The organism is Caulobacter sp. Root487D2Y (genome assembly GCF_001427165.1).
Classification (GTDB): Bacteria; Pseudomonadota; Alphaproteobacteria; order Caulobacterales; family Caulobacteraceae; genus Caulobacter.
This window is the reverse complement of record NZ_LMFD01000010.1, coordinates 1,072,004-1,126,281: the sequence shown is the minus strand read 5'-3', so window position 1 is coordinate 1,126,281 and position 54,278 is coordinate 1,072,004. Positions and strand designations below refer to the sequence as shown.

The following is a 54,278-nucleotide window of genomic DNA, read 5'->3' as shown; positions in this document are numbered from 1 at the left end:
CCTGCGCGGCTATTATGGCGTCCAGATCGAGATCGCCACGCCGGACGGCGAGCCCCAGACCTCGATGGGCGGCGTGCTGGCGGCGGCGGATTACAAGTTCGCCGACCCGGTCCTGGCCGACGCCGAGGTCTTCCTGCTGATCGGCTCCGACGCCTGGATCGACTACGACGACAAGGCGCTGTTCAGCCTGCTGCGCCAGGCCCAGGCCGACGGCAAGGTCATCGGGGCGATCTGCGCCGGCACGGTGGCCGCCGCCCGGGCCGGCCTGCTGGCGGGCAAGGCCCACACCTCCAACGACCACGCCTGGCTGGCCAAGGTCGCGCCGGACTATGCGGGGGCCGAGCGCTATGTCGACACGCCCAAGGCGGTGACCGACGGCAAGCTGGTCACGGCCGCCGGCTCGGCCCCGGTGACCTTCAGCGCCGCCATCGCCCGGCTTGTCGCGCCCGAGGGCAAGCACGACGACTACGTGGCGATGTTCGCCCGGGAGTTCGCGGATTGAAGTCCGGCGGGCTCGGTCGGGGACAGGCCCACGGGCATGTCCCCAATCGCGAGATCCTATTTCAGAGCCGCCGCCGCCACCCGCGCCACCTGGCCGTCCTGGACGCCCGAGCCACCCGAGACGCCGATGGCGCCGGCGATCTTGCCGTCGACGATCAGCAGCTCGCCGCCGTCGATGGCCAGGGCGCCGGTGAAGATGGAATTGAGCGTGCCACCCTTCACCGCTTCCTGGAAGTAGGCGGTCGGCCGGCGGAAGTTGGCGCTGGTCTCGGCCTTGCGGCGGGCCACGTCGTTGGAGCCGTACTGGGCGCCGTCCATCTTCTCGCTCAGCACCAGGGCCCCGCTGGGCTCGACCACGACGATGACCATCGACCAGCCCTGCTTGCGGGCCTCGGCCTCGGCGGCGGCGGCGGCCGTCCGGGCCTCGGCCAGGGTGATCGGGCGGCCGTAGGGCGGGGCCGGCGGCGGCGCGTGCGGCGCGGCGGCGGGCGCGGGCGCGGTCTGAGCCAGGGCGGGGCCGCCGGCCAAGGCGGCGGCGAGGGTCAGCAGCGCGAAGGCGGGACGAAGCATGGGCGGTTTCCTCTCAGGTCGTGCGATCAGGCCGAACCCAGGCGTTATTTCGCTAATGCGTGAAAAACCCTGAGCGCTGAACGTTTCTCGTGGTTGCGGTCCCCATTGGAAACCGGTGTCATGGACAATGTCACGCTGCGGCGCCGTTGCAAACCTCTGGCGGCCTGCTAGTGCCTGTCCAAAGAGACAACGACAAAAGCGTAGGGAACGGCCGGATGTTCAAGAAGCTGCTGATTGCCAACCGGGGCGAAATCGCGGTGCGCGTGATCAAGACCTGCCGCCGCCTGGGCATCAAGACCGTGGTCGTCTATTCCGACGCCGACGCCGACAGCCTGGCCGTGGAGATGGCCGACGAGACCGTGCACATCGGTCCCGCCCCCGCCAACCAGTCCTACCTGGTCGCCGACAAGATCATCGCCGCCTGCAAGTCGACCGGCGCCGAGGCCGTTCACCCGGGCTTCGGCTTTCTGTCCGAGAACGCCGGCTTCGCCCAGCGCTGCGCCGACGAGGGCGTGGTGTTCATCGGTCCCAACCCGGGCGCCATCTCGGCCATGGGCGACAAGATCGAGAGCAAGAAGTTCGCCGAGAAGGCCGGCGTCTCGTGCGTGCCCGGCCATATCGGCGAGATCGCCGACACCGCCCACGCGGTGACCATTTCCGAGCAGGTCGGCTATCCGGTCATGATCAAGGCCAGCGCCGGCGGCGGCGGCAAGGGCATCCGCGTGGCCTGGAACCGCCAGGACGTCGAGGAGGGCTTCCCGGCCGTGCGCGCCGAGGCCAAGGCCAGCTTCGGCGACGACCGGATCTTCATCGAGAAGTTCATCGAGAGCCCACGCCACATCGAGATCCAGGTGCTGGGCGACAAGCACGGCAACGTCGTCCACCTGTTCGAGCGCGAATGCTCGATCCAGCGCCGCAACCAGAAGGTCATCGAGGAGGCGCCGAGCCCGCTGCTCGACGAGGCCACCCGCAACGCCATGGGCGCTCAGGCCGTGGCCCTTGCTCAGGCAGTAAGATACGACAGCGCCGGCACGGTCGAGTTCGTGGCCGGCCAGGACAAGAGCTTCTACTTCCTGGAGATGAACACCCGCCTGCAGGTCGAGCATCCGGTCACCGAGCTGATCACCGGCCTGGACCTGGTCGAGCAGATGATCCGCAGCGCCTGGGGCGAGAAGCTGGCCTTCGCGCAGAAGGACCTGAAGATCAACGGCTGGGCCATCGAGAGCCGGATCTACGCCGAGGACCCCTACCGCAAGTTCCTGCCGTCGATCGGGCGTCTGGTCCGCTACGCCCCTCCGGAGGAGGGACAGCATGAGGGCTACACCGTCCGCAACGACGCCGGCGTCCGCGAAGGCGACGAGATCTCGATGTACTACGACCCGATGATCTCCAAGCTGTGCACCTGGGCGCCCACGCGCCTCGAGGCGATCGACGGCATGGGCCGGGCGCTGGAGGACTTCCACATCGAGGGCCTGGGCCAGAACATCCCGTTCCTGGCCGCCGTGATGGACCAGGCGCGGTTCCGCTCGGGCAAGATCTCGACCAACTACATCAAGGACGAATTCGCCGACGGCTTCAAAGGCGTCGATCCCACGCCCGAGCAGATCGACGTGCTGACCGCCGTTGGCGCGGCCATGCAGCGGGTCTACGCCGCGCGGGCCCGCTCGACCGACGCGGGGCTCAGCAATCCGGTGCGCACCGAATGGATCGTCGCCGTCGGCCACGCCAAGCGGCGGGTCAAGCTGTCGGGCGAGGCCCAGCACCTGTCCATCGAACTGCCCGACGAGGGCCGCGCCTTCCATCTCGAGACCGTCGACTGGCGTCCGGGCAAGCCGGTGTTCCTGGGCAGGCTGGACGGCAAGCCGTTCACCGTGCAGGTGACGCCCGCCGCCGAGGGCTTCACGATCCGCCACCGCGCCGCCAAGGCCAAGGTGCTGGTCCTGAGCCCCCGCTCGGCCGAACTGCACGACAAGCTGCCCGAGAAGCAGGCCGCCGACACCTCCAAGCTGGTGCTGTCGCCGATGCCGGGCCTGGTGGTCAGCATGGACGTGGTCCAGGGCCAGCAGGTCCGCGAGGGCGAGGTGGTCTGCGTGCTCGAGGCCATGAAGATGCAGAACATCATCCGCGCCGAGCGCGACGGGGTGGTCAAGGCGGTCAACGCCAAGGGCGGCGACCCGGTGGCCGCCGACGAAGTGCTGGTCGAGTTCGCCTAGACGTCTTGTTTGGCTCGGGGTCGCCTGGGGAGGATTCGTCGTGACCGTGCTGCAGAAGCTTTTCTCGTTCCAGGGCCGGCTGCGTCGGCGCGACTATTGGTTGTTCAGCTTCCTGGTCATTGGCATGGTTATCGTGCTGTTCGTGCCGTTGATCGTCGGGTTTGGCCTGAACGCCGAAAGCCCCTGGATCGGCCTGATCCCGCTCGTCTTCATCTGGCCGTCGCTGGCAATGATGGTCAAGCGCATCCACGATCGAAACAAGTCAGGATGGCTGACGCTGGTGTACTGGACGCCGTCGGTCGCCTCCAACATCCTAGAGGTGTTTCCCGGCGAGAACCTTGGTCCGATCAAGATCGGACTGGGTGTGGTCCTCATCATCATCGGTCTGTGGTTCCTGATCGAGTTCGGCTTCATGGACGGCACCCAAGGGCCAAACCGCTACGGCAAATCGCCCAAGGGCGTCGGCGGGGACACCCCGGACCGGCTGGAAGAAGTCTTCGCCTAGGACCTTGGTCGAGGCCCTTCCGCTCGAACCCGGCCCGGCCTAGGTTCTGCCTATCGGAGTCGCTGGGGCCTGGCTGAATGAACGATCGCGCGGAATGGTGGGACCTGTTCCTGTCGGCCTCGGGCCGGCTGGCGCGCGGCCCGTTCCTGATCGCCTCGGCGGCGCTGTTCATCTTCGCCGTCCTCTATGAGGCGACGGGGATGACCATCCACCTGCTGACCGGCTGGCTGGTCTATCCGCCGCTGCTGTTCTTCGCGACCTGCCTGCTGTCCAAGCGGCTGCACGATCGCGGCCGCTCGGGCTGGTGGGCGGCGCTGATCCTGCTGTCCCTGGTCGCCGTCTGGCCGACGCCCATGCACGTCCTCGACTTCCTGTTCGGCGCCGTCGTCTTCTGGGCGATCATCGAGTTGGGCGTGATGCCGGGCGAGCAGGGCGCCAACCGCTACGGCCCCAATCCGCTGAAGCCGGTTTCGGCGGTCTGAACGCCGTGCGTCCTTCGAGGCTCGCCCAAGGGCTCGCACCTCAGGATGAGGTATTCAGTAGAAGCGCTCCTCATCCTGAGGCGCCCGCGCAGCGGGCCTCAAAGGACGCGGGGCGCTAGACAGGCGGCGCCTCGGCTTCCACAGGCCCGAAGACCCGCTGGAAGGCCGCGCGCAGCGCCTCGTCCGCCTCGTCCATCGTCACCGGCAGGCCCAGGTCGACCAGGCTGGTGACCCCGTGCTCGGTCTGGCCGCAAGGCACGATGCCCGAGAAGTGCTCCAGGTCGGGTTCGACGTTCAGGCTGATCCCGTGGAAGCTGACCCAGCGGCGCAGCTTGACGCCGATGGCGGCGATCTTGTCCTCGCGCGACCAGCCGGGCCCCTTGCGCTCGACCCACACGCCGACCCGGCCCTCGCGCATCTCGCCGGTGACGTTGAAGGCGGCCAGGGCCTCGATGATCCAGGTCTCCAGCGCCGCGACGAAGGCCCGCACGTCGCGGCCGCGCTTGGTCAGGTCCAGCATCACATAAACCACCCGCTGGCCGGGGCCGTGATAGGTGAACTGGCCGCCGCGGCCGCTCTCGAACACCGGGAAGCGGTCGGGGGCGATCAGGTCGGCGGGCTTGGACGAAACGCCGGCGGTATAGAGCGGCGGATGCTCCAGCAGCCAGACCAGCTCGCCCGCCGTTCCGTCGGCGATGGCGGCCGCGCGAGCCTCCATGGCGGCAACGGCTGCCGGGTAGGGCACGCACCCGGTCGAAACCGCCCACCCCGCCGGCGCGCCGTCGGGCGCTCCCAGCAGCGGAAGCGCCTTATTTTCAAGGTTTAACGCGCGATCAAGCATACGGCCCTAGTCTTGCATCGGGTGACGCGCGGCCGAAGCGGTCGCGAGTGAAATCCAGGGACTTACTTCGTGAGCCAGGTCAACGCCGTCAATGTCGAGATCTCCGTTCTTCTGGGACGGTCGATCCTGCCGATGCAGCAGCTGCTGCGCATGGGCCGCGGCGCGGTGATCCCGCTGGACGCCAAGACCAACGACGAGGTCTGGATCCTGGCCAACAACCACCCCATCGCCCGGGGCGAGATCCAGATCAGCGACGACCGCATTGCCATCCAGGTGACCCGCGCCGCCGACGTCTACGATTACATGGCCGGCGGGTCCTAAAGGCGCTTTGTTCGCGATCCGCGAACTCCGCTCTTTCCAAATCAAACTCAGTTTGCTACCTGCCGCGCCTCACCACGAGCGGTCGTGGCGGAATTGGTAGACGCGCAGCGTTGAGGTCGCTGTGGGGCAACCCGTGGAAGTTCGAGTCTTCTCGACCGCACCAGGTGAGACAACGGCTTAGAGCGCGCCTGGCGAAATCGGTTTCCGACTCGCCAGGGGCGCTCTAACCATTTTGCGGGGAGGGCTTGGCCCTTCGCAGCTTCAGGTCACGCGCAGGACGCACGTCTCAGAGTTCAGGAGGTCCCAATGTCCCGGGAAACAACCGACCTGACAGACGATCCGCGCCATAACCTGGTCATTCCCGAGCCCGAGACGCCCGAGGATCTGGAAGACCTCGCCCTCGGCGACGACTACGCGCTCAATCCCGAATACGTCGAGATGGTCATCGACGCGGCCGACCGCGGCGACACCGCCCGCCTGCGCGAGCTGGTCCACGCCCTGGAGCCCGCCGACGTCGCCGACCTGATGGGCTTCCTGTCGGCCGGCTACCGTGAAGAGGTGATCCCGGTCCTGGATCCGGAATGGCTGGGCGAGATCATCGCCGAGCTGGACGACAACCTGCGCGAGGAAGTGCTGGAGGCGACGCCCTCGCACACCCTGGCCAAGGCGCTCGAGGAGCTGGACTCCGACGACGCCGCCGACGTCATCGACGATCTGGACGAGGGCAAGCGCGCCCAGGTGCTGGCCGCCATGGACGAGGGCGACCGCGCGGCGATCGAGACCACCCTGGCCTATGAGGACGAGACGGCCGGCCGCCTGATGCAGCGCGAGTTCCTGGCCGCGCCGCAGTTCTGGACCGTCGGCCAGACCATCGACCACGTCCGTGAGTCCGGCGCGAACCTGCCGGAGCTGTTCTTCGACGTCTATGTGGTCGATCCGTCGTTCACGCCGGTCGGCGCCCTGCCGATCAGCCAGCTGCTGACCAACAAGCGCGACACGCCCCTGGCTGAGATCATGGAGCCGGTGACCGAGATCACCGTCGACATGGACCAGGAGGAGGTCGCCTACATCTTCGACAAGTACCACCTGATCAGCGCCCCCGTCGTCGAGGCCGGCGGCCGGCTGGTGGGCCAGATCACCGTCGACGACATCGTCGGCGTCATCCGCGAGGAAGCGGAAGAAGACATCCTGGCCCTGGCCGGGGTGAGCGACGCCGGCCGCGACGCCAATGTCGTCGACATCGTCAAGGCGCGCCTGCCGTGGCTGCTGCTGAACCTGGTCACCGCCACCATCGCCGTCAGCGGCGTGGCCGTGTTCCAGGGCGAGATCGCCCAGCTGGTGGCCCTGGCCATCCTGATGCCGATCGTCTCGTCCCTGGGCGGCAACGCCGGCACCCAGACCCTGGCCGTGGCCGTGCGCGCCTTGGCCAGCAAGGAACTGACCACCGCCAACGCCCGCCGGATCATCCTGCGCGAGCTGTCGGTGGGCATCGTCAACGGCTGCACCCTGGCCCTGGTCATGGGCGGGGCGACCTATCTGTTCTTCGGCCCGGCCGACCACCACGGCAAGCTGGCGATCATCGTGGGCCTGGCGCTGATCACCAACATCTTCACCGCGGCGGTCGGCGGCATACTGGCGCCGCTGGCCCTGGCCAAGATGGGACGAGACCCGGCGGTGTCCTCGTCGATCTTCGTGACCTTCCTGACCGACTTCACCGGCTTCTTCGCCGTGCTGCTGATCGCGGCCCTATTGTTGCACTAAGGGCGTAGAATAGGCCGTGGCTCTGGACGGCGCGGCTCGAATCCGCCACGCGCGGCGTTCAGAACAACAAAAGGGGCGATGAGCCCCTTCGGGCCGCCAGAACGGCGCCCATCTTGCGCGGAGCACCCCGAACGCATCCGCGTCTGTCTCAAACTGGGTCATTCTTGGCGATGAAACCGCGTTATCAGGTCTCCCGCGCCGCCGTCGATCTCATCAAGAGGTTCGAAGGGTACCGGATGAAAGCCGCGCAGCTGCCCGATGGGCGCTGGACGCTGGGCTACGGCCACACCCTGACCGCGCGCGCCGGGGCGTCTGTCTCGGAACAGGACGCTGAAGCTCTGCTGCTTTACGACCTGATCACCGTGGCCCATGCGGTCAACGAGAACGTCTACACGCCGCTGAACCAGAACCAGTTCGACGCCCTGGTCTGCTTCTCTTTCAACATCGGCACGGAAAACTTCGTCCGCTCGGCCGTGTTGCGTCGCCTGAACGAGGGCGCGCTGCTGCAGGCCGCCTGCGAGATGGAGATGTGGCGCAAGGCCGATTTCGAGGGCGAGCGCATCGTCATCGACGCCCTGGTTCGCCGGCGTTCGGCCGAGAAGGCGCTGTTCCTGACCCCGGCCGACGGCCACTGGGTGGCCGCGCCCAGCCCGGTGCTGCGTCCCAAGATCGACTACGACGCCGGGAAGCTGGTCCCCAGCCAGGCTCCCGCCGCGATCACCGCTTCGCTGAACGGCGACAAGGCCATCGCGCTGCGCCAGGACGGCTCGCCCGCCTTGGCGCTGAACGGCGCCGGGCCCAGCGCCAGCGAACAGGCGGCCGCCGCCGTCGGCGCGCGTCTCGAGGCGATCCTGCCAGATGAGTCCGCCGCCATGGCGCCGGCCCGCGGGCTGGCCGCCCCGACCCAGGACCTGGTCCTGCCGGAGCCGCCCGCCTTGGCCGCCGCCGCCGCGCCGTCGCCGTTCGTCTACCCGACCCCCGAGCCGTCGGTCGCCAGCGAGCCCGTCGCGCCGTTCCAGCTGACGCCGGAAGAGCCGGTCGCCGAATCGGCCTTCGCGCCGCCGCCGCCGCCGGCCTTCGAGCCGGCCGCCGCGACGAGCAGCGAGCCCGGCCTGTTCGAAACCGCGCGCGCGTCCACCAACGGCTCGCTGTTCAACCTGGGCGGCTTCTCCACCAGCGGCCCGGTCGAGCTGGAACCGCAGGACGTCGCCTTCGCCCACGTGCAGCCACACGCCTTCGGCGGGATCAGCCTGCTGGTCAGCCTGGGCCTGCTGGGCCTGGCCCTGTTCGGCGGCGGCATCCTGTGGAACCTCAGCGTCGGGGCCAACGAAGGCCTGTCACCGATCAAGATGTTCGGCTGGGGCGCCAGCGTGATCGGCATGATCTGCTTCGCCACCTCGGCCTATCTGCTGATGCGCCGGCTGGGCGATCCCGAGCCGATGGGCGAAGACTAGACCTGAATCTAGACCATTCAGAGCATGAACGCCCGCGGGTCTGCTTGATCCGCGGGCGTTTGTGCTATGCAGGCGATCATGACGAACCAAACCGCACCCTCGATGGACTTCGCGCTGGGCGAGACGGCCGACGCGATCCGTGACACCACCGCCCGCTTCGCGGCCGACCGCATCGCGCCGATCGCCGCCAGGATCGACGAGACCAACGAATTTCCCCGCGACCTCTGGGTCCCGATGGGCGACCTGGGCCTGCACGGCATCACCGTCGAGGAAGAGTTCGGCGGGCTGGGCCTGGGCTATCTCGAACACGTGATCGCCATGGAGGAGGTCTCCAGGGCCTCGGCGTCGGTGGGCCTCAGCTACGGCGCCCACTCCAATCTCTGCGTCAACCAGATCCGCCGCTGGGGCACGCCCGAGCAGAAGCAGCGCTACTTGCCCAAGCTGATCAGCGGCGAGCACGTCGGCTCGCTGGCCATGAGCGAGGCCGGCTCGGGCTCGGACGTGGTGTCGATGAAGCTGAAGGCGGAGCAGGTCGGCGACCGCTATGTGCTGAATGGCACGAAGTTCTGGATCACCAACGCCCCGCACGCCGACACCCTGGTGGTTTACGCCAAGACCGACGAAAGGCGCATCACCGCTTTCCTGATCGAGAAGGGCATGAAGGGCTTCAGCGTCTCCAAGAAGCTCGACAAGATGGGCATGCGCGGATCGGACACCGCCGAGCTGGTGTTCGAGGACTGCGAGGTCCCGGAAGAGAATGTGATGGGTCCGGTGGGCGGCGGGGTCGGGGTGCTGATGAGCGGCCTGGACTACGAGCGCGCCGTGCTGTCGGCCGGACCGCTGGGCATCATGCAGGCCTGCCTGGACGTGGTGCTGCCCTATGTCCGCGAGCGCAAGCAGTTCGGCCAGGCGATCGGCTCGTTCCAGCTGATGCAGGGCAAGGTGGCCGACATGTACGTGGCGCTGAATTCGGCCCGGGCCTACGTCTATGCCGTGGCCCGCGCCTGCGACGCCGGCAAGACCACTCGGTTCGACGCGGCGGGCGCCATCCTGATGGCCAGCGAGAACGCGGTGAAGGTGTCGCTGGAGGCCGTCCAGGCCCTGGGCGGCGCGGGCTACACCAAGGAATGGCCGGTCGAGCGCCTGGTGCGCGACGCCAAGCTCTACGACATCGGCGCGGGGACCAACGAGATCCGCAGGTTCCTGATCGGGCGGGAGCTGGTGGGGGCGTAGGGCGGCCTGTTCTCCAGGCCCTCCCCCCGTGGGGGGAGGCGATCGCGCAGCGATCGGTGGGGGGGAGGGAGGACGGATCCTGCAGGCGGGCGCCTGCTGATCACTCCCCCCTCCGTCGGCTTCGCCGACACCTCCCCCACAGGGGGAGAACCTAGGTGGCGACAAAAATGTAAGGGCCGCCCCGATCGCTCGGGACGGCCCTCCATCGTCGTAGCCGCGTCGCGGCGTGACTTGAACCTTAGGCGTTCAACGCCCTCAGTTGGAAACCTCGATCTTCAGGCTCCAGGTCACTCGCGACCTCGGTTGGAGACAATGAGACACTGGTCACCTCCTTTCAGTTGTTGAACAACACAAGAGGAATATGGGCGCCGTTCGGCGGTTCTGCAAAGGGGCAATGTCGCGACCGTACGTCGCGGCGCGTGAAGGCTTCATCAGAAGGCGGATGACGGAGTGAAAGGCACTCCCGGGTCGCGCAAAAGGGGGGACATGCGCGACCCGGGACCACATCGTCGGGATCAGGCTAGAGGGCCCGCGCGATCACGACGATGAGGGTCCAAAGACCGAGATTGAGGCCCAGCATGCCCAGGCGATGCACGTTCACGGCCGAAGACTTGGCGGTGATGGCGATAGCGGTGGCGGCGGAGCGGGTCACTTCGGTTTCCATCTGGCGGCGCGTTAGGTCAGCGCCTTAACCAAAGATAGGCATTGTCGGCTTCCGGACCCATGCGACAAAAGCTACGCATCGGCGCAAATGAGCGGACCGATTGTCGCAGTTCTTGCACGGAGGGCCGGATGCCGGTCTGGGATCCCGACATCTATCAGCGCTACAAGGCCTATCGCGATCGACCAGCCCTGGACCTGATGCTGCAGATCCCGCGGGACCTGGAGCCGCGCGAGATCTGGGACCTGGGCTGCGGGACCGGCGAGCACGCGGCCCTGCTGGCGGTGCGCCATCCGAGCGCCCGCGTGCACGGCCTGGACACCAGTCCGGAGATGCTGGCGCGGGGCAGGGCGATGCGGGCCGACATCGACTGGGTGCTGGGCGACATCGCGACCTTCGCCCCCGAGATCCCGCCCGATCTGATCTTCACCAACGCCGCCCTGCAGTGGGTGGACGACCACGCGGCGCTGTTCCCGCGCCTGATGGGCCTGCTGGCGCCCGGCGGCGTCCTGGCCTGCCAGATCCCCGTGGTGGCCGACGACGGCTGGCGGCGCAGCCTGCGAGAGGTGGCGGCGGACGGGCCCTGGGCCTCGCGGCTGGCCGATATCGAGCGCGTGCGCTCCGGCGTCGATCCGCGCCCCTATCATGACTGGCTGTCGCCCCTGAGCCAGGACCTCGACGTCTGGGTGACGACCTATGTCCACGCCCTGGGCGGCGACGACCCGATCGTCGACTGGACGTCGGGCACGAGCCTGCGGCCCTATCTGGAGGCCTTCAGCGATCCGGACGAGCGGGCGGCCTTCCTGACGGCCTGGCGCGAGCGGCTGGCGGTCGACTATCCGCGCCGCGACGACGGGGCGACCCTCTTTCCGTTCACCCGGCTGTTCGTGGTCGCCCGCCGCCGCTGACGGCGGCCCCCTGGGCGGCTTGGGCGGCTTGGGCGGCCAGGTCGGCCAGGCTGGGCCGCCGGCGCAGCTCGCTGACCGGCTTGCCCAGGCCGTCGACGGCCTGGGCCGCGGCGGCGCGGCCGGCGGCGACGGCGGGTTCGAAGGCCTTCCAGTCGCGGATGTCGATCTTGTCCAGCTTGGGCGTGATCAGCACGTCGGTGGCCTCGCGGCTGGCGGTCAGGTCGCGGCCGGTCGAGACCGTGGCGGCCCGCATCAGCAGGGCGACGATCGGCGGGCCCTTGCGCCATTCGCCGGACCAGAACCAGGTCCACAGCGAGGCCGGGCGGTCGACGTCGTCGGCGGTGATGCTGCGGCCGCGCGTGACATCCACCCCGACGATCGGACCCAGCTGGAAGGCGCGCATGACGTCGGCCGGGAAGTTCTTCATCACCGCCCCGTCGACCAGCACCGAATTGCCGTCGGTCACCGGCGGCAGCACGCCGGGCAGCGAGATCGAGGCCCGCAGAGCGTCGCGCAGCAGGCCCTGGCGGTGCAGGTGATAGGCCCCCGAGGTCAGGTTCGACGACACGCAGAAGAACGGCAGCCACAGGTCGGCGATCTCGATGTCGTCGAAGTGTTCGTTCAGCCGCGCCTTGACCTTCAGGCCCCGGGTCATGGCCACCAGGGGGAAGGCGATGTCGTCCAGCGGGCTGGTCTCGACGAAGGCCTTGCGGATGCGGGTCTCCATCTCGCCGTCGTCCCAGCCCATCGCCAGGCCCGCGGCGACGACCGCGCCCATCGAGGCGCCGCCGACGAAGTCGATCGGCACCCCGCGTTCGCGCAGGGCCTGGATCGCGCCGACATGGGCGTAGGCCCGCGCGCCGCCGCCCGACAGCACCAGGCCCACCGACTGGCCGGTCAGCACCCGGGCCAGGCGCTGCACGTCGGCCATGCCGTTCTCGCGCAAATGGAACAGCCGCGCGGCCTGGGTGGCGTTCAGCCATTCGCCCGAGCCCTTGGGATGGGTCACGGCGGCCGGCTGCAGCAGGATCAGGTCGACCAGGCGCTGGTCCTGCAACGGACCCGAGGCATAGGACGGAATGACCGCCGGCGGCTTGTGGTCGCCCAGGCCGACGCGAAACAGCCGGTCCACCTGGCGGCCAACCACGTGCTTCCAGGCCGTCTCTCCGGCCTCGGCCACATAGAGCACGAAGTCGTGCTGGCGTTCGACGCCGCTGAACCACTCGGTCGGGGCCAGCAGGGATTCCGCGCCCTCGACGGTGACCGAATAGCCCAGGACCCCGATGGCGTGGGCGATGCGTTCGACGATCGGCCGGATCGGCTTGTCAGGCTCGACCGCGATGAAGCCGTAGACCGAAGGGTCGCCGATCGAGGCGTGCGCCCCGGCGTTGCGGGCCCGTCGGATCATTAGCCGCGACAGCTCGATCATCACCGCCGGATCGCGCTCGACGGCCTCGAAGAAGGCGGCGCGGGGCAGGGCCAGGATTTCCGAATCGCGCAGGGCCACCAGGTTGGCCGAATGGGGCGAGCCGGCGATCATCGCCATCTCGCCGGCCGGTTCGCCGGGGCGGATCACCCCCAGGAACTGCGACTCCTGGCCTTCTTCCCGCCGAAAGGCCCCCAGCCGTCCCGTGCGCAGGAAGTAGAGATAGTCCGCCGCCTCGCCGGGCGCGTAGAGTGTCGCGCCGCCCGGCAACGAGAACCAGGCGGCGTCGCCTTCGCGGTGTTCTTGCGCGAAGAGCCGGGCGAGGGCCGTATCGGCCATGAAGTCGGGCAGGGTGACCACGGGTGGGACGCTAACTTGAACCGCGGACCTTGACCATCGAAGGTCAAAAACTGCGGCTTTCGGTGGGAAACGGAAAAGGCTATGCCTCGATAATGCCGAAGATGAACACGGGTATCGACAAGAACGGCGAGACTTTCGCCAAAAACGCCGCGCACAACCGCGCCCTCGTCGAGACGCTGCGCGAAAGGGTCGCGCGGGCGGCGCTGGGCGGGCCGGAAACCGCCCGGACGCGTCACGCGGCCCGCGGCAAGCTCTTGCCCCGCCAGCGCGTCGAGCGGCTGCTGGACCCCGGCTCGCCGTTCCTGGAGATCGGCCAGCTGGCCGCCTGCGACCTCTATAACGGCGAGGCGCCCGGCGCCGGCGTGATCACCGGCATCGGCCGGGTTTCGGGCCGCGAGGTGATGATCGTCGCCAACGACGCCACCGTGAAGGGCGGCGCCTATTTCCCGATGACGGTGAAGAAGCACCTGCGCGCCCAGGAGATCGCCCAGCAGAACCGCCTGCCGTGCGTCTATCTGGTCGACAGCGGCGGGGCCAACCTGCCGCACCAGGCCGAGGTCTTCCCCGACCGCGACCACTTCGGCCGCATCTTCTTCAACCAGGCCCGGATGAGCGCGGCGGGCATCGCCCAGATCGCCTGCGTCATGGGCTCGTGCACGGCCGGCGGGGCTTATGTGCCGGCCATGAGCGACGAGACGGTGATCGTCCGCGACCAGGGCACCATCTTCCTGGCCGGCCCGCCGCTGGTGAAGGCCGCGACGGGCGAGGTCATCTCGGCCGAGGAACTGGGCGGGGCCGACACCCACGGCCGGCGCTCGGGCGTGGTCGACCACGTGGCCAATGACGACGAGCACGCGCTGGAGATCGTCCGCTCGATCGTCGCCAACCTGAACACCACCAAGCGGGTCGAGACCGAGATCCGCGACGCCAGGCCGCCTGTCCACGATCCGGCCGAGCTGTACGGCATCGTGCCCACCGACGTGCGCGCCCCCTACGACGTGCGCGAGGTGATCGCCCGCATCGTCGACGGCAGCGAGTTCGACGAGTTCAAGGCGCTGTACGGCACGACCCTGGTCTGCGGCTTCGCGCGCATCTGGGGGCAGCCGGTGGCGATACTGGCCAACAACGGCGTGCTGTTCAGCGAGAGCGCCGTGAAGGGCGCGCACTTCATAGAATTGGCCTGCAAGCGCAAGATTCCACTGGTCTTTCTGCAGAACATCTCGGGCTTCATGGTCGGCGGCAAGTACGAGGCCGGCGGCATCGCCAAGGACGGCGCCAAGCTGGTCACGGCGGTCGCCAGCGCCGAGGTGCCCAAGTTCACCGTGCTGATCGGCGGCAGCTTCGGGGCCGGCAACTACGGCATGTGCGGCCGCGCCTACAGCCCGCGCTTCCTGTTCACCTGGCCCAACAGCCGCATCAGCGTGATGGGCGGCGAGCAGGCGGCCAGCGTGCTGTCGACCATCAAGCGCGACGGGATGGAGGCCAAGGGCGAGACCTGGGCGGCCGAGGACGAGGAAGCCTTCAAGGCCCCGATCCGCGACCGCTACGAGGCCGAGGGCGACCCCTACCACGCCACCGCCCGCCTGTGGGACGACGGGATCATCGACCCGGCCCAGACCCGCGACGTGCTGGGCCTGGCGATCAGCGCCAGCCTGAACGCCCCGATCCCCGAGACCACCTTCGGCGTCTTCCGGATGTGATTGGTGGAAGCCCTCGTCCTTCGACAAGCTCAGGATGAGGAATTCAAATGTCGGATTAGCCCTCATCCTGAGCTTGTCGAAGGACGAGGGCGGGCCAAGAAAGTGGATGTCATGACCAACCCTATCGTCGATCCGATCGCGGAGATCCCTACCGACGCCATGACGCCGCTGGTCCATCTGGACTCCACGCTCGGCGGCGCGGTCACCGTCTGGATCAACCGACCGGCCAAGAAGAACGCCTTCGACGCGGCGACCATCGCCGCCCTGCACCAGACGTTCGAGACCCTGCATGGGGCCGAGGGCGTGCGGATCGTCTTCCTGCGCGGAGTGGGCGGGGCGTTCAGCGCCGGGGCCGACCTGGAATGGATGAAGGCGGCCGCCGGCTGGAGCGAGGACGACAACCGCGACGACGCCTTGGGCCTGGCCCACATGCTCAAGGCCCTGCACGACATCCCGGCCCTGACCGTGGCCCTGGTCGAGGGCCCGGCGTTCGGCGGCGGGGCGGGGCTGGTCGCGGCCTGCGACCACGCCCTGGCCACGGCCGACGCCAGGTTCGCCTTCTCCGAGGTCAAGCTGGGCCTGACCCCGGCCACCATCAGTCCCTATGTGATCGCCGCCCTGGGGCCGCGCACCGCCAAGCTGTTGTTCGCCACCGGCCGGGTGTTCGACGCCGACCAGGCCTGGAGCTACGGCCTGGTCGACGAGGTGTTCGACGACGCCGCCGGCCTGGTCGCCGCCCAGGACGCCCTGATCGAGGAGGTCGCGGCCTGCGCCCCCGGCGCGATCGGCGACGCCAAGGCCCTGGTCAACGACTTCGTCGGCCAAAAGATCGACCGCGGCCTGATCGACGAGACGGCAAAACGCATCGCGCGCCGCCGTGTGTCGGACGAAGGACAAGAAGGCGTGCGCGCGTTCCTCGAACGCCGTAAACCCGGCTGGACCATCTAGAGTCGAGCAGGGGGCCATAAATGACGGCGGCGGATCTGGAAACTGGGGCGGTGGACTCCGCGGCGAGCTTCATTCGCCCGAAGAAGAAGCCCTTCACCCACCAGGGTGAGCCCTGCAAGAACTGCGGGACGCCCCTGGAGGGCTGGTACTGCTATTCCTGCGGCCAGAACGCCGACACGCATCACCGCTCGATCCTGCACCTGATCTGGGAAGCCATCGAGGGGATGTTCCACCTCGACGGCCGCTTGGCCAACACCCTGCCGCTGCTGTTCTTCAAGCCCGGCGTGTTGGCCAAGGACTACATGGAAGGGCGCATCGTGCGGCACGTGCCGCCGTTCCGCACCTTTCTGGTGGCCCTGCTGCTGTTCATCTTCGCGGCCGAGCACGCCATCCATTCGGTCAAGCACCACACCGAGGAAGCGGTTCACAAGCGGGCCGAGGCCCTGGCCACGCCGCAGGGCCGCGCCGCCGAGGCTGACCGTATGCGCGCCGAGGCCGTCAAGGATCGTGACGCCCGCCTGAAGGAGGCCGCCGAGGACCGCGACTCGACCCTGGCCGAGGCGGCGAAAGATCGCGACGAGGCGCTGAAGGATTCCGACCAGGACAAGGCCAAGGTCCAGAAGGATTACCAGGACGCCGTCGCTCAGGCTCCGGTCGAGTACCAGGCCGACGTCGCCAAGGCCCAGAAGCGTTATGACAAGGCCGTGGCCGACGCCGAGCGCCTGCGCACCAACCCCCTGGCGGCCCAGGAGGTTCTCGAAGCCGACAAGAAGATGCGCAAGGCGGCGGCCGACCAGATCCGCGCGGCCAAGGTCACCAGCTTCGACAGCCGTCGGGTCGAGGCCGAGGCCGATCGTATCGCCGAGAACGCGACCGAGACGGCCACCATCGGCGGCGTCCACATCAAGACGCCCAACATCGCCGAGCCCAAGGCCGACGCGGATGCGCACGGCGCGGCCGGAACGGAAGCGGCGCACGGCCAGGAGCACTGGCTCAAGGCCGGCCTGGTCAAGGCGTTGGAGAACCCCGAATACTACATGGTGGTCATGTTCGGCTGGGGGCACCGGCTGGCGGTGCTGCTGTTGCCGATGTTGGGCCTGAGCCTGACCCTGGTCTATCTGAACAAGCGGCAGTTCTTCGTTTACGACCACATGCTTGTGGCGACCAACCTGCTGTCGTTCGCGTTCCTGACCAATGCGCTCGGACTGGTGCTGCCCGATCCCGTCCGAGGCTGGTGGTACTTCCTGCTGATGGTCTGGACGCCGATCAACCTGTTTCAGACCCTGCGCGGCGGGTACGGCTCCAGCATCCCCGGCGCGATCATCAAGACCCTGATCGTCTGGTGGTCGACCATGTTCTCGTTCGTCCTGCTGATGGGCGTGCTGATGATTTTCGCCCTGGCCCAGATCTAGGAATTTCGCTTTGATCGCCTCCGTCCTCATCGCCAATCGCGGCGAAATCGCCCGTCGGATCATCCGCACCGCCCGTGAGCTGGGCGTGCGGACGATCGCGGTCTATTCCGAGGCGGACGCCGAGGCCCCGTTCGTGATGGAGGCCGACGTCGCCATCCTGATCGGCCCGGCCCCGGCGCGCGAGAGCTACCTGGTCCCCGAGAAGATCCTGACCGCCGCCCGCCAGACCGGCGCCGAGGCGATCCACCCCGGCTACGGCTTCCTGTCCGAGAACGCGGATTTCGCCCAGGCGGTGATCGACGCCGGCCTGGTCTGGATCGGCCCGCCGCCCTCGGCGATCCGCGCCATGGGCCTGAAGGACGCCGCCAAGAAGGTCATGATCGCCGCCGGCGTGCCAACGACGCCCGGCTATCTGGGCGAGGACCAGTCGGTCGAACGTCTGGCCGCCGAGGCGCAGCTGATCGGCTTCCCGGTGCTGATCAAGGCCGTGGCCGGCGGCGGCGGCAAGGGGATGCGCAAGGTCGACAAGGCCGAGGACTTCGCCGCGATGCTGGCCTCGTGCCAGCGCGAGGCCAGCGCCAGCTTCGGCGACGACCGCGTGCTGCTGGAGAAGTACGTCACCCGTCCGCGCCACATCGAGGTGCAGGTGTTCGGCGACAGCCACGGCAATGTCGTCCACCTGTTCGAGCGCGACTGCTCGCTGCAGCGCCGCCACCAGAAGGTCATCGAGGAGGCCCCGGCCCCCGGCATGGACGAGGCCACCCGCGCCGCCGTCTGCGGGGCGGCGGTCAAGGCGGCCCAGGCGGTGGGCTATGTCGGGGCCGGCACGGTCGAGTTCATCGCCGACGCCTCCGAAGGCCTGCGCGCCGACCGCATCTGGTTCATGGAGATGAACACCCGGCTGCAGGTCGAACACCCGGTCACCGAGATGGTCACCGGCCAGGACCTGGTCGAGTGGCAGCTGCTGGTGGCCTCGGGCGAGCCCCTGCCGCTGGCCCAGGACGAGATCACGCTGGACGGCTGGGCCATGGAGGCCCGCCTCTACGCCGAGAACCCGGCCACGGGCTTCCTGCCCAGCACCGGTCCGCTGACCCACTTCCGCCTGCCCGAGGGCGACGTGCGGGTCGACAGCGCGGTGGAGGAGGGCGGCGAGGTCACGCCGTTCTACGACCCGATGATCGCCAAGCTGATCGCCCACGGCGTCGACCGCGAGGACGCCGCCGCGCGCCTGGCCGAGGCCTGCCGCCTGGTCGAGGTCTGGCCCGTCAAGACCAACGCCGCCTTCCTGGCCAAGTGCGCCGGCCATCCCGACTTTGTCGAGGGCGCGGTGGACACCGGCTTCATCGAGGCCCGGCTGGAAGAGCTGACCGACCGCGCCTTCACCGACGCCCCGACCCTGGCGGCGATCGGCCAGCGCCTGGAAGCCTTCATGGAGGCCGACCAGCCCCGGGCCGACGTCTGGGCCAGCGCCCCGTCGCGCCTGCTGGGCTTCCGGATGAACGCGCCTCGCGCGGCGATGGACCTGCCGATGTCGGTGGACGGCAAGGCCGTGCCCCTGCGCGTGGCCTTGGCCGGTGGAAGCGGCGACGACTGGTCCTGGGACATCACCGTCGAGGACGGCCGGCCGCTGGATGATGTCGACCTGCTGCCGTCCACGTTCGGAAGTGACCCGCTGTACGTGTTCGAGGGCGGCGACGTCCGCGAGTTCGACTTCGCGCCCAAGGTCGGCGCGGCCCATGTCGCGGCGTCGGACGGGGCGATCCTGTCGCCGATGCCGGGCAAGATCGTCTCGGTGGCCGTCGAGGCCGGTCAGACCGTCACCAAGGGCCAGACCTTGCTGACCCTGGAAGCCATGAAGATGGAGCACGCCCTGGCCGCGCCGTTCGACGGCGTGGTCGCCGAGCTGTCGGCGGTCGCCGGCGGCCAGGTCAGCGAAGGCGTGGTGCTGGCGAAGCTGGAGCCGGTCGCCTAAGTAGCCGCCATGCCCCTGCACATCATCAAGCTGGTCGTCGGTTGCGACAACATCGAGGAACTGGTCGCCTGGCACGCCGAGGCCGACCGTCCGTGGATCATGCACACCCGCATGACCCCCAAGCGCGTCGACGAGGTGCTGGCCGGCGGTTCGCTGTACCGGGTGATGAAGGGCCAGATCGTCTGCCGCCAGACCATCCTGGCGATCGATACGGTCGGCGAGGGCCAGGCCTCGCGCTGCGAGGTGACGGTCGATCCGACCATCGTCCGCGTGGTCCCGACCCCGCGCCGCCCGTTCCAGGGCTGGCGCTACCTGAAGCACGAGGACGTTCCGGCCGACCTGACCGAGGGCGAGGCCGCCGACATGCCGCTGGAGCTGGCGCGTCAGCTGCGCGAGCTGGGGGCGTGGTGATCACCCCATAATCCGCTCATCCCGGCGAATGCCGGGACCCAGATCTCATGGCGGGGAGTCTGATTGGTCGAGCGCTGAGTTCATGGAACCCGCCACACCGCCATTCCATCTGGGTCCCGGCATTCGCCGGGATGAGCGGGTTCAATGGGTTTGAGCTAGACCGCCATGTTGTCGATCAGCCGGGTCTTGCCCAGCCACGCCGCCACCAGGATGCGGCCTCGCGCGTCGCCGATCGGGCCCGGGCCCAGGCGCGACAGGTCGCCGGTCTCGCGGATGTCGACATAGTCCACCTGGCGGAAGCCGGCGGCGGTCAGGGCGGCCTTGGCGGCGGCCTCGGCCTCGTCGATCCGACCGCCGGCCGCCACGGCCTTGGCCGCGGCCTTCATGGCGTCGGGCAGGGCGACGGCGGCGGCGCGCTCCTCGGGGCTGAGATAGGCGTTGCGCGAGGACAGGGCCAGGCCGTCCTCGGCCCGGGCGGTGGGCGCGCCGACGATCTGGACCGGGATGTCCAGGTCCTTGACCACCCTCCGGATGACCTGCAGCTGCTGGTAGTCCTTCTCGCCGAAGATCGCGACATCGGCCTGGGACTGCAGCAGGAGCTTGGTCACCACGGTGGCCACCCCGCCGAAGAACTGCGGCCGGGCCGCGCCCTCCAGCGGTTCGGAGACCCCGGTCAGGTTGACGGTGGTCGAGAAGCCCGGGGCGTACATCTCGTCGACATTGGGCGCGAACATCAGGTCGCAGCCGACGCCGGCCAGCAGCTCGGCGTCGCGGGCCTCGCCGCGCGGATAGGAATCGAAGTCCTCGTGCGGGGCGAACTGCTTGGGATTGACGAACACGCTGGCCACGGTGCGCCGGGCGTGGGCCTGACCCAGCGCGATCAGCGACAGGTGTCCCTCGTGCAGGGCGCCCATGGTCGGGATCAGCGCCACGCGCTCGCCCACGGCCTTCCAGGCGGCGACCTGGGCGCGCAACTCGGCGACGGTGCGGACGATCTTCGGCGTCTTGCCAAGTGCCTGGGGGACCACGGCCAACTCCTGTCTCGAACAGGCGTTGGCTTATGACGGACGCAGGTCCGGGCGTCCACCTGCGACAATGGGTCCACAGGCAACGCGCCCCCGGATTGACGTCGCGTCCTCTCACGGCGTCTCCTGCGTGTTAATCTTTCATTGAGAGTCGCCGAGTCGGGCGAAAAGAAGGAAAGAAGGCATGGCCGAAAAGCGTGTCATCGTTGTCGGCAATGAGAAGGGCGGGGCGGGCAAGTCCACCATCGCCGTCCATCTCGCCACGGCGCTGCTGTACGGCGGCGCCAAGGTGGCGCTGCTGGATCTCGACCTGCGCCAATGCACCTCGATGCGGTTCTTCGAGAACCGCGCGGCCTGGGTCGCCGGCAACGGCGTGACCCTGCCGCAGCCGCTGCAGTTCCGACTCAGCGACGACGACGTCGCCCTGGCCGCCGGGCCGGAAGCCGACCAGGTGACCAAGTTCGAGGCCGCCTTCATCGCCGCGCGCGAGGCCGCCGACTTCGTGCTGATCGACACCCCCGGCGGCGACACCGCCATCTCGCGCATGGCCCATGGCCTGGCCGACCTGATCGTCACGCCGATGAACGACAGCTTCGTCGACTTCGACATGCTGGGCCACGTCGACCCGGTGACCATGGAGCTGCAGAAGCCCAGCCTCTATTCGCTGACCGTCTGGGAGGCCCGCAAGGCCCGCGCCCTGTCGGGGCAGCGCCAGGCCCTGGACTGGGTGGTGCTGCGCAACCGCCTGGCCACCACCGAGGCCCGCAACCGCAAGCGCGTCGAGGACCGCCTGACGGCCCTGTCCAAGCGGGTCGGCTTCCGCATGGGCCCCGGCCTGCGCGATCGGGTGATTTATCGCGAGCTGTTCCCGTTCGGCCTGACCATCGCCGACCTGTCGCCGCAGGTGCGGCCGGTGCCGGTGTCGCTGCAGCACCTGGCCGCGCGCCAGGAATTGCGGGCGCTGATGCATTCCCTTGGCCTTTCGGCCTATTCCGGGGAAACTCTGCTCGCCGCCCAATAGGCCGGATCGGGTCTTGGAGGCGGCGTCGGGGATTGACGCCATATGATCTTCTATCTGCTGCTGGGCGGCGCGATCCTGTTGTTCGTCCTGTCGGGGCGCGCCACGCGCATCCTGAAGGGCGACGGCTGGCGGATCGGCGCGGGCGTCACCGCGCTGATGGCCTTCGCCGGCGCGGCCTATGCCGGCGTGCGCAGCGAGTGGCCGGTTTCCATCGTCCTGCTGGTGATCGGCGCCTGGAGCGCCACGACCGCGCGCCAGCGCCCGGCGGTCGGCAAGGCGAGGCGGGAGGAGGGCGGACCCAGCCTCTCCGAGGCGCGCTCGATCCTGGGCGTGGGACCCGACGCCACCAAGGCCGAGATCCAGGCGGCCTATGCCCGCCTGATCCGCTTGGCCCACCCCGACAAGGGCGGCACCGCCGGCCTGGCCGCGCAGCTCAACGCCGCGCGGGACCGGCTTCTGGACGGGAAATAGGGCGGTTCAGAGCGCATCGACATTCACGTTCGGTGCGTGGACGAGGTTTTCGCTCCAGACGCTGAAAGTCGGTGCGTCTCAGGCCGGAGCCAGAACCATGCAGGGCTGGCGCTTGGCGCTGATCGCCTGGCAGGCGCCGCGGGCGGCTTCCGCCGTCAGGCCCTGGAACTGCGCCCGGAACGTGCCGCCGGCCGCGCCCTCGACCGCGCCCTCGGCGTCGGCCACGAACTTGGCGAAACGCGAGCGCACCAGCATCAGCTGTTCGTTGGCCAGGCTCTTGGACTTGAACGCCCCGACCTGCACGGCCCATCCGCCCTTGGCCTTCTTCGACGTCGGCTTGGCCCCCTTCGCCGGAGCTTGAGCGGCTTTCAGGGTCGGCGAGACCTTGATGGCGGCGGGGGGCTTGGGGTTGTCGGTCAGCACGATCTTCAGGCCGGCCTGGTCGCCGTCCCCTTCCTCGGTCGAGGGGCGCATGATCGGACCGGTCGGCTCGTCCTCGTAGAGGTTGGCGGCGATGCTCGTGCGCTCGCCGTGCGAGCGGCGCTTGAGCACGTCGAAGCCCGTGGTCAGCAGGTCTTCCATGTTGTTGTCGCGCCAGGCGGTCGACGAACCGCCCAGGACCACGGCGATCAGGCGACGGCCGTCGCGCACGGCCGAGCCGGCGAGGTTGTAGCCCGAGGCGTTGGTGTAGCCGGTCTTCAGGCCGTCGAAGCCGGGCATGTTGGTCAGCAGGCGGTTATGGCCGGCGATGTAGCGGCCGCGGAACTCGAAGCCCTTGATGCTGAAGTAGGAATAGTACTGCGGGAAGTCGCGCATGGTGGCGCGCGACAGGATGGCCAGGTCGCGGGCGGTGCTGATCTGGCGGCTGTCGGGCAGGCCCGAGGCGTTGACGAAGCGGCTGTTGCGCATGCCCAGTTCCTGACCGCGCAAGGTCATCAGGGCGGCGAACCGCGACTCGCTGCCGCCCAGCTTTTCGGCCATGGCCACGGCGATGTCGTTGGCCGACTTCACGGTCATGGCGCGAATGGCTTCGTCGACGCTGACGCTGTCGCCGGCCGGCAGGCCCAGCTTGGTCGGGGTTTGGGCGGCGGCGTGCGGCGTGATCGGCACGCGGTCGGTCAGCTTCAGGCGGCCTTCGCTGAGCGCCTCGAAGGTGAGGTACAGCGTCATGACCTTGGTGACCGAGGCCGGGTAGCGCGGGCTGTCGGCCCTTTTGTCGTAGAGCATCTCGCCCGAATTGGCGTCGATCACGATCGCCGCGTACTTGGGCTCGGCGCTGTTCATCTGGAGGTAGGGGATCTGCGCGGAAGCCGTGGTCGGCGCGATCAGGCCGAACATCAGGGCGCCGGCGAGGCCAACCGCGGCGAGTGCGAAACGGGCGGACAGAAACTTGGCGAACATGAGTTATGCGTCCGTCATTTAAACTGAGCGGTTCCGCACCGCCACACGCGTGACCTTAACATGCGCGTCGCGGCCTTTCTCTAAGGTAAACAACTGGTGAGCGATTTCGCCGCAGATGTGGATTAATTCAAGGCGTTGCGGCGAAGCTTCTAAGCGACGAAACAAGCGTTTCCCCAACGTTATGGTGCGCTGCACAATTTTCTTGACTGCTGCACTGCAACATGAGACACCGGCGTTGTCCCAATGCATGGTTCGGACCCGCTTGTCCGGCGCCATGCCCCGCCCCCTCTGCCAGGAGCCTCCCCCATGGCCGCCGCTGAAACCCTCAAGAACACCGTCGAACAGTTCAGCACCGCCTCGAACCAAGCGTTCAAGGACGGCGTCGAGAAGTCGCTGGCCGCGCTGGCCGAAGCCAACACCCATTCGAAGAAGAACCTGGAAGCCGTGGTCGCCTCGGTGACCGCCGCCACCAAGGGCGCCGAAGCCCTGGGCGCCCAGACCTTCGCCTATTCGAAGAAGGCCGCCGAAGACCAAGTGGCCGCCGCCAAGTCGCTGGCCGGCGCCAAGAGCATTCAGGAAGCCGTCGAACTGCAGACCGCTTGGGCCAAGTCGGCCCTCGAAGCCTACATCGCCCAGGTCAGCAAGGCCTCGGAGATCGTTTCGGCCTCGATCAAGGACTCGGTGAAGCCGTTGAACGAGCGCGTCTCGGCCACCGTCGAAAAGCTGCAAGCCGCCCGCTAAGGCGACGGGCTCTTTACGGAGCCCAACAGTTTAAAGGCCTGAGCCGGCAACGGTTCAGGCCTTTTTTCTTGTCCTGTCATCCCGCCGCGCTAAGCATGCGTCCAAGTCATGGAGCATGTGATGTCGAAGGTCGAAGAGCGTCTGAAAAGTCTCGGGATCGTATTGCCGCAACCGGTCGCCCCGGTCGCCAACTATGTGCCCTTCGTCCGGACGGGAAACCTGATCCACATTTCCGGCCAGGTCTCGGTCGACGCCAACGGCGGCCTCAAGGGCACGGTCGGGACCGATGTCGACCTGGAGACCGCCCATCAGGGCGCGCGCCTGTGCGGGATCAATCTTCTGGCCCAGATGAAGGCGGCCGCCGGCGACCTCGACCGGGTCACGCGGGTGGTCAAGCTGGGCGGTTTCGTCCAGGTCAGCCAGGACTTCATCGACATCCCCAAGGTCGTCAACGGCTGCTCGGACCTGATGGTCGAGGCGTTCGGCGACGCCGGCCGCCACGCCCGGTCGGCGGTGGGGGTCTACAAGCTGCCGCTGGGCTTCTCGGTCGAGATCGACGCCGTGGTCGAGGTGGCCTGATGCGCGCGCGTTCCCGCCCCGGAACCGAGGTGTTCGGCGAGGCGTGGGAGCGTCTGTTCGAGCCGGCCGTGGCGCATCGGGGGCTGTGGTCGCCCGGCGGCGCGCCCGAGAACTCCCTGGCCGCCTTCCAGGCCGCCTGCGCCGGGGGCTACGCGATCGAGCTGGACGTCCAGCTGACCGCCGACAACCACGTGGTGGTCTTCCACGACGATCATCTGGAGCGCCTGACGGGCGCGCCGGGCAAGCTGCGCGACCACACCGCCGCCGATCTGGGCCAACTGACGCTGTCGGGCACGGACGAGACCATCCCGACCCTGGCCGACGCCCTGACCCTGATCGGTCACCGGGCCATGGTCTATATCGAGCTGAAGACCCCGTTCGGCGAGGTCGGCGAGCTGGAGAAGCAGGTCAGCGAGATCCTGTTGGACCACAACGGACCGACCGCGGTGATCGGCTTCAATCCCTATTCCCACGCCTGGTTCGCCGAGCATCAGCCTCAAATCCTGCGCGGCCTGGACAGCTACGGTTGGGCCGACGAGACCGCCCGCAAGCTGGCCCCGGAAGTCCGCAAGTCGCTGGCCAATCTCGAGCAGATCGAGATCGCCAGGCCGGACTTCCTGGCCCTGGGCATGGACATGCTGCCCAGCGCCCGCGCCGACCTGCTGCGCGCCAAGGGCATGCCGGTCATCGCCTGGACCGTGCGCTCGGCCGAGCAGTGGGAAAGCGTCCGCGACCATTGCGACAACCTGATCTTCGAGGGCTTCGCCGCGTGACAGCCGTCAAGGCGGAGGTGCGCGTCCATCGGCGCATCGCCGAGATCGGCCGCGACGCCTGGGACGCCTGCGCCGGCCGCTCCGGCGACCCGTTCGTCAGCTTTGATTTCCTGAACGCCTTGGAGGAGAGCGGCTGCGCGGTCGAGCGCACCGGCTGGGCCCCGCATCACCTGTCGGTCGAGGACGCCGCCGGCGGCGTGGCGGCGGTCATGCCGCTGTATCTGAAGTCCCACAGCCAGGGCGAATACGTCTTCGACCACAGCTGGGCCGACGCCTATGAGCGGGCCGGCGGACGCTACTACCCCAAGCTCCAGTGCTCGGCCCCGTTCTCGCCGGTCACCGGCCCACGCCTGATCGTCCGGCCCGACATCGATGTCGACGACGGCCGCTCGGCCCTGCTGGGCGGGGCCCTGACCCTGTGCGACCGCCTGAAGGCCTCATCGCTGCACGTGACCTTTCCGACGGCCGACGAATGGGCGTGGATGGGCGAGCGCGGCATGCTGCGTCGCCAGGACCAGCAGTACCACTGGTTCAACCACGGCTACGCGACCTTCGACGACTTCCTGGCCGCCCTGTCGTCCAATCGCCGCAAGACCATCCGCCGCGAGCGCCGCGACGCTCAGGCCGGGCTGGAGATCGTCGCCCTGACCGGCGACCAGCTGACCGAGGACCACTGGGACGCGTTCTTCGGCTTCTACATGGACACCGGCGGCCGCAAGTGGGGCCGGCCCTATCTGAACCGGGCGTTCTATTCGCTGCTGGGCGAGCGGATGGCCGACAAGGTGCTGCTGATCCTGGCGCGTCGCCCGGGCGGTCCGTGGATCGCCGGGGCCCTGAACCTGATCGGCGGCGACTGCCTCTACGGCCGTCACTGGGGCTGCAGCGAGGACGTGCCGTTCCTGCATTTCGAGCTCTGCTACTACCAGGCCATCGAGCACGGCATCCGCTTGGGCCTGCCGCGCGTCGAGGCCGGGGCCCAGGGCCAGCACAAGATCGCGCGGGGCTACCTGCCCAGTCCGGTCTATTCGGCCCACTGGATCGCCGATCCGGCCCTGCGTGAGCCGGTGGCGCGGTATCTCGAGCGCGAGCGCGAGGCGGTCGACGCCGAGATCGCCATGCTGACCGACGAGTTCTCGCCGTTCCGGCATGAGACCTAGGAATGCGCCTTCGTTTGGTTCCGGTGGCCGTCCTGGCGGCTATGGTCGCAACCCTGGCCCATCCAGAGGAAGCCTGTCGCCCGACCGGCGTGCCATTGGATTTTGGCCGATATCCCATTGGTGCGCGGGTGTCGGAATTGCCGGTCCTGCCGGCTTTCTACGGGCGCTGCCACCGCAACGACGAATGCTCGATGACAGGCACGGACGGTGTCCAATACAGCGCGGCCCCTCATGAGGCGGGCCGGGCCGCCGTCATCGAAAGGAAGGAGCTCTCCGGTACGGCGTTGAACGCCTATGGCGCGCAACTCTACGGCTGGCGGTTTGGCGACACGGTCGCTGTTGCCCAGCACAAGTTCCAGCGCGCCACGGGCAAGATGCTGGTCAGCGACGTGAACAGTGAAGGGGAGTTCCTGCTTTACGACGCCTGCGCGCGGAACCGGTTCGGCGAGTACCAGTTCTACGCGGTTTTCGGAAAGGCTGGCCGCCTCGAAACGCTGATCACGCGTATCGACTCGCCGAACGACTAGGCCTTCCTCGCCGTCAGTTTAAGCGCACCTCGGCGGTCTTGTCGGCGTAGTCCTTCTTCGGGTCGCTGCCGAACAGCATCTTGAGCCCCGCGAATAGGCTGTTCTCATTGAGCCAGATCTGGGCTTCGCGGGGATCGAAGCGCAACAGACGGATCTTCGGATCGTCCTTGCCTTCGAACCAGGCGGCGACGAAGGGATTCCACAACCGCTCGATCGTGGCGCGGTCGGTGCTGACCGACAGGTCGCCCTCGACCTTGGCGAACAGCTCGTGGCCCTTCGAGGCGAAGTTCAGCAGGGCGGCGTGGCGGCTGCCCGCGCCCTCGACCAGATCGTTGCCGGCGGCGGTGAAGAACCAGATCGGACCGTCTTCGTCGCCCTCGATCTGGGCGGTCATCGGCTGGCCGCCGTCTTCCTCGGAGCCGACCAAGCCCAGCATGGTGGTGCGATCGGACTTGAGGGCCTTCCAGAATTTCGACTTCAGTTCGGCTTCATTGGACATGGATGTTCCTCCGTTGGTGACCCAACGGAGGGGCGTGCCGCCCGTTCCAAGCGCAGCCACGCTGCGCGTTTCAGGATTTCTCCCAGGCCGTCATCAGGAGCGCCCGAACCTCGTCGTCCACATCGGCCGGCGAGGCCAGCGGCAGCTTGGCCTTCAGGCGTTCGGACCAGCTTTCGTTCCTGGGTTCCAGCAGGCGAGGGGAGGCGTCGGGCGCCACCGCCAGCCCCAGCACCGCCGTGCCGCCCTTGACCGGCTTGGCCGCGGCGAACTGGAACGCGCGGGACCAGGCGCTGTAGGTCTTGCGCTGACCGGTGACCAGGCCGTCGAAGTCGGCGACGGCCGCTTCCAGGGCTTGGAGGATCGCCAGCGAGGCCGGGTCGGTCCAAAGCGCCGCGCGCGCCTCGTCGGGCTGGTCCCAGGTCATGCGCTCGGACGGGAAGGCCACCGACAGGACGTAGCTGGCGCGGTTCTGGCCCAGACCGTGGTGCGCCTTGAGCCAGGCGAGCTGGGCGCGGGGCTTGGTCTCGGGGCAGGTCTTGGCGATCGCCACCCAGTCCTCAAGGCTCTTGCCGGTCTCGCGCTCCAGGCCTTCGCGGACCGAGGCGAACCACTTCTTCTGGCGTTCGGTCAGGTGCTCGGTCATGCGCGGATCCCTCCGAAGTGATCGATCAGTTCGGCCAGCAGGCGGTCGCGGCCGCGGTCGGGCCGGTCCAGATGGACGAAATGGGTGGCGCCGGCCAGCGTGACGGCCTTGACCGAAGGCGAGCGGCCCGCGTCGGCGACGAAGGCGTCGAGATCGGCGGGGCGGCTCCAGAAGTCGCGCTCCGAGCGCAACAGCAGCACCGGCGCGGTGATCGAGCCGGCGTCGTACAGCCGCCGTCCGCAAGCCTGGTAGAAGCTGTCCTCCAGCGCCCCCAGCGGCGCGCGAAATCGCGGCGGGTCGTGCCGGCCGCTGTCGGGATCGCTGGCCAGCACGGCCGCGGCCAGGGCCCGGGCGAGGGCGGGATCGCGCCACGCGTCCTTGTCGGCGACGGGGATGTTCCGCTCCCAGACGCCGATCAGCGACGCGGCCGGATACAGCGCGTAGCCGCCGGTCGTCGGGTCGAAACGCCGGGGCTGGCCGGGCTGGGCGACGGCCGAGCCCGGTCCCAGCATCGGATGGACGTCCGAGCCGCCATAGAGCGCGTTGATCGTCGCCAGGCCGGCGACGGATTCGGGCCGCAGCGCCGCGTAGAACCCGGCCCACAGGCCGCCGGTGGCCCAGCCGATCAGGCCGACCTGCCGGCTTCCGCTCCCCCCGTCTTTGGACCGAAGCGCGGCCAGCTTGCGCACGGCCTCGATGTCGCGGACCACCTCGAAGGCGCGCGACAGCGGGCGGCTCTGCTCGGGCGGCCGGCCCATGGCGGCGGGGCGCTGGGACGCGCCATAGCCTCGCGCGTCCATCACATAGACGCGGCGGTTCAGGCGCTGGGCCAGGTCGCCGGCCAGCGAGCCGCCGGCGACGGGCAGGTCGAACGAGGCGACGCCCGGCGCGCGGGCGCCATGCAGCAGGATCAGCGGCGCGCCTGGCGACGCCCCGTGGGGCGCGGCCGGCCGCACCTCGCGCGCATGCAGGCGGAAGCCGTCGTCCGAGACGGTGAAGAGGTCCTCGCGATGCAGGGCTTCGGGGGCGGAAAGGGCGGGTCCGGCGACGCCGAAAGCGGTCGCGGCCGCCAGCATGTCCCGCCGTGTGGGGCAGGTCGTCATTTGCGCGCCCCTCCCGGTTTGCTAGGTACGGTTTCGATCACGCCGGAGACGATCATGAGCCTTCACGGAAGCTACGACGCCGACAACATCTTCGCCAAGATCATCCGCGGCGAGATTCCGGCCGTGAAGGTGTTCGAGGACGACCAGGTCCTGGCCTTCATGGACGTCTTCCCGCAGTCGCGCGGCCACGTGCTGGTGGTCTCCAAGACCAGCCAGGCCCGCAACCTGCTGGACGCCGAGACCAAGACCCTGGGGCGGCTGATCGGCGCCGTGCAGAAGGTCACCCAGGCCGTGACGACGGCCCTGAAGCCCGACGGCGTGGTGGTGACCCAGTTCAACGGCGCGCCGGCCGGCCAGACGATCTTCCATCTGCATTTCCACATCATCCCCCGCTACGAAGGCGAGGCGCTGGGGCGTCACGGCGAGGGCATGGCCGACACCGAGGAGCTGAAGGTCCTGGCCGAGAAGATCGCCGCGGCGCTCTGAGGAGCCTCGCGGCCAGGCGTCAGGAACCCAGCTTGATGATCGCCGTGGCCAGGCCGACGACCGCCGTCACGCCGCCCATCAGGGCGAAGCTCTGAGAGCGGAGCTTGTCGTTCAGCTCGACCAGGATCTGGGTCTTGGTTATGGCCAAGTCCGCCCTCAGGCCCTGGATGTCCGTCCTGATCGCACGGGTCAGATCGGCGACGTCGCTCTTCGTCGCCAGGGCGTTGTCCTCCGATAACTGCGTCGTCGACTGCACCAGTTCCACGATCGCTTCCGCCGCGCGGTCTTCCAGCCCCGCGTCGCGGAGGCGTTTCGTGGCGCCGAGGGTGTCGAAAGCGACGTTCATGCGATCAACCTGATCGCGTGTTCCCGTTTTGTCCAGTCGTAATTCGCGAGCGACCCAAAAGCAAAGAGGCCCGGATCGCTCCGGGCCCCTCGCTGTTTCGTCGGCTCGATCAGGCTACTCGGTGAGCACCGGTTCGGCCTCGTCTTCCTTGGAAGCCTTGCCGGGCTTTTCCGGATTCGACTCGATCTCGAAGTCGATCTTGCTGTCCTTGAGCACGACCTTGACGTGGCCGCCGCGGACCAGGCGTCCGAACAGGATGTCGTCGGCCAGCGGCTTCTTGATGTGCTCCTGGATGACCCGCGCCAGGGGGCGCGCGCCGTAGAGCTCGTCGAAGCCGTTCTTGGCCAGCCAGTCGGCCGCGTCGTCGCTGAGCGAGATCGTCACGTTCCGGTCGGCCAGCTGGACCTCCATCTGCAGGACGAACTTCTGCACGACCATCCGGATGATTTCCGGCGTCAGCGGCTTGAAGGCCACCACCGCGTCGAGGCGGTTGCGGAACTCCGGCGTGAACAGGCGCTTGAGCGCGGCCTCTTCCTCGCCCTGCACCTTGTCGCGGCCGAAGCCGATCGCCTGGCGCTGGGCGTCCGAAGCCCCGGCGTTGGTGGTCATGATCAGGATGACGTTCCTGAAATCGACCTTCTTGCCGTTGCTGTCGGTCAGCACCCCGTGGTCCATGACCTGGAGCAGGATGTTGTAGACGTCCGCGTGGGCCTTCTCGATCTCGTCCAGCAGCACCACGGCGTGCGGGTGCTGGTCGACGGCGTCGGTCAGCTGGCCGCCCTGATCGTAGCCGACATAGCCGGGGGGAGCCCCGATCAGCCGGCTGACGGTGTGGCGCTCCATGTATTCCGACATGTCGAACCGGATCATCTCGATCCCGAGGGTCGAGGCCAGCTGCTTGGCGGCTTCGGTCTTGCCGACGCCAGTCGGGCCGCTGAACAGGTAGCTGCCGATCGGCTTGTCCGGGTCGCGCAGACCGGCCCGGGCCAGTTTCATGGCCGAGGACAGCTGGCTGAGCGCCTCGTCCTGACCGAACACGGCGCGCCTGAGGTCCGCTTCCAGCTCGCGCAGGGACTCGGTGTCGGACTTGCTGACCGACTTGGGCGGGATCCGGGCGATCTTGGCCACGACGGCCTCGATCTCCTTGACGCCCAGGACCTTCTTGCGGCGGCCTTCCGGCAGCAGCATCTGGCCCGCGCCCGCCTCGTCGATCACGTCGATCGCCTTGTCGGGCAGCTTGCGGTCGGTGATGTACTTGGCCGACAGCTCAACGGCGACCTTCAAGGCCTCGTTGGTGTACTTCAGCTTGTGGAAGTCCTCGTAGTAGCTCTTGAGCCCCTTGAGGATCTTGATGGTGTCTTCCACCGTCGGTTCGTTGACGTCGATCTTCTGGAAGCGGCGGACCAGGGCCCGATCCTTCTCGAAGTGCTGACGGAACTCCTTGTAGGTGGTCGAGCCCATGCACCGCAGGGTGCCCGAGGCCAAGGCCGGCTTCAGCAGGTTCGAGGCGTCCATGGCCCCGCCCGAGGTGGCGCCGGCGCCGATCACCGTGTGGATCTCGTCGATGAACAGCACGGCGTTCGGGTGGTTCTCGAGCTCCTTGACCACCTGCTTGACGCGTTCCTCGAAGTCGCCGCGATAGCGGGTGCCGGCCAGCAGCGCGCCCATGTCGAGCGAGTAGATGGTGGCCTCCGCCAGGACTTCGGGGACCTGGTGGGTGATGATCTTGCGGGCCAGGCCCTCGGCGATGGCGGTCTTGCCGACGCCGGGTTCGCCCACGAGCAGCGGGTTGTTCTTGGTGCGACGGCACAGGATCTGGATCGCGCGTTCCACTTCGTTCGCGCGGCCGATCAGCGGGTCGACCTTGCCCTGGCGGGCCTTCTCGTTGAGGTCGACGCAATAGGCTTCGAGGGCCTCGCCGCCGGTCTTGGCGTTGGGCTTCTCGACGTCTTCCTCGACCGCCGCGCCCTTGGCTTGCTTGGGCTCGGAGGCGCCCGCCTTCTTGGCGATGCCGTGGGCGATGAAGTTCACCGCGTCGTAGCGGGTCATGTCCTGCTCTTGCAGGAAGTAGGCGGCGTGGCTCTCGCGCTCGGAGAAGATCGCCACCAACACGTTGGCGCCGGTCACTTCTTCGCGACCGGACGATTGAACGTGGATCACCGCGCGCTGGATCACGCGCTGAAAGCCCGCCGTGGGCTTGGCGTCGTCTTCGTCGTCGACGACCAGCGAGGCCAGTTCGACGTCGAGATAGTTCACGAGGCTCTTCTTCAGAGCGTTGAGGTCGACATCGCAGGCGCGCATGACGCCGGCCGCGTCGTCGTCATCGGTGAGCGACAGCAGCAGGTGTTCAAGCGTGGCGTACTCGTGCTTGCGCTGATTGGCGTAAGCGACGGCGCGATGCAGGGATTCTTCAAGTGGGCGCGAAAAAGAGGGCAAGGGAGGCTCCTCAATCCTTTTCCATGGTGCACTGCAGGGGGTGCTGATGCCTGCGCGCCGAGTCGATCACTTGCGCGACCTTGGTCTCGGCAACTTCGTAGGTGAAAACGCCGCAAACGCCGACGCCATGTTGATGAACGTGCAACATGATCCGGGTCGCATCTTCGCGCGACTTGTTGAAGAAACGTTCAAGTACGTAAACGACAAACTCCATCGGAGTATAATCGTCATTCAAGATAAGTACGCGATAAAGCGAAGGCTTTTGTGTCTTCGGCTTCACTTCCGTGATCACCGAAGAGCCCGCGCCGTTGTTTTGTCCGCCTTGCTTTCGCTCGGCCATTGACCGCTGTCTCCCGGCGGGCCGAACCACCCGCCTTACATAGGATTAGATATGGAAACGCGGCAGCATTGGAAGGGGCTGCCGCGCGGCTGCGCCGCTTTAACACAGGGGCGCCGCGCAAAGTGGCTTCTCGCTTGGGATAGCGGCGACGCGAACAGTTGGTTGCCTGCCGCGAGGTGCGCAGATGGGGGCGGTTTTAGCCCGCCGCAAGGGGCGGGGAGGCCGACTCAGTGGAGCTCCGGGGTCCTCCCCCTGTGGGGGAGGTGTCGGCGAAGCCGACGGCGGGGGGAGTGATCGGCAGGTGATCACGGCCCGGATCGACGACCCTAAAACTCCCCCCACCGATCGCTGCGCGATCGCCTCCCCCACAGGGGGAGGGCCAGTTACCCCAGCTTCACCAGCATCTTGCCCAGGTTCTCGCCCTTGAAGAGCTTGATGAACGCGTCCGGCGCGCGCTCCACGCCTTCCTCGATCGTCTCGTTCCACTTGATCTGGCCCGAGCCGATCCAGCCGGCCATGTCCTGGATGAACTGCGGCGCCAGGTCGTAGTGGTTGGAGACGATGAAGCCTTCCAGCCGCAAGCTCTTGCCGACGATCTGGGCGATGTTCCACGGGCCGACCGGCTTTCCGGTCTCGTTATATTGCGAGATCATCCCGCACACGGCGAAGCGGGCGAAGGTGCGGGCCGAGTTGAGGGCGGCCTCCAGGTGCACGCCGCCGACGTTCTCGAAATAGACGTCGATGCCCTTGGGCGCGGCCTTTTCCAGTTCGGCGACCACGTCGGGGGTGGCCTTGTAGTCGATCACGTGGTCGACCCCGATGCTCTTGAGGAAGGCGACCTTCTCGGGCCCGCCGGCCGAGCCGATCACCGTGTGGCCCTTCAGCTTGGCGATCTGGCAGACCACCGAGCCCACGGCGCCGGCGGCGGCCGAGACGAACACCACGTCGCCCTCCTTCAGGGCGGCGATCCGCAGCAGGCCGACATAGGCGGTCAGGCCGGGCATGCCGGCCACGCCCAGGAAGGTCTGGGGCGGCAGGCCGTGGGTGTCGATCTTGGTCACCGCCCCCATGCCGCCGGCCGCCAGGGCCTTGGGCGAGACGTTGAACACCTCGCGCCAGCCGAACATGGTCGAGACGATGTCGCCCGGCTTGAAGTCCGGGTCGTTGGAGGCCGTGACCTCGCCGATCGCGCCGCCCTGCAGGGCCTTGCCCAGCTCGAACGGCGGCACATAGCTCTTCCGGTCGCTCATCCGGCCGCGCATGTAGGGATCGACCGACATCCACAGGTTCTTGACCTGGATCTCGCCGTCGCCGGGCGCGCCGACCTCGACGCTGGCCAGTTCGAAGTTCTCCCGGGTCGGAACGCCCACCGGACGGCTCTTCAGACGGATTTCGCGCGACGTGACCATGGTTGTTTCTCCCAGCCCTCGCGATCGAGGTGCGTTGTTTAAACGAACGTTTAGACTGGTCTTGGCCTCGCCTCCAGTCCTTCCCGCGACAAACCGAACACGATAGACAGCCGCCATGACCCAGGATGTTCTGAAAGCAGGCGTCATCGGCGCAGGCGTGTTCGGCGGCTATCACGCCAAGAAGTATGTCGAGCTGCCCGGAGTCGAGCTCGTCGCGGTGTTCGACGTCGATCTGGCGCGGGCCAAGGCCCTGGCCGAACCGCTGGGCGCGCGGGCCTTCGACGACCAGGCCGCCTTCCTGGCCGTCGTCGACGTGGTCACCGTCGCCACCCCCGCCGTGCACCACGCCAAGGCCGGTCTGGCGGCGCTGAAGGCCGGCAAGCCGGTCTATTCCGAAAAGCCCCTGGCCGTGACGCCGCAGGACGCCGACGCCCTGGTCGCCGCCGCCGCCAAGGCCGGCGTGCCGCTGGCCTGCGGCCACCAGGAGCGCGTGGTGTTCCAGGCCATGGGCCTGCTGGACATTCCCGAGCAGCCGCTGCGCCTGGAAGCCGTGCGCCGGGGCACGCCCTCGGACCGCAATCTCGACGTCTCGGTGGTGCTGGACCTGATGATCCACGACATCGACCTGGCCCTGGCGCTGTGCGACGGCGAGCCCGTGGCGGTGGAAGGCGAGGGGGCCATCACCCGCTCGACCTCGCTGGACTGGGTCAAGGCCGAGGCCACGTTCGACAACGGCTTCACCGCGGTGTTCGACAGCTCGCGCGTCGCCGAGGCCCGCGAGCGGACCATGAAGGTGGTCTACCCCTCCGGCGAGGTCGAGATCGACTTTCTGGCCCGCACCTTCCGCAACACCACGCCGTTCCCGCTGATCGAGGACTTCAACGACACCCCGGCCGGCAAGGACCCGCTGGGCCAGAGCGTGGCCGGCTTCCTGAAGGCCGTGCGCGGCGAGTCGCCGCGTCCGGTGGTGACCGGCGAGGAGGCCGCCCGGGCGCTGGACTTGGCGCTGGCCGTGGAGCAGGCGGCGGGGGGCGGCTGAGCTGACCAAACGATTGTCATCCCGGGCGTAGCGAAGCGAAGACCCGGGACCGACGCGTGAACTCAGCACTTCGGGTCGGTCCCGGACCTTCGGGCTGCGCCCTCGTCCGGGATGACAGCCTCAGGGGGATCGTCCCTACTTCGACTTCGGCGTCACCTTCACCAGCGCTACGTCATTGGCCCGCATGGTCACCGCCACGCTGACCGCGCCGGTCTTGCCGACGGTCAGCGACCACGTCTCGGGCCTGTCCACGGTCAGGGCGTTCAGGTCGCGCACCTGCTGCTCGGTCAGCGTCTTGGGCGAGCCCAGCTCCAGATAGGCCGTGTAGGCGTCGTTGGCCTTGAAGCCGGTGCGGAAGATCTGGACGTCGTAGCGGCCGGGCTTGAGGCCCTTCAGGTCCAGGCTGACGGGTTCGACGTCCGTGGTCGGCTGGACCTTGGTGTAGTAGGGCCGGTTGCTGACCGCCTGGACCGGCTGGCGGAAATCCCAGACCAGGGCCTGGACGCCGCCGCCGTCGGCGGTGGCCCAGGTCTGGGCGTCGGCGACCTTCACGGCCTTGTCGCCCAGCTGGTTCAGGTATTTGTAGGCGAACCAGGCCGGCTTGCGGATGCCCTGCGGGTTCATCAGGCCGAAGCCGCCCTCGAACGGCGCGGTCGGCGGACCGGGCTCCTCGAACAGATCGCTGTAGGTCCAGTAGCTCATGCCCTGCAGCAGGCCCTCGCTGGCCTTCAGCTTGGACAGGATGTAGGGCGCGCTGACATAGGAATCGTGCACCGGATCGCGCGGCGTGTAGCTGGTGCTCCATTCGGTGAAGTACAGCGGCAGGCCCGGCTTGAATGACGCCTGGATCTCCTGGCGCACCCGGCGCACGTCGCCGACGATGGCGTCTTGCGAGGGCGACAGCTTGGTGTCGCTCTTGCCCTGCTCGTCCAGGAACCCGCCGTCGACGCCGTAGGTGTGGGTGGTGATGAAGTCGACCGGCGCGCCCGAGGCCTGGACGTGGCTCAGGAACTCCGGCGTCCAGGCCGCGCCCGCCGTCGAGGGGCCGCCGACCTTCAGCGCGGGATCGATCGCCTTGATGGTCCGGGCTGACAGGTCGTAGAGCTCGAAATAGGCCTTCTGATCAGCCTTTTCCCAGAAGCCGTCGAGATTGGGCTCGTTCCAGACCTCGAAGTACCAGCTGCGCACCTCGGCCTGGCCGTAGCGCGCCTGGACGTGCCGCACGAAGGCGTCGACCAGGGCGGCCCACGGCTTGGGATCGGGATGGGAGGTGTTGCCCTTCCACCAGAAGATCGTCTGGTTCGAGGACTTCATCGCGTCCGGGGTGAAGCCCAGCTCGACGAACGGTCTGACGCCCATCTTCAGCAGCCGATCGTACAGCTGGTCGATCTTGGTCCAGTCATAGACTGGCTTGCCGTCGACGACGCGATAGGTCCCCAGCACGTCGTGGAAGATGGCGTGGAAGCGAACATAGCGGAAACCCAGCTCGTCGCGGGCGGTCTTCATCTGGGCCAGGCTGTCGTCACGCAGCAGGGTGCCTGGATAGTCCGAGCCGACCGACAGGTCGTAGAACCGGTCGCGGGGCGTGGTCGGGGCCTGGGCGTCGATGGCGATGTGGCGGACGGCCGGCTTGTCCCGCCCATCTTGAGGCGCGGCGGCGGCGGATCCCGCCAGCACCGCCGCCATGGCCGAGGACACGATCGCGGCGCGCAGGCCGGCCGCCAAGGGCCTGTTGGGGTTGGTCTTCATGGCGGCTGATCCCTTCCTCTGCATCCGATCCGTTCTCGTTGTCGGAACGGTGTCGCTGGGAGCGGTACCATTATTCGTATAATTGCGACAGCGATCTGGGCTGGGGGCAAACGGGGGTCTGATCGTGCGCGGCGACCGCCTTCACGCGAACCGTTCGCAATGAAACGAGCGCCGGTCGGCGCGTTTCCGGTAAAAACTCGGCGTCGAAGCCTTCCGTCACGCTTCCGCCTAGGCTAACCACGGCGCTCTATTCGGAAGGCGTACATCATGACCAAGAAACCCGACGGCACCTGGGACAAGTCGCGACTCCCGAGCCGGCATGTAACCGAAGGGCCGGCGCGCGCGCCGCACCGCTCGTATTACTACGCCATGGGTCTTGGCACGCGTGAGATCGCCCAGCCGTTCGTGGGTGTCGCTTCGTGCTGGAACGAGGCCGCGCCGTGCAACACCGCCCTGATGCGCCAGGCCAACGCCGTGGCCAAGGGCGTCAAGGCGGCCGGCGGCACGCCGCGCGAGTTCTGCACCATCACCGTGACCGACGGCATCGCCATGGGCCACGAGGGCATGCGCAGCTCGCTGGTCAGCCGCGACGTGATCGCCGACTCCGTCGAGCTGACCATGCGCGGCCACGGCTATGACGCCCTGGTCGGCGTCGCCGGCTGCGACAAGAGCCTGCCGGGCATGATGATGGCCATGCTGCGCCTGAACGTGCCGTCGGTGTTCCTGTACGGCGGCTCGATCCTGCCCGGCCGCTTCCGCGGCAAGGACATCACCGTGATGGACGTGTTCGAGGGCGTCGGCGCCCACGCGGCCGGAACCATGGACGCGGCGACCCTGTGCGAGCTGGAGCAGCACGCCTGTCCGTCGGACGGCGCCTGCGGCGGCCAGTTCACCGCCAACACCATGGCCTGCGTGTCGGAAGCCATCGGCCTGGCCCTGCCGCTGTCCTCGGCCCTGCCGGCCCCGTACCTGGACCGTGACCAGTACGCCGTCGCCTCGGGCGAGGCGGTGATGCGGCTGATCGAGCAGAACATCCGTCCGCGCGACATCTGCACCCGCAAGGCCTTCGAGAACGCCGCCGTCGTCGTCGCCGCCACCGGCGGCTCGACCAACGGCGCCCTGCACCTGCCGGCCATGGCCCACGAGTGCGGCATCGAGTTCACCCTCAAGGACGTGGCCGAGATCGCCGCCCGCACCCCCTACATCGCCGACCTCAAGCCCGGCGGCCGCTACGTGGCCAAGGACATGGGCGAGGCCGGCGGCGTGCCGATGCTGCTGCGCACCCTGCTGGACGCCGGTCTGCTGCATGGCGACTGCATGACCGTCACCGGCAAGACCCTGGCCGAGAACCTGGCCAACGTGGTCTGGCGCGAGGACCAGGATGTGATCCGCCCGGCCTCGAACCCGCTGTCGCCGACCGGCGGCGTCGTGGGGCTGTGGGGCTCGCTGGCCCCCGAGGGCGGCATCGTCAAGGTGGCCGGCCTCAAGCACCAGGTGCACCGCGGCCCGGCCCGGGTGTTCGACGGCGAGGCGGCCTGTTTCGAGGCGGTGTCGAACCGCGACTACAAGGAAGGCGACGTCCTGGTCATCCGCTACGAAGGCCCCAAGGGCGGGCCGGGCATGCGCGAGATGCTGTCGACCACGGCCGCCATCTACGGCCAGGGCGTGGAGAACATCGCCTTGATCACCGACGGCCGCTTCTCGGGCGCCACGCGCGGCCTGTGCATCGGCCACGTGGGTCCCGAAGCCGCCGTGGGCGGTCCGATCGCCCTGGTCCAGGACGGCGACATCATCAGCATCGACGCCACCAAGGGCACGATCGATCTGGAGGTCGAGGCCGACGAGCTGGCGCGCCGCAAGGCCGCTTGGAAGCCGCGCGGGCATGACTACAACAGCGGCGCGATCTGGAAGTTCGCCCAACTGGTTGGGCCGGCCTATCTGGGCGCGACGACGCATCCGGGCGCCGCGAAGGAGACCCACGTCTACGCGGACATCTGAAGGTGGACACAAAAGGAAAGGGCCGGGCGCATCGCCCGGCCCTTTTTCGTTGGGGTTTGTTGGGGCCCCTATTTCTTGATCTTCTTGAAGTCCTTGTAGAACAGGTCTTCGGGCGGGCGATCCTCGGGCGCCGGGGCGCGGAAGTCGTTGGGGCGCAGCAGGCCCTGGTCGAACATCGTGCGGCGGTGCTCCACCGCCGCGGCCGCGCGGGCCGAGGCGCCCAATCTGACCGGAACGATCACGCCCCGATCTCGATCAAGCCAGGCGGCGGCCTCGGAGGGGCTGACCACGCCGTCGCGATCGGTGTCGGCCGGCGTCAGCGCCAGGGGGCGCGTCGCGGCCAGAGCCGGAACGGCGCAGCAAACGGCGAGGGCGGCGGCGAGAACCAAGCGCATCGATCGAGACTCCCCAAGGCTTTCAGGCAAGCCGACAAGGCATTTGGCCGGTCAAACGCGCGCGCTGTCAAACCGGATCAGTCGTCCAGGTCGAACGGCAGCTCGTCCTGGTCGTTCCTGGGCGGGCGCGCGGCCTTGGAGACCGGCTTGTAGGTCTTTTCGGGGACCGGCGGCGGGTCGTCGTCCTGGTCGTCGTCCCACGGCGCCTCCATCGGATCGGCGGTGGTGTCGATCTCGTCGAACAGCGGGGCGGTGGCGGTCGGGCGGGCCCGCGGGGCGGCGCTGACCGCCTCCAGGGCCGGCGTGTAGGGCTTGGGCGCGGGGTCGGGCTCGGCTGCGGGCGGGCGGGACTGGATGGCCGGCTCCGGCTGGGCGGCCTTGGCCTTCGGGGCCAGCGGGCGGCGCACGATGGCGTCGGCGCGCAGCAGCCAGCGGTTGGCCTCCTGGATGGCGTCGGCGGGCGAGCGGCTCTCGCGGCGCTGCTGGTCGCCCTCGAGCCACAGGTCCAGTTCGAAATCGGGATGGCGCGGATCGTCGAAGATCAGCTTCAGGGTCACCTGGGCGGCCTGCTGGACGATCTGGTCGATGGCCCGCCGCGGCTCGCCCCGGAACACCCGGCCGATCACCTGGCCGTCGACCGCCAGCTCCGCGCCCATCAGCTCGTCGATGCGGTAGATCAGGCACCAGGCGCCGCTGTCCCAAGCCACGGCGGCCTGGTTGGTGGTGAAGTTGAAGCCCGCGCCCCGTCCGCGCCCCTTGGCGACGATCACGGTCTCGGGCGCGCCCTTGAGCACATGGCGCAGGGCGCGGCGCAGCCGGCGCTCCTCGTCCATGAACCAGATGGCGGCGCTGCCCACGAAGGTCACCGCGGACGCCGACAAGGTCACGAGCAGCAAAAGACGCCAGAGTTCGCTCATGGGATCAGGCTAGCGGGAGTCCGGGCGTCCGAATAGACGGGGTTTTGCTGAACGGCGTCAGAGGTTCAGCTCCGCCACGACCGGCACGTGGTCCGAAGGCTTTTCCTTGTCGCGCTCGTCGCGGTGGATGACGACCCCGGCCAGCTTGTCCGCCGCCTGGGGCGACAGCAGCAGGTGGTCGATGCGGATTCCCAGGTTCCGAGGCCACGCGCCGGCCTGGTAATCCCAGAAGGTGTAGCCGCCCGGCGCGCCGTCGGCCTGCATGTAGGCGTCGGTGAAGCCCAGGTTCTTCAGGGCCCGGAACGCACCCCGGCTCTCGGGCTGGAACAGGGCGTCGCCCAGCCAGGCCTCGGGATTGGCCACGTCCTCGACCTCGGGGATGACGTTGTAGTCGCCGGCGATGGCCAGCGGCTCCTCAAGGGCCAGCAGGCCCTGGGCGTGGGCGTGCAGGCGCTTCATCCAGGCCAGCTTGTAGGCGAACTTCTCGGTGCCGACCGGATTGCCGTTGGGCAGATAGATGCCGATCATCCGGAACGGCGTCGGCGCGGCGATCACCGCCTCGATATAGCGCGACTGCTCGTCGACCTCGTCGTCATGCAGCAAGGGCAGGCCCTTGCGCACGTCCTCCATCGGAAACTTCGAGAGCATGGCCACGCCGTTGTAGGTCTTCTGGCCGTGGACGGCGACGTTGTAGCCCAGGCGCTCGAAGGCCTCGGTCGGGAACTTCTCGTCGACGCACTTGATCTCCTGGAGCACGGCCACGTCGGGCGCGGCCGATTCGAACCACTCCAGGACTCTCTCCAGGCGAGCGTTGACGGAATTGACGTTCCAGGTGGCGATGCGCATTGACGGCTCCAGTCAGCGGCGGGAGGCTAGGGCGCATGGGGAGCACGCTCAAGCAGGGGTTCCAGATTTCGCGACGAAACCGGCGCCTGCTCCTGGTTCTGGCGACGATCACCTATGGCGTCCTGGCCGTGCCGGGCGCGATCGGCGCGATCTTCACGCCCCTGATGTTCGACGCGCCGGGCGCGCTGTACAATCCGGTGGCCTGGCTGGGCTTCGTGCTGGGCGCGGGGTTCTGGGTGGTCTGCCTGCTGGCCCCGCTGCTGGCCTGGATCCAATGGCGGCGCGGACGCGAGCCGATCGCCTGGGCGGCCATGGCCGCGCCCGTGGCGTGGGCCGCGGCGACGATCACGGTGCTGCAGTTCGTGCCGGGCTGACCTTGACCATTGGCCGCGTCAATCACGCCGATGTCGAACCGAGTTCTGGTGGGGGAAGGAGGCCGGCGTCGGCGAGTCTTAGGCGAAGCATTCGCGTCCATTCATTGCGTTCGTCTTTGAGCGTGTCCCAAAGCGGCCAGCAGGGCGCGGCCTCGATTTTGTGCAGAACGGTCCAGTTGAGTCCGAACGCGGTGTCGCCTTCGTGAGGGAGTAGGGACTTCAACGCCCGAACGTCGTCTTCGGACAAAGGAATGGCGAGGGCGTCAAGCCGCTTCTCGGCTGCGTACAATTGTTCGACGCTCAGACTATCCGCGAGGGTGTCGCCAATTTCCAGCAAACCCTTCACGGCGTCCTGAAGCACGGTAACCGAGTTCTAGATCGAGAAGCTGACGCCGCAGCCGCAGCTGGACTTGGCGTTGGGGTTGCGGACGCGGAACTCGGCGCCGGCCAGTTCGTCGACGAAATCGATCTCCGAACCCTTCAGCAGGGCCAGGGAGATCACGTCCACCAGGGCCGCGGCCCCGTCGCGCTCGACCCTCAGGTCGTCGGGCTCGGCGCTGTCGACCAGGTCGAACCGGTACTGGAATCCCGAGCAGCCGCCTCCGTCGACGGCGACGCGCAGCATCACCGGATGGCCCTCGGCCGCGGAGATCGTACGGAGCCGGCGGGCGGCGTTGGAAGAAAGCGTAACGGCTGTGTCGGTCATGGCTGTGGAAAACCCGTGCTTGGCCTATATGAGGGTGTCCGCGCCCCAGGGAAAGGGGGCGATCAGCAAAGGCCTTCCATGTCGTCGACTCCCTTCTTCGTCCAGCGCGCCCCCTATGCCGAGGATCCGGCCAAATCGCGGGGGCGCCGCTTCCAGGAAGACGAGAGCCGCACCCGCACCCCGTTCGCCCGCGACCGCGACCGCATCATCCACACCTCGGCCTTTCGCCGGCTGAAGGAAAAGACCCAGGTGTTCGTCGCCCACGAAGGCGACAACTTCCGCACCCGCCTGACCCATTCGCTGGAAGTGGCGCAAGTCGCGCGGTCGCTGGCGACCGCGTTGGGGCTGGACAGCGACCTGGCCGAGACCATCGCCCTGGGCCACGACATCGGCCACCCGCCGTTCGGCCACGCCGGCGAGGACGAGCTGCAGGCTTGCATGAAGGACTTCGGCGGCTTCGACCACAACGTCCAGACCTTCCGCGTCGTCACCGAGCTGGAGCGCCGCTATCCGGACTTCAACGGGCTGAACCTGACTTGGGAGACCCTGGAGGGGATCATCAAGCACAACGGCCCGGTGACCGAGAAGCTGGGCAAGCCGTCCTGGAGGGCGATCTCCAAGTACGACAGCGAATACAAGCTGGGCCTGAACACCTGGGCTTCGGCCGAGGCCCAGGTGGCGGCCCTGGCCGACGACATCGCCTACAACAACCATGACGTCGACGACGGGGTCGAGGCGGGGCTGTTCACCCTGGACGAGCTGATGGACGTGCCGCTGATCGGCCCGATCCTGGCCGCCGTGCGCAGCGAGCGGCCGGACCTCGATCTGCGCCTGACCCGGCTGGAGGCCGTGCGGCGGATGATCGGCGCCATGGTCGACGATGTTATGGGCGAGACCCTGCAGCGCGCCGCCGCCACCGGCGTCCAGTCGGCCGAGGATGTCCGCAACCTGGGCCACGCCCTGGTCGCCTTCTCGACGGACATGGCCGAGGACCTGGCCCGGCTGCGCCAGTTCCTGCACGCGCGGATGTATCGCCACTGGCGCGTCAATCGGACGCGCAGCCAGGCCCGCCGCATTCTGGCCGAGATGTTCGGCCTTTTCCTGGCCGAGCCCGACGTCCTGCCGACGGAATGGTTCGCCCGGTCGCAGAACCGCGACGAGGCCGGCCGCGCCCGCGTGGTCTGCGACTACATCGCGGGCATGACCGATCGTTTCGCCATCGAGGAGCATCGCAAGTTGTTCCAACTGGACGTGTGGAACTAACTCCCCCGTTCTGGGCGGTTCTGGGTAGGATCGGGCTTCGATAAACTGCGGTTGCGCGCGTATGATTCGCGGCCTGTGATCCGCGCGCCTGGAAGTCTGGAGCCTCGACGCGAATGTCCGATCCCCACCGCGGCGCCTACACGCCGCCCACCGATGCGCCGCTCTCGTTCGACGCGCGTCAGCCTGTTCGCGGCTCGCGGCCCCTGCCCATGACCCTGATCATCAGCGCCGTGGTGCTGGCGACCCTGGTGGTCGCGGTGCTGCTGATCTATCGCGGCGGCGTGCGCGGCCCCAACGAGCCGCCGCGCACGGTGGGCGAGCCCGTCGCCCAGATGAAGACCGCGCCGCCGGCCGGGACCGCCCAGCCCAGCGATCCGGCTGCCGGCCTGCAGATCTACAAGAACGAGACCCCCGAGGCCTCGCCGACCTTCGCCGCCAAGCCGGAAGAGCCGTTGGCCCGCCCGGCCGCGCCGCCGCCGACCGCGCCGGTCCAGACCGCGACCTTGCAACCGGCCAAGCCCGCGCCCACCGCCCCCGGCGCGCCGGTCTCGGCCGCCCCGGCGGCCAAGCCCGCCGCCAAGCCGCAAACGATTGAAGGCCTGGCCACCGCCGCCGTGTCGCCCAAGGCCGCGGCCCCGGTCGCGGCCAAGCCCGCCGCCGCGCCGGCCGCCGTCGCCTCCGCCGGCGGCCCGGCCAGCGTGCAGATCGGCGCCCTGTCCTCGACCGCCCTGGCCGACAAGGCCTGGAACGACGCCGCCCGCATCGCGCCGGGCATGGCCGCGGGCAAGGGCAAGCGGGTCGAGGCGATCGACAAGAACGGCGCCACGCTCTACCGCACCGCCGTGACCGGCTTCGCCAGCCGCGCCGAGGCCAAGGCGTTCTGCGACGCCCTGACCGCCGCCGGCAAATCCTGCTTCGTGAAATAGGGAGCAGGGCGCTTGGCCATTTCCGCCGCTATCCTCGGCTGCGCCGGGACCACCCTGACGGCGGAAGAGGCCGCTTTCTTCCGGGACGTGAAGCCGTGGGGCTTCATCCTGTTCAAGCGCAACATCGCCGATCCGAACCAGGTCCGGGCCCTGACGGCGGCGTTGCGCGAGACGGTCGGCCGGGCCGACGCTCCGATCCTGATCGACCAGGAGGGCGGCCGCGTCGCCCGGCTCGGCGAACCCCACTGGAAGAAGTACCCGCCCGGCCGCGCCTATGGCGAGCTGGTGGCCAACGACCCGCTGGTCGCCCGCGAGATCACCCGCCTGGGCGCTCGCCTGATCGCCCATGACCTGCTGTCGCTGGGGATCAATGTCGACTGCGTGCCGGTGCTGGACGTGCCGGACCCGCGGGGCCACGAGATCATCGGCGATCGCGCCTATGGCGACACCCCCGAACAGGTGGCCACCCTGGGCCGCGCGGCGGCCGAGGGCCTGCTGGCCGGCGGCGTCCTGCCGATCATCAAGCACATCCCCGGCCACGGCCGCGCCATGGCCGACAGCCACCTGGAGCTGCCGGTCGTGAAGGCCAAGCTGGCCGAGCTGGACGCCCGCGACTTCGCGCCGTTCCGCGTGCTGTCGGACATGCCGATGGCGATGACGGCGCACGTCGTCTACACGGCCATCGACCGCAATCGGCCGGCCACGACCTCGCGCAAGGCGATCAAAAAGGTCATTCGAGAGTCCATCGGCTTCGACGGACTTCTGATGAGCGACGACCTGTCGATGAAGGCGCTGTCGGGCGACTTCAAGCAGCGCGCCAAGGACAGCCTGGCCGCCGGCTGCGACGTGGTCCTGCACTGCAACGGCGACATGGCCGAGATGAAGGCCGTGATGTCGGGCGTCGGCAAGCTGTCGCGCGAGGCCCGTCGCCGGGTGCAGGCGGTCATGGGCCGCCTGGTCAAGGTTCCCGAACCCCTGGACGTGGCCGAGGCCCGCGCCCGCTTCGACGCGGCCTTCGACGGACGTTTTGCGTGAGCACGGGCTTCCAGCCCACGCTCGACTTCGAGGCGGCCAACGAGGCGGCCGAGGACGGCGCCGCGCTGGTCATCGACATCGACGGCTACGAAGGCCCGCTGCACGTGCTGCTGGCCCTGGCGCGCAGCCAGAAGGTCGACCTGCTGCAGCTGTCGATCACCAAGCTGGCCGAGCAGTACCTGGCCTTCGTGCAGCAGGCCCGCCGGGTGCGCTTCTCGCTGGCCGCCGACTACCTGGTGATGGCCGCCTGGCTGGCCTATCTGAAGTCGCGCCTTCTGCTGCCCAAGCCCGAACGTCCCAAGGCCGAGGAGCCGCCGGCCGAGGAGATGGCCGCCCAGCTGGCCTTCCGCCTGGCCAAGCTGGACGTGATGCGCAAGGCCGTCGAGGCCCTGAAGGAACAGCCGACCCTCAAGCGCGACGTCTTCATGCGCGGCGACCCCGAGGCGGTGAAGATCGTCTCCTCGACCCGCTTCGAGGGCGACCTCTACGCCCTGATGACCGCCTACATCACCCAGCGAAAGCGCGAGCACGGCCGCCACTACGCCCCGCGTCCGCCCCAGGCCTATCCGCTGGAGGACGCCCGTGACCGCCTGCGCGACCTGCTGCCCGAGATGAAGGACTGGACGACCCTGTCGGGCGTCATCCCGGTCGACCGCTGGGAGGAGGACCCCGACGGTCCCAGCCCCGCCAGCTACCTGGCCTCGACCCTGTCGGCCAGCCTGGAGCTGGTGAAGGAGGGGATCCTGGAGGCGCGGCAGATGGAGGCGTTCTCGGACATCTATCTGCGCGCTAGGGCCGAGCCGTTGGAGCCGATCGCATGAGCCGCACGATCCAGTCCCTCCCCCTGTGGGGGAGGCGGCCCGAACGGGCCGGAGGGGGGAGTGATCCCACCTCGGCCGTATCCCCCCACCGATCGCTGCGCGATCGCCTCCCCCACAGGGGGAGGGCCGGATGACGCTGGACCCACTCTTCACCGAACGCTGCATCGAGGCCCTGCTGTTCGCGGCGGCCGAGCCGTTGAGCGTCGAGGACCTGGCCAAGCGTCTGCCCGAGGGGGCGGACATCGGCGCGGGCCTGGCCGACCTGCACGCCCGCCATGCCGGACGCGGCGTCGAGCTGGTGCAGGTGGCCGGCCGTTGGCGGTTCCAGACCGCCGCCGACCTGGCCTTCCTGATGACCGAGGAGCGCGAGGAGCCGCGACGCCTGTCCAAGGCCGCCCAGGAGACCCTGGCCATCATCGCCTATCACCAGCCGGTGACCCGGGCCGAGATCGAGGCCGTGCGCGGCGTGCAGGCCAGCCGGGGCACGCTGGACGTGCTGCTGGAGCTGGGCCTGGTCAAGATGCGCGGCCGCCGCCGCACGCCCGGACGCCCCGTGACCTTCGGCACCACCGACGCCTTCCTCGAGCATTACGGCCTGGCGAACCTGGGCGACCTGCCGGGAATCGCCGAGATGCGCGCTGCCGGCCTGCTGGCCCTGGACCTGCCGCCGGGCTTTTCCGTGCCCGATCCGATGGGCCTGCGGGCAGGCGAGGACGAGGACCCGCTGGAGGACGGCGACGAGGCCCCGGAATTCGCTCAGGATTTCCTGGGAGAGGCCTAGGTCGCGGCAGCCGAAAGGGGTGCCGGTTTCGGCGCCCGCCACGCTCTAACTCTTTGAATTGGAGCCTTTTCGCTTCGAAAAGGCTTCGGAGCCGATAGACCCTTTACACATCGTCGCAGGCGGCGGCTTATCGTCCAGCGTCGCTTTGCCCCCCGCCTCGCGACCGCCTATATTGTCAGGGATATTGTAACGACACGCCGCAGGGGCTAATGGGCCGCTGTCGCAAGGAGCATCGTCGTCATGGGTGGTATGAGCTGGATTCACTGGGTGATCGTGATCGCGGTCGTGGCCCTGCTGTTCGGCGGGCGCGGCAAGCTGTCCGGCATCATGGGTGATGCGGCCAAGGGCATCAAAGCCTTCAAGGACGGCCTGAAGGACGACACCTCCGACGAGGTCTCGGCCAACAAGTCGACGGGCGCGCTGCCGCGCACCGAGGCCGAGAAGGAAGACCTGCGCAAGTCGTAGGAGATTCGCCGCGCCGCGCTCCCAGGGGAGGGCGGCCGCGGCCTTCGTTCACTTCGCGCGCCGGTCGCCGGCTCGCTCATTTTGTGTTCGTCGCGTTTTCTTCACGCGAACCGGTGTCCACTTCGCTCGAAAACGCTGTAAGGCGCGTCTATGCTCGGTTTTGATGTCGGCGGCACGGAACTCCTGGTCATCGCCGCGGTCGCCTTGATCGTGGTGGGGCCCAAGGACCTGCCCGTCCTGCTGCGAAAGCTCGGTCAGTTCGTCGGCAAGATCCGCGGCATGGCCAATGAATTCCGCGCCAGCTTCGACGAGATGGCCCGCCAGTCGGAGCTCGACGAGCTGCGCAAGGAAGTCCAGGCGATGCGCGAGGGGCGGTACACCGACCCGATGCACGACGCCGCGGCCCAGGCCGGCAGGGCCGACCACGTCGACCAGGTGTTCGCCGACATCGACGCCAGCCTCAACAGCGGCGCGGTCAAGGTCTCGCCGCACGACGCCTATCAGTCGCTGACCTCGACGATCGAAGCCCCGGCGCCGACGGTCGAGATCGTCGCCAAGGCGGCCCGCAAGCCCCGGGCGGCCGCCAAGCCCAAGACCGAGATCGTCTCCAAGCCCAAGGCTAAGCCCGCCAAGGGCGACCTGTCGGTTCCGACCAAGCCGGCCCGCAAGCGCGTCGCCAAGGGCCCCGGCTCGGGCAATGACGCGACCAATTCGGACATCACCTCGTGACCAACGCCATCGGACACGATCCGGAAGACGAGATCGAAGCCTCGCGCGCGCCGCTGATGGACCACCTGATCGAGCTGCGCATGCGGCTGATCATCTGCGTGGCGGCCCTGTTCATCGGCTTCGGCGTCTGTTTCGCCTTCGCCGACCAGATCTTCCTGTTCCTGGTCACGCCGTTCACGGTGGCCCAGAAGCTGCTGGCCGCCCAGCACGCCGGCGGCCATCACGGCCCGTTCGATCTGCTGCTGGCCCTGCTGGGCCTGAAGGACATCCCGCAGACCGACACCAAGGCCCTGGGCCTGGTCTACACCGCCGCCCTGGAGTTCTTCTTCACCAAGCTGAAGCTGGCCGGGTTCGGGGCGGTGGTCCTGACCTTCCCGGTGCTGGCCTGGCAGCTCTACCGCTTCGTCGCGCCGGGCCTCTACAAGAACGAGCGCCACGCCTTCCTGCCGTTCCTGATCGCCTCGCCGGTGATGTTCATCCTGGGCGCGGCCCTGGTCTATTACGTGATGCTGCCGTTCGTGCTGTGGTTTTCGCTGAGCCAGCAGATCAGCACCGCCGGCATCTCGATCCAGCTGCTGCCCAAGGTCAGCGACTACCTGACCCTGGTGACCACCCTGCTGTTGGCGTTCGGCCTGTGCTTCCAGCTGCCGGTGGTGGTTTCGCTGCTGGGCATGGCGGGCATCGTCTCCAGCAAGCTGCTGCGCGACGGCCGCCGTTACGCCATCGTCGGCGTGTTCATCGCCGCGGCCATCCTGACCCCGCCCGACCCGATCAGCCAGATGACCCTGGCGATCCCGATGTGCCTGCTCTACGAGATCGCGATCTGGTGCGTGTGGCTGATCGAGCGCCGCAAGGCCAAGGACGAGCGCGAGCAGAACAAGGACGTGGTCGCGGTCTAGTCTGTCCCTTCCTTCTCCCCTTGCGGGAGAAGGTGGCGCGCAGCGCCGGATGAGGGGTCTCTCAAAAGCAAAAGCCGCGTCCGGTCTTGCGACTGGCCGCGGCTTTTTTGGTCTTCAACCCTCACCCGACCCCGCGTTGCGGGGCCACCCTCTCCCCCAAGGGGAGAGGGGATGTGACTGGCTTAGGCGTCTTGACGGTTCGAGACGGTCGCGGCCTGCAGCTGGGCCTTGGCCGAGCGGACCGTGCCGCCGACGCAGGCGCGGATGTCGGCGCGGCTGCCCGAGCTGTTGGCGGCCTTGCAGACGGCTTCGGCGGCCAGCTTGATGTCGGCGTTGATCTGGTCGGCCGACTTGCCCTTCAGCGAGACGCGGATGACGGTCACGGCTTCGCTGCGCACGGCGGTCTTGACGGTGCGGGTCTGGATGACGCCGTTCAGCTGGCGCTGGGCGTCGCCGATCGTGGAGATCACGCACGCGTTCGAGACGACGGCCTTGCGGTCGGTGCAGACGGTCTGGGCGGCGGCGCGGATTTCGGCGTCGATCTGGGCGGTCGACTTGCCGGCCAGCGAGATGCGGACCAGTTGAGCGGCGCTGGCGGGAACGGCGACGGCCGACACGGCGGCGACAGCGGCCAGAATAGCGAACTTCTTCATGGGGAGGCTCCAGGATTTCTAAAAACAAACACGGTTCACTGAATTGCCGCGCTGTTTTTCATCTTGGGATTAAGGGCAAGTGCAGGAACGGGATTAACCGTCGTTATCCATGCTCTTATAGCCGCGACATCTCGCCGCGCCATAGAATGACTTGCCGAATATCTTTCACTCAAAATCTATGCCTGCGCAAGAGGGCGTCGCCGAACGCCGGAACCTGGGCGACGCGGTCGCGCGAGAGCGCCGGACAGTCGCCAAACGGCCGATGCGCGGCCAATGGTCGGCCAGGGCCTCCCGAAAAGGTTGGCGCCTCCGCCGACGCGCCTTAGAGAGGTCCGTTCTTAACGACTTCTCCGCCGAGCGTTCCGATGCACGACATCAAGGCCATCCGCGACAATCCCGAAGCCTTCGAAGCCGCCTGGTCGGCCAAGGGCCGTTCGGGCGCGGCCGCCGAGGCGGTCAAGCTGGACGCCCAGCTGCGCGCGGCCCAGACCGCCCTGCAGGACGCCCAGGCCAAGCGCAACGAGTGCTCCAAGCTGATCGGCCAGGCCAAGGCCAAGAAGGACGAGGCCGAGGCCGCGCGCCTGATGGCCGAGGTCGAGGCGCTGAAGGGCGTCATGACGACCGCCGGCGAGGAAGAGGCGATCGTCGCGGCCAAGCTGAAGGACCTGCTGGCCAGCCTGCCCAACATCCCCGCGCCCGAAGTGCCCAAGGGCGAGGACGAGGCGGGCAATGTCGAGGTCCGCCGCTGGGGCGACGCCTCCAAGCTGCCGGCGGGCCGCCTGAACAATCCCAAGGACCACGTCGACCTGGGCGCGGCCCTGGGCGGCATGGACTTCGAGGCCGCCGCCCGGATGAGTGGCGCGCGCTTCGTGGTGCTCAAGAGCCAGATCGCCCGGCTGGAGCGGGCCCTGGGCCAGTTCATGCTGGACCTGCAGACCGTGCAGCACGGCTACACCGAGATCAGCCCGCCGCTGCTGGTCAAGGACGAGGCGCTGTTCGGGACGGGGCAGCTGCCGAAGTTCGCCGAGGACCTGTTCAAGACAACGGTCGATCACTGGCTGATCCCCACCGCCGAGGTCTCGCTGACCAACATCGTGCGCGAGCAGATCACCGACGAGGCCGAGCTGCCGCTGCGGATGACCGCCCTGACCCCCAGCTTCCGCTCGGAAGCCGGGGCCAGCGGCCGCGACACCCGCGGCATGATCCGCCAGCACCAATTCTACAAGGTCGAGCTGGTCTCGATCACCACGCCCGACCAGAGCGAGGCCGAGCACGAGCGCATGGTCCAGTGCGCCGAGGCCGTGCTCAAGGCCCTGGAGCTGCCGTTCCGCACCATGCTGCTGTGCACCGGCGACATGGGCTTCGGCGCCAGGAAGACCTACGACCTGGAAGTCTGGCTGCCCTCGCAGAACACCTATCGCGAGATCAGCTCGTGCTCGAACTGCGGCGACTTCCAGGCCCGCCGCATGGACGCGCGCTTCAAGAAGACCGGCGAGAAGGGCACGCACTACGTCCACACCCTGAACGGCTCGGGCCTGGCCGTCGGCCGCACCCTGGTGGCCGTGCTGGAGAACTATCAGGACGAGACCGGGCGGATCACCGTCCCGACCGCGCTCGTGCCCTACATGGGCGGCGTGACGCACATCGGGGGCGACGCGTGACGGGCTTGGCTCCTCTTCTCCTCACCCGTGAAACGGGGGAGGGGGACCGCGTAGCGGTGGAGGGGGCGTCCCCGCTGCACCGAGGCGGCCTGACGCCCCCTCCGTCACGATGCGTATTCGCATCGCGCCACCTCCCCCGCGTTGCGGGTGAGGAGAAGTAGATGCGCATCCTCCTCACCAACGACGACGGCATCCACGCCCCCGGCCTCGAAAGCCTGGAGCGCATCGCCCGCGCGCTGTCGGACGACATCTGGATCGTGGCCCCGGAATACGAACAGTCGGGCGCCGGCCGGTCCCTGACCCTGTCGGACCCGATCCGCGTGCGCCGCGTCGACCCGCGCCGCTTCGCCATCGAGGGCACGCCCACCGACTGCGTGGCCATGGCCGTGCAGCAGCTGATCGAGGGACCCACGCCGGACCTGGTGCTGTCGGGCGTCAACCGCGGCCAGAACCTGGCCGAGGACGTCACCCTGTCGGGCACGGTGGCCGGCGCCATCGAGGGCATGGCCCTGGGGATCCCCTCGATCGCCCTGTCCCAGGCCATGACCTATTTCCACGACGAGGTGGTCGCCCACTGGGAGACCGCCGAGCACTACGGGCCCGGCATCGTCCGCCGCCTGCTGGAGATCGGCTGGCCCAAGGACGTCATCATGAACGTCAACTTCCCGCCGCTTGCCCCTGAAAGCGTCACCGAGGTGGAAGTCACCCGCCAGGGCTTCCGCGACTCGCACATGCGGAGCATGGAAAAGCGGACCGACCTGCGCGGTCGCGACTACTATTGGACCGGCTTCGTGCTCAAGCCGTCCACGCCGGTGGAGGGAACCGATCTGAAGGCCGTCTACGAAGGACGCATCTCGGTCACGCCGCTGCATATCGACCTGACGCACAACCAGACCGTCGCGGCCATGAAGGGCGTGCTCGGCGGCTCGCCCCCCCGTTTCGAGCGATCTGGGCCGGAGCCGCTGAAGACGGAAGCGGGCGCGTGATGGCCCACGCCAAGAGCGACACGCCCGAGGCCCGCCTGAAGGCGCTGATGGCCGCCCTGCGCGCCCAGGGCGTCACCGACCCGGCCGTGCTCGGCGCCATCGAGAAGACCCCGCGCGACCTGTTCACGCCCGACCTGTTCAAGGAACGGTCCTGGGAGGACTCGGCCCTGCCGATCGCCTGCGGCCAGACGATCAGCCAGCCGTTCATCGTCGGCCTGATGACCCAGGCCCTGACCCTGGAGCCGCGCTGCCGGGTGCTGGAGATCGGCACCGGCTCGGGCTACCAGACCGCCGTCCTCAGCCGGGTGTCGCGGCTGGTCTATACGATCGAGCGCTACCGGACCCTGATGAAGGAGGCCGAGGCCCGCTTCGCCGTGCTGGGCCTGACCAACGTCATCACGAAATTTGGGGATGGATGGGAAGGCTGGCCCAAACAGGCGCCGTTCGACCGCATTCTGGTCACGGCCGCCGCGCAGGATGAGCCGGAAACTCTGCTTTCGCAGCTCAAGCCCCAGGGCGTGCTCGTCGCGCCGGTGGGCAAGGGGCCCGTGCAGAGTCTTCGCCGCTATGCGGGCGACGGAAAGGGGGGCTTCACCGTTGAAGTCCTTTGCGACGTGCGTTTCGTCCCGATCCTGGACGGCGTCGCCCGCGAGTAGAGCGGGGCGGCGGCTTCGGGTTCCGGAAGCGACGCGAGATGTTTAATGGTTGGTTTACCCTTGCGACGGCGTCTGGAGCCTCGCGAGGCAAAGGAGAGGCTATGAGGCAGTTGTGGACGCGCGCGGCGGTGATCGCCCTGACGGCTGGAACCCTCGCGGCCTGCGAAAGCACGGGCGGCGCGCAATATCCGATCCGCGGCGAGGCCCCCACGCCGAACTTCCCGATCGTCCAGGCGCCGGTCGCCGACCAGCAGCCCGAGGGACCCTCGACCCCGCGGGCCGAGGAGCCGCCGCCCAACTTCTCCGTGCCCATCGGCGGAACCGGCGTCTCCAGCCAGCCCCTGGCGCCGGCGACCGCCGCCGAGCCTCCGCCTCCGCCTCCGCCGCCTCCGCCGCCTCCGGCGGCCGAATATCGCCCCGCGCCCGCGCCGCGCCCCGTGGTGGTGACCTCGGTCGGCGGCCCCGTCGTGACGATCGCCGGTCCGCCCAAGACCTATAAGGTCAAGGCCGGCGACAATATCGACGCCATCGCGCGCACGCTCGGCACCACCCGCGCCGAGCTGGCCAAGGACAACGACCTGAAGTCGCCGTACCGGATCCATCCCGGCCAGGTGCTCCAGGGCCCCGAGAGCAAGAACGCCAAGGCCTATGTCGTCCAGAGCGGCGACACGATGTTCGCCATCGCCAAGCGCTTCTCGGTCTCGGCCGCCGCCCTGGCCGAAGAGAACGACTTGAGCACGGGT

At 68.4% G+C, this 54,278-nt stretch carries 57 protein-coding genes, 1 tRNA gene and 2 pseudogenes (2 of these 60 running past the window's edge); 40 read left to right on the top strand and 20 right to left on the bottom strand.

Annotated features, from left to right (window positions below):
- Window positions 1-502, top strand: partial view of a DJ-1/PfpI family protein gene (locus ASD38_RS15025; protein ID WP_056461034.1) — the 3' portion only. 68 nt of this gene lie to the left of the window's left edge; 502 of the gene's 570 nt are visible here — the last part of the coding sequence; the start codon falls outside the window, past its left edge; its stop codon occupies window positions 500-502.
- 56 nt (window positions 503-558) lie between these two features.
- Here ASD38_RS15025 and ASD38_RS15020 read toward each other — a convergent pair whose 3' ends face one another.
- The gene (locus ASD38_RS15020) at window positions 559-1,071 is read right to left on the bottom strand and encodes a GlcG/HbpS family heme-binding protein (RefSeq protein WP_056445059.1); all 513 of its coding nucleotides are present in this window, start codon (window positions 1,069-1,071) and stop codon (window positions 559-561) included.
- A 215-nt stretch (window positions 1,072-1,286) separates the two neighbouring features.
- Here ASD38_RS15020 and ASD38_RS15015 point away from each other — a divergent pair, with 215 nt between their 5' ends.
- The 4 genes and pseudogenes from ASD38_RS15015 to ASD38_RS23965 all read left to right on the top strand — a co-directional run.
- Window positions 1,287-3,284 carry an acetyl-CoA carboxylase biotin carboxylase subunit gene (locus ASD38_RS15015; protein WP_056461031.1) on the top strand — a complete coding sequence of 666 codons (1,998 nt, stop codon included), beginning with the start codon at window positions 1,287-1,289 and terminating at the stop codon, window positions 3,282-3,284.
- Window positions 3,285-3,324: 40 nt separating this feature from the next.
- A complete protein-coding gene (locus tag ASD38_RS15010) occupies window positions 3,325-3,789 on the top strand; it encodes a DUF805 domain-containing protein (RefSeq protein ID WP_056461028.1) in 465 nt (154 codons plus the stop codon).
- 77 nt (window positions 3,790-3,866) lie between these two features.
- Window positions 3,867-4,271: a DUF805 domain-containing protein gene (locus ASD38_RS15005; protein WP_056445050.1), complete on the top strand. Its 405-nt coding sequence runs from the start codon at window positions 3,867-3,869 to the stop codon at window positions 4,269-4,271.
- Window positions 4,270-4,390: pseudogene (locus ASD38_RS23965) on the top strand (hypothetical protein); the annotation flags it as partial. The gene ASD38_RS15005 and the pseudogene ASD38_RS23965, both read left to right, overlap by 2 nt.
- On the opposite strand, the gene lipB reads toward ASD38_RS23965, so the two are convergent.
- A complete protein-coding gene (gene lipB / locus ASD38_RS15000) occupies window positions 4,387-5,112 on the bottom strand; it encodes a lipoyl(octanoyl) transferase LipB (RefSeq protein WP_056461025.1) in 726 nt (241 codons plus the stop codon). The pseudogene ASD38_RS23965 and the gene lipB overlap by 4 nt on opposite strands.
- A 47-nt stretch (window positions 5,113-5,159) precedes the next feature.
- Here lipB and ASD38_RS14995 point away from each other — a divergent pair.
- The 5 genes and pseudogenes from ASD38_RS14995 to ASD38_RS14975 all read left to right on the top strand — a co-directional run bounded on the left by ASD38_RS14995 (window position 5,160) and on the right by ASD38_RS14975 (window position 9,881).
- Window positions 5,160-5,433, top strand: a pseudogene (locus tag ASD38_RS14995) (FliM/FliN family flagellar motor switch protein).
- Window positions 5,434-5,511: 78 nt separating this feature from the next.
- Window positions 5,512-5,596, top strand: a tRNA-Leu gene (locus ASD38_RS14990).
- 143 nt (window positions 5,597-5,739) lie between these two features.
- Window positions 5,740-7,194, top strand: coding sequence for a magnesium transporter (mgtE, locus tag ASD38_RS14985; RefSeq protein ID WP_056461022.1), 1,455 nt, complete (start codon window positions 5,740-5,742; stop codon window positions 7,192-7,194).
- 170 nt (window positions 7,195-7,364) lie between these two features.
- Window positions 7,365-8,648, top strand: a complete 1,284-nt coding sequence (spmX, locus tag ASD38_RS14980) for a lysozyme-family localization factor SpmX (protein WP_056461019.1) — start codon at window positions 7,365-7,367, stop codon at window positions 8,646-8,648.
- 78 nt (window positions 8,649-8,726) lie between these two features.
- A complete protein-coding gene (locus tag ASD38_RS14975; RefSeq protein WP_056461486.1) occupies window positions 8,727-9,881 on the top strand; it encodes an isovaleryl-CoA dehydrogenase in 1,155 nt (384 codons plus the stop codon).
- Window positions 9,882-10,401: 520 nt separating this feature from the next.
- On the opposite strand, the gene ASD38_RS24905 is transcribed toward ASD38_RS14975, so the two are convergent.
- Window positions 10,402-10,533: a hypothetical protein gene (locus tag ASD38_RS24905; protein WP_268760997.1), complete on the bottom strand. Its 132-nt coding sequence runs from the start codon at window positions 10,531-10,533 to the stop codon at window positions 10,402-10,404.
- 140 nt (window positions 10,534-10,673) lie between these two features.
- On the opposite strand from ASD38_RS24905, the gene ASD38_RS14970 reads away from it, so the two are divergent.
- Complete coding sequence (locus tag ASD38_RS14970; RefSeq protein ID WP_056461016.1) at window positions 10,674-11,450, top strand: methyltransferase domain-containing protein; 777 nt, start codon at window positions 10,674-10,676, stop codon at window positions 11,448-11,450.
- On the opposite strand, the gene ASD38_RS14965 is transcribed toward ASD38_RS14970, so the two are convergent.
- On the bottom strand, window positions 11,416-13,215 hold the full coding sequence (locus ASD38_RS14965) for a patatin-like phospholipase family protein (protein ID WP_162250261.1): 1,800 nt from the start codon (window positions 13,213-13,215) through the stop codon (window positions 11,416-11,418). The genes ASD38_RS14970 and ASD38_RS14965 overlap by 35 nt on opposite strands.
- A 113-nt stretch (window positions 13,216-13,328) precedes the next feature.
- Here ASD38_RS14965 and ASD38_RS14960 point away from each other — a divergent pair, with 113 nt between their 5' ends.
- The 5 genes from ASD38_RS14960 (at window position 13,329) to ASD38_RS14940 (ending at window position 19,679) form a co-directional block, all read left to right on the top strand.
- Complete coding sequence (locus tag ASD38_RS14960) at window positions 13,329-14,936, top strand: carboxyl transferase domain-containing protein (protein ID WP_056461013.1); 1,608 nt, start codon at window positions 13,329-13,331, stop codon at window positions 14,934-14,936.
- Window positions 14,937-15,047: 111 nt separating this feature from the next.
- Window positions 15,048-15,884, top strand: a complete 837-nt coding sequence (locus ASD38_RS14955) for an enoyl-CoA hydratase-related protein (protein WP_056461010.1) — start codon at window positions 15,048-15,050, stop codon at window positions 15,882-15,884.
- 20 nt (window positions 15,885-15,904) lie between these two features.
- On the top strand, window positions 15,905-17,296 hold the full coding sequence (locus ASD38_RS14950; protein ID WP_056461007.1) for a DUF3667 domain-containing protein: 1,392 nt from the start codon (window positions 15,905-15,907) through the stop codon (window positions 17,294-17,296).
- 10 nt (window positions 17,297-17,306) lie between these two features.
- Window positions 17,307-19,268, top strand: a complete 1,962-nt coding sequence (locus tag ASD38_RS14945) for an acetyl/propionyl/methylcrotonyl-CoA carboxylase subunit alpha (protein WP_056461004.1) — start codon at window positions 17,307-17,309, stop codon at window positions 19,266-19,268.
- A 9-nt stretch (window positions 19,269-19,277) separates the two neighbouring features.
- The gene (locus tag ASD38_RS14940) at window positions 19,278-19,679 is read left to right on the top strand and encodes a DUF1489 family protein (protein WP_056445021.1); all 402 of its coding nucleotides are present in this window, start codon (window positions 19,278-19,280) and stop codon (window positions 19,677-19,679) included.
- Window positions 19,680-19,834: 155 nt separating this feature from the next.
- Here ASD38_RS14940 and panC read toward each other — a convergent pair whose 3' ends face one another.
- Entirely contained in the window at window positions 19,835-20,707 is an 873-nt protein-coding gene (panC, locus tag ASD38_RS14935; RefSeq protein WP_056461483.1) for a pantoate--beta-alanine ligase, read from the bottom strand.
- 181 nt (window positions 20,708-20,888) lie between these two features.
- On the opposite strand from panC, the gene mipZ reads away from it, so the two are divergent.
- Window positions 20,889-21,725, top strand: a complete 837-nt coding sequence (gene mipZ / locus ASD38_RS14930) for a division plane-positioning ATPase MipZ (protein WP_056445019.1) — start codon at window positions 20,889-20,891, stop codon at window positions 21,723-21,725.
- Window positions 21,726-21,770: 45 nt separating this feature from the next.
- On the top strand, window positions 21,771-22,196 hold the full coding sequence (locus ASD38_RS14925; protein ID WP_056461480.1) for a J domain-containing protein: 426 nt from the start codon (window positions 21,771-21,773) through the stop codon (window positions 22,194-22,196).
- 78 nt (window positions 22,197-22,274) lie between these two features.
- On the opposite strand, the gene ASD38_RS14920 is transcribed toward ASD38_RS14925, so the two are convergent.
- Window positions 22,275-23,597 (bottom strand): D-alanyl-D-alanine carboxypeptidase, encoded by a 1,323-nt coding sequence (locus tag ASD38_RS14920; RefSeq protein ID WP_056461000.1) that lies wholly within the window; start codon window positions 23,595-23,597, stop codon window positions 22,275-22,277.
- A 306-nt stretch (window positions 23,598-23,903) separates the two neighbouring features.
- Here ASD38_RS14920 and ASD38_RS14915 point away from each other — a divergent pair, with 306 nt between their 5' ends.
- From ASD38_RS14915 to ASD38_RS14895, 5 genes are all read left to right on the top strand, one after another.
- Complete coding sequence (locus ASD38_RS14915; protein WP_056445013.1) at window positions 23,904-24,338, top strand: phasin family protein; 435 nt, start codon at window positions 23,904-23,906, stop codon at window positions 24,336-24,338.
- Window positions 24,339-24,458: 120 nt separating this feature from the next.
- On the top strand, window positions 24,459-24,917 hold the full coding sequence (locus ASD38_RS14910; protein ID WP_056460997.1) for a RidA family protein: 459 nt from the start codon (window positions 24,459-24,461) through the stop codon (window positions 24,915-24,917).
- Window positions 24,917-25,690 carry a glycerophosphodiester phosphodiesterase gene (locus ASD38_RS14905; protein WP_056460994.1) on the top strand — a complete coding sequence of 258 codons (774 nt, stop codon included), beginning with the start codon at window positions 24,917-24,919 and terminating at the stop codon, window positions 25,688-25,690. Before ASD38_RS14910 ends, ASD38_RS14905 begins: the two co-directional genes overlap by 1 nt.
- Window positions 25,687-26,847: a GNAT family N-acetyltransferase gene (locus ASD38_RS14900; protein ID WP_056460990.1), complete on the top strand. Its 1,161-nt coding sequence runs from the start codon at window positions 25,687-25,689 to the stop codon at window positions 26,845-26,847. Before ASD38_RS14905 ends, ASD38_RS14900 begins: the two co-directional genes overlap by 4 nt.
- A gap of 2 nt (window positions 26,848-26,849) precedes the next feature.
- Window positions 26,850-27,374, top strand: a complete 525-nt coding sequence (locus tag ASD38_RS14895; protein WP_056445001.1) for a hypothetical protein — start codon at window positions 26,850-26,852, stop codon at window positions 27,372-27,374.
- Between the two features lie 13 nt (window positions 27,375-27,387).
- On the opposite strand, the gene ASD38_RS14890 is transcribed toward ASD38_RS14895, so the two are convergent.
- The 3 genes from ASD38_RS14890 to ASD38_RS14880 form a co-directional block, all read right to left on the bottom strand.
- Window positions 27,388-27,873, bottom strand: a complete 486-nt coding sequence (locus ASD38_RS14890; protein ID WP_056444998.1) for a pyridoxamine 5'-phosphate oxidase family protein — start codon at window positions 27,871-27,873, stop codon at window positions 27,388-27,390.
- Window positions 27,874-27,943: 70 nt separating this feature from the next.
- On the bottom strand, window positions 27,944-28,516 hold the full coding sequence (locus ASD38_RS14885) for a DUF4287 domain-containing protein (protein WP_056444996.1): 573 nt from the start codon (window positions 28,514-28,516) through the stop codon (window positions 27,944-27,946).
- A complete protein-coding gene (locus tag ASD38_RS14880) occupies window positions 28,513-29,619 on the bottom strand; it encodes an alpha/beta fold hydrolase (RefSeq protein ID WP_056444995.1) in 1,107 nt (368 codons plus the stop codon). Before ASD38_RS14880 ends, ASD38_RS14885 begins: the two co-directional genes overlap by 4 nt.
- 54 nt (window positions 29,620-29,673) lie before the next feature.
- On the opposite strand from ASD38_RS14880, the gene ASD38_RS14875 reads away from it, so the two are divergent.
- Window positions 29,674-30,105 carry an HIT family protein gene (locus ASD38_RS14875; RefSeq protein WP_056444994.1) on the top strand — a complete coding sequence of 144 codons (432 nt, stop codon included), beginning with the start codon at window positions 29,674-29,676 and terminating at the stop codon, window positions 30,103-30,105.
- A 19-nt stretch (window positions 30,106-30,124) separates the two neighbouring features.
- Here the strand turns inward: ASD38_RS14875 and ASD38_RS14870 are convergent, their stop codons facing one another.
- The 4 genes from ASD38_RS14870 to ASD38_RS14855 form a co-directional block, all read right to left on the bottom strand.
- A complete protein-coding gene (locus tag ASD38_RS14870) occupies window positions 30,125-30,451 on the bottom strand; it encodes a hypothetical protein (RefSeq protein WP_056444992.1) in 327 nt (108 codons plus the stop codon).
- A gap of 114 nt (window positions 30,452-30,565) precedes the next feature.
- A complete protein-coding gene (gene clpA / locus ASD38_RS14865; protein WP_056460987.1) occupies window positions 30,566-32,887 on the bottom strand; it encodes an ATP-dependent Clp protease ATP-binding subunit ClpA in 2,322 nt (773 codons plus the stop codon).
- Between the two features lie 10 nt (window positions 32,888-32,897).
- Window positions 32,898-33,227: an ATP-dependent Clp protease adapter ClpS gene (gene clpS, locus ASD38_RS14860; protein ID WP_007672483.1), complete on the bottom strand. Its 330-nt coding sequence runs from the start codon at window positions 33,225-33,227 to the stop codon at window positions 32,898-32,900.
- 383 nt (window positions 33,228-33,610) lie between these two features.
- The gene (locus ASD38_RS14855; RefSeq protein WP_056444989.1) at window positions 33,611-34,636 is read right to left on the bottom strand and encodes an NADP-dependent oxidoreductase; all 1,026 of its coding nucleotides are present in this window, start codon (window positions 34,634-34,636) and stop codon (window positions 33,611-33,613) included.
- A gap of 115 nt (window positions 34,637-34,751) precedes the next feature.
- Here ASD38_RS14855 and ASD38_RS14850 point away from each other — a divergent pair, with 115 nt between their 5' ends.
- The gene (locus ASD38_RS14850) at window positions 34,752-35,675 is read left to right on the top strand and encodes a Gfo/Idh/MocA family protein (protein ID WP_056460984.1); all 924 of its coding nucleotides are present in this window, start codon (window positions 34,752-34,754) and stop codon (window positions 35,673-35,675) included.
- 135 nt (window positions 35,676-35,810) lie between these two features.
- Here ASD38_RS14850 and ASD38_RS14845 read toward each other — a convergent pair whose 3' ends face one another.
- Window positions 35,811-37,424, bottom strand: coding sequence for a GH39 family glycosyl hydrolase (locus ASD38_RS14845; protein ID WP_056460981.1), 1,614 nt, complete (start codon window positions 37,422-37,424; stop codon window positions 35,811-35,813).
- A 267-nt stretch (window positions 37,425-37,691) separates the two neighbouring features.
- On the opposite strand from ASD38_RS14845, the gene ilvD reads away from it, so the two are divergent.
- Window positions 37,692-39,422: a dihydroxy-acid dehydratase gene (ilvD, locus tag ASD38_RS14840; protein WP_056460978.1), complete on the top strand. Its 1,731-nt coding sequence runs from the start codon at window positions 37,692-37,694 to the stop codon at window positions 39,420-39,422.
- A gap of 68 nt (window positions 39,423-39,490) precedes the next feature.
- Here ilvD and ASD38_RS14835 read toward each other — a convergent pair whose 3' ends face one another.
- The 3 genes from ASD38_RS14835 to xth all read right to left on the bottom strand — a co-directional run bounded on the left by ASD38_RS14835 (window position 39,491) and on the right by xth (window position 41,580).
- The gene (locus ASD38_RS14835) at window positions 39,491-39,817 is read right to left on the bottom strand and encodes a hypothetical protein (protein WP_056444981.1); all 327 of its coding nucleotides are present in this window, start codon (window positions 39,815-39,817) and stop codon (window positions 39,491-39,493) included.
- 77 nt (window positions 39,818-39,894) lie between these two features.
- Window positions 39,895-40,734, bottom strand: coding sequence for a hypothetical protein (locus ASD38_RS14830; protein ID WP_056444980.1), 840 nt, complete (start codon window positions 40,732-40,734; stop codon window positions 39,895-39,897).
- Between the two features lie 57 nt (window positions 40,735-40,791).
- A complete protein-coding gene (gene xth, locus ASD38_RS14825; RefSeq protein WP_056460975.1) occupies window positions 40,792-41,580 on the bottom strand; it encodes an exodeoxyribonuclease III in 789 nt (262 codons plus the stop codon).
- Window positions 41,581-41,615: 35 nt separating this feature from the next.
- Here xth and ASD38_RS14820 point away from each other — a divergent pair, with 35 nt between their 5' ends.
- Entirely contained in the window at window positions 41,616-41,954 is a 339-nt protein-coding gene (locus tag ASD38_RS14820) for a hypothetical protein (protein ID WP_156390709.1), read from the top strand.
- A gap of 22 nt (window positions 41,955-41,976) precedes the next feature.
- On the opposite strand, the gene ASD38_RS14815 is transcribed toward ASD38_RS14820, so the two are convergent.
- Window positions 41,977-42,315: a hypothetical protein gene (locus ASD38_RS14815; RefSeq protein WP_156390708.1), complete on the bottom strand. Its 339-nt coding sequence runs from the start codon at window positions 42,313-42,315 to the stop codon at window positions 41,977-41,979.
- Window positions 42,316-42,327: 12 nt separating this feature from the next.
- The gene (gene erpA, locus ASD38_RS14810; protein ID WP_056444970.1) at window positions 42,328-42,660 is read right to left on the bottom strand and encodes an iron-sulfur cluster insertion protein ErpA; all 333 of its coding nucleotides are present in this window, start codon (window positions 42,658-42,660) and stop codon (window positions 42,328-42,330) included.
- A gap of 78 nt (window positions 42,661-42,738) precedes the next feature.
- Between erpA and ASD38_RS14805 the strand changes: the two genes are divergently transcribed.
- From ASD38_RS14805 to tatC, 8 genes are all read left to right on the top strand, one after another.
- Window positions 42,739-43,923, top strand: coding sequence for a deoxyguanosinetriphosphate triphosphohydrolase (locus ASD38_RS14805; protein ID WP_056444967.1), 1,185 nt, complete (start codon window positions 42,739-42,741; stop codon window positions 43,921-43,923).
- Window positions 43,924-44,036: 113 nt separating this feature from the next.
- The gene (ftsN, locus tag ASD38_RS14800; RefSeq protein WP_056444964.1) at window positions 44,037-44,849 is read left to right on the top strand and encodes a cell division protein FtsN; all 813 of its coding nucleotides are present in this window, start codon (window positions 44,037-44,039) and stop codon (window positions 44,847-44,849) included.
- A 12-nt stretch (window positions 44,850-44,861) separates the two neighbouring features.
- Complete coding sequence (gene nagZ, locus ASD38_RS14795; RefSeq protein WP_056460966.1) at window positions 44,862-45,884, top strand: beta-N-acetylhexosaminidase; 1,023 nt, start codon at window positions 44,862-44,864, stop codon at window positions 45,882-45,884.
- Window positions 45,881-46,705, top strand: a complete 825-nt coding sequence (locus ASD38_RS14790) for a segregation and condensation protein A (protein WP_056444962.1) — start codon at window positions 45,881-45,883, stop codon at window positions 46,703-46,705. The genes nagZ and ASD38_RS14790 overlap by 4 nt, the downstream gene beginning before the upstream one ends.
- Before the next feature lie 130 nt (window positions 46,706-46,835).
- A complete protein-coding gene (gene scpB / locus ASD38_RS14785) occupies window positions 46,836-47,486 on the top strand; it encodes an SMC-Scp complex subunit ScpB (RefSeq protein WP_056444961.1) in 651 nt (216 codons plus the stop codon).
- Window positions 47,487-47,726: 240 nt separating this feature from the next.
- The gene (locus ASD38_RS14780) at window positions 47,727-47,951 is read left to right on the top strand and encodes a twin-arginine translocase TatA/TatE family subunit (protein ID WP_056444958.1); all 225 of its coding nucleotides are present in this window, start codon (window positions 47,727-47,729) and stop codon (window positions 47,949-47,951) included.
- A 150-nt stretch (window positions 47,952-48,101) separates the two neighbouring features.
- The gene (gene tatB / locus ASD38_RS14775; protein WP_056460963.1) at window positions 48,102-48,680 is read left to right on the top strand and encodes a Sec-independent protein translocase protein TatB; all 579 of its coding nucleotides are present in this window, start codon (window positions 48,102-48,104) and stop codon (window positions 48,678-48,680) included.
- Window positions 48,677-49,579 carry a twin-arginine translocase subunit TatC gene (gene tatC, locus ASD38_RS14770; RefSeq protein WP_056444953.1) on the top strand — a complete coding sequence of 301 codons (903 nt, stop codon included), beginning with the start codon at window positions 48,677-48,679 and terminating at the stop codon, window positions 49,577-49,579. The genes tatB and tatC overlap by 4 nt, the downstream gene beginning before the upstream one ends.
- Window positions 49,580-49,761: 182 nt before the next feature.
- Here tatC and ASD38_RS14765 read toward each other — a convergent pair whose 3' ends face one another.
- Window positions 49,762-50,232, bottom strand: coding sequence for a hypothetical protein (locus tag ASD38_RS14765; RefSeq protein WP_056444950.1), 471 nt, complete (start codon window positions 50,230-50,232; stop codon window positions 49,762-49,764).
- Window positions 50,233-50,597: 365 nt separating this feature from the next.
- Here ASD38_RS14765 and serS point away from each other — a divergent pair, with 365 nt between their 5' ends.
- From serS to dipM, 5 genes are all read left to right on the top strand, one after another.
- Window positions 50,598-51,893 (top strand): serine--tRNA ligase, encoded by a 1,296-nt coding sequence (serS, locus tag ASD38_RS14760; RefSeq protein ID WP_056460960.1) that lies wholly within the window; start codon window positions 50,598-50,600, stop codon window positions 51,891-51,893.
- 5 nt (window positions 51,894-51,898) lie between these two features.
- The gene (locus ASD38_RS23960; protein ID WP_156390739.1) at window positions 51,899-52,054 is read left to right on the top strand and encodes a hypothetical protein; all 156 of its coding nucleotides are present in this window, start codon (window positions 51,899-51,901) and stop codon (window positions 52,052-52,054) included.
- Window positions 52,055-52,879, top strand: coding sequence for a 5'/3'-nucleotidase SurE (gene surE, locus ASD38_RS14755; RefSeq protein WP_056444943.1), 825 nt, complete (start codon window positions 52,055-52,057; stop codon window positions 52,877-52,879).
- The gene (locus ASD38_RS14750) at window positions 52,879-53,535 is read left to right on the top strand and encodes a protein-L-isoaspartate(D-aspartate) O-methyltransferase (RefSeq protein WP_056444940.1); all 657 of its coding nucleotides are present in this window, start codon (window positions 52,879-52,881) and stop codon (window positions 53,533-53,535) included. Before surE ends, ASD38_RS14750 begins: the two co-directional genes overlap by 1 nt.
- Window positions 53,536-53,636: 101 nt before the next feature.
- A protein-coding gene (gene dipM / locus ASD38_RS14745) for a cell division endopeptidase DipM (protein ID WP_056460958.1) crosses the window boundary here: on the top strand, window positions 53,637-54,278 show its 5' end (the start). 1,245 nt of this gene lie beyond the right edge of the window; 642 of the gene's 1,887 nt are visible here — the first part of the coding sequence; it begins with the start codon at window positions 53,637-53,639; its stop codon lies beyond the right edge, outside the window.

Bases quoted from the DNA above. Each gene is read 5' to 3' on its own strand.
- ASD38_RS14820 (WP_156390709.1), top strand. From the start codon at position 41,616: ATGGGGAGCACGCTCAAGCAGGGGTTCCAGATTTCGCGACGAAACCGG.
- ASD38_RS15020 (WP_056445059.1), bottom strand. From the start codon at position 1,071: ATGCTTCGTCCCGCCTTCGCGCTGCTGACCCTCGCCGCCGCCTTGGCC.
- ASD38_RS15015 (WP_056461031.1), top strand. From the start codon at position 1,287: ATGTTCAAGAAGCTGCTGATTGCCAACCGGGGCGAAATCGCGGTGCGC.
- ASD38_RS14955 (WP_056461010.1), top strand. From the start codon at position 15,048: ATGACCAACCCTATCGTCGATCCGATCGCGGAGATCCCTACCGACGCC.
- ASD38_RS14965 (WP_162250261.1), bottom strand. From the start codon at position 13,215: ATGGCCGATACGGCCCTCGCCCGGCTCTTCGCGCAAGAACACCGCGAA.
- ASD38_RS14870 (WP_056444992.1), bottom strand. From the start codon at position 30,451: ATGAACGTCGCTTTCGACACCCTCGGCGCCACGAAACGCCTCCGCGAC.
- ASD38_RS14780 (WP_056444958.1), top strand. From the start codon at position 47,727: ATGGGTGGTATGAGCTGGATTCACTGGGTGATCGTGATCGCGGTCGTG.
- ilvD (WP_056460978.1), top strand. From the start codon at position 37,692: ATGACCAAGAAACCCGACGGCACCTGGGACAAGTCGCGACTCCCGAGC.
- surE (WP_056444943.1), top strand. From the start codon at position 52,055: ATGCGCATCCTCCTCACCAACGACGACGGCATCCACGCCCCCGGCCTC.
- ASD38_RS14895 (WP_056445001.1), top strand. From the start codon at position 26,850: ATGCGCCTTCGTTTGGTTCCGGTGGCCGTCCTGGCGGCTATGGTCGCA.
- ASD38_RS14940 (WP_056445021.1), top strand. From the start codon at position 19,278: ATGCCCCTGCACATCATCAAGCTGGTCGTCGGTTGCGACAACATCGAG.
- ASD38_RS14835 (WP_056444981.1), bottom strand. From the start codon at position 39,817: ATGCGCTTGGTTCTCGCCGCCGCCCTCGCCGTTTGCTGCGCCGTTCCG.
- spmX (WP_056461019.1), top strand. From the start codon at position 7,365: ATGAAACCGCGTTATCAGGTCTCCCGCGCCGCCGTCGATCTCATCAAG.
- erpA (WP_056444970.1), bottom strand. From the start codon at position 42,660: ATGACCGACACAGCCGTTACGCTTTCTTCCAACGCCGCCCGCCGGCTC.
- ASD38_RS14855 (WP_056444989.1), bottom strand. From the start codon at position 34,636: ATGGTCACGTCGCGCGAAATCCGTCTGAAGAGCCGTCCGGTGGGCGTT.
- ASD38_RS14830 (WP_056444980.1), bottom strand. From the start codon at position 40,734: ATGAGCGAACTCTGGCGTCTTTTGCTGCTCGTGACCTTGTCGGCGTCC.
- ASD38_RS14845 (WP_056460981.1), bottom strand. From the start codon at position 37,424: ATGAAGACCAACCCCAACAGGCCCTTGGCGGCCGGCCTGCGCGCCGCG.
- clpS (WP_007672483.1), bottom strand. From the start codon at position 33,227: ATGGCCGAGCGAAAGCAAGGCGGACAAAACAACGGCGCGGGCTCTTCG.
- tatB (WP_056460963.1), top strand. From the start codon at position 48,102: ATGCTCGGTTTTGATGTCGGCGGCACGGAACTCCTGGTCATCGCCGCG.
- mipZ (WP_056445019.1), top strand. From the start codon at position 20,889: ATGGCCGAAAAGCGTGTCATCGTTGTCGGCAATGAGAAGGGCGGGGCG.
- ASD38_RS14910 (WP_056460997.1), top strand. From the start codon at position 24,459: ATGTCGAAGGTCGAAGAGCGTCTGAAAAGTCTCGGGATCGTATTGCCG.
- ASD38_RS14805 (WP_056444967.1), top strand. From the start codon at position 42,739: ATGTCGTCGACTCCCTTCTTCGTCCAGCGCGCCCCCTATGCCGAGGAT.
- ASD38_RS14765 (WP_056444950.1), bottom strand. From the start codon at position 50,232: ATGAAGAAGTTCGCTATTCTGGCCGCTGTCGCCGCCGTGTCGGCCGTC.
- ftsN (WP_056444964.1), top strand. From the start codon at position 44,037: ATGTCCGATCCCCACCGCGGCGCCTACACGCCGCCCACCGATGCGCCG.
- serS (WP_056460960.1), top strand. From the start codon at position 50,598: ATGCACGACATCAAGGCCATCCGCGACAATCCCGAAGCCTTCGAAGCC.
- scpB (WP_056444961.1), top strand. From the start codon at position 46,836: ATGACGCTGGACCCACTCTTCACCGAACGCTGCATCGAGGCCCTGCTG.
- ASD38_RS14970 (WP_056461016.1), top strand. From the start codon at position 10,674: ATGCCGGTCTGGGATCCCGACATCTATCAGCGCTACAAGGCCTATCGC.
- ASD38_RS14750 (WP_056444940.1), top strand. From the start codon at position 52,879: ATGGCCCACGCCAAGAGCGACACGCCCGAGGCCCGCCTGAAGGCGCTG.
- ASD38_RS14880 (WP_056444995.1), bottom strand. From the start codon at position 29,619: ATGACGACCTGCCCCACACGGCGGGACATGCTGGCGGCCGCGACCGCT.
- ASD38_RS14875 (WP_056444994.1), top strand. From the start codon at position 29,674: ATGAGCCTTCACGGAAGCTACGACGCCGACAACATCTTCGCCAAGATC.
- mgtE (WP_056461022.1), top strand. From the start codon at position 5,740: ATGTCCCGGGAAACAACCGACCTGACAGACGATCCGCGCCATAACCTG.
- ASD38_RS14905 (WP_056460994.1), top strand. From the start codon at position 24,917: ATGCGCGCGCGTTCCCGCCCCGGAACCGAGGTGTTCGGCGAGGCGTGG.
- lipB (WP_056461025.1), bottom strand. From the start codon at position 5,112: ATGCTTGATCGCGCGTTAAACCTTGAAAATAAGGCGCTTCCGCTGCTG.
- ASD38_RS14975 (WP_056461486.1), top strand. From the start codon at position 8,727: ATGACGAACCAAACCGCACCCTCGATGGACTTCGCGCTGGGCGAGACG.
- ASD38_RS14920 (WP_056461000.1), bottom strand. From the start codon at position 23,597: ATGTTCGCCAAGTTTCTGTCCGCCCGTTTCGCACTCGCCGCGGTTGGC.
- ASD38_RS14950 (WP_056461007.1), top strand. From the start codon at position 15,905: ATGACGGCGGCGGATCTGGAAACTGGGGCGGTGGACTCCGCGGCGAGC.
- xth (WP_056460975.1), bottom strand. From the start codon at position 41,580: ATGCGCATCGCCACCTGGAACGTCAATTCCGTCAACGCTCGCCTGGAG.
- ASD38_RS14915 (WP_056445013.1), top strand. From the start codon at position 23,904: ATGGCCGCCGCTGAAACCCTCAAGAACACCGTCGAACAGTTCAGCACC.
- ASD38_RS14890 (WP_056444998.1), bottom strand. From the start codon at position 27,873: ATGTCCAATGAAGCCGAACTGAAGTCGAAATTCTGGAAGGCCCTCAAG.
- ASD38_RS14885 (WP_056444996.1), bottom strand. From the start codon at position 28,516: ATGACCGAGCACCTGACCGAACGCCAGAAGAAGTGGTTCGCCTCGGTC.
- ASD38_RS15005 (WP_056445050.1), top strand. From the start codon at position 3,867: ATGAACGATCGCGCGGAATGGTGGGACCTGTTCCTGTCGGCCTCGGGC.
- ASD38_RS14960 (WP_056461013.1), top strand. From the start codon at position 13,329: ATGCCGAAGATGAACACGGGTATCGACAAGAACGGCGAGACTTTCGCC.
- ASD38_RS14850 (WP_056460984.1), top strand. From the start codon at position 34,752: ATGACCCAGGATGTTCTGAAAGCAGGCGTCATCGGCGCAGGCGTGTTC.